Origin of the sequence: Pseudomonas sp. RA_15y_Pfl2_54, from assembly GCF_963971015.1 — a bacterium.
Taxonomy (GTDB): domain Bacteria; phylum Pseudomonadota; class Gammaproteobacteria; order Pseudomonadales; family Pseudomonadaceae; genus Aquipseudomonas; species Aquipseudomonas baetica_A.
Genome location: NZ_CAXAPN010000007.1, coordinates 1 through 57671 on the forward strand (window position 1 = coordinate 1; position 57671 = coordinate 57671).

49 protein-coding genes, 9 tRNA genes and 1 pseudogene (1 of these 59 running past the window's edge) are annotated in these 57671 nt (G+C 59.1%); 13 read left to right on the plus strand and 46 right to left on the minus strand.

Annotated elements, in window-relative coordinates; genetic code table 11:
- Together AACY50_RS06780 and AACY50_RS06785 are read right to left on the minus strand one after the other, a co-directional pair.
- Positions 1 to 362: helix-turn-helix domain-containing protein (locus AACY50_RS06780; RefSeq protein WP_339507415.1), on the minus strand; the 362-nt coding region annotated here is incomplete at its 3' end.
- A gap of 192 nt (positions 363 to 554) precedes the next feature.
- On the minus strand, positions 555 to 923 hold the full coding sequence (locus AACY50_RS06785) for an SPOR domain-containing protein (RefSeq protein WP_339433407.1): 369 nt from the start codon (positions 921 to 923) through the stop codon (positions 555 to 557).
- A gap of 250 nt (positions 924 to 1173) precedes the next feature.
- Here AACY50_RS06785 and csrA point away from each other — a divergent pair, with 250 nt between their 5' ends.
- Positions 1174 to 1368: a carbon storage regulator CsrA gene (gene csrA / locus AACY50_RS06790; protein ID WP_003179932.1), complete on the plus strand. Its 195-nt coding sequence runs from the start codon at positions 1174 to 1176 to the stop codon at positions 1366 to 1368.
- Positions 1369 to 1594: 226 nt separating this feature from the next.
- On the opposite strand, the gene AACY50_RS06795 is transcribed toward csrA, so the two are convergent.
- Both AACY50_RS06795 and AACY50_RS06800 read right to left on the minus strand, forming a co-directional pair.
- On the minus strand, positions 1595 to 2050 hold the full coding sequence (locus AACY50_RS06795) for a DUF2214 family protein (RefSeq protein WP_339538331.1): 456 nt from the start codon (positions 2048 to 2050) through the stop codon (positions 1595 to 1597).
- 546 nt (positions 2051 to 2596) lie between these two features.
- Positions 2597 to 2673: transfer RNA gene (locus AACY50_RS06800), tRNA-Val, on the minus strand.
- A 183-nt stretch (positions 2674 to 2856) separates the two neighbouring features.
- On the opposite strand from AACY50_RS06800, the gene AACY50_RS06805 reads away from it, so the two are divergent.
- Entirely contained in the window at positions 2857 to 4140 is a 1284-nt protein-coding gene (locus AACY50_RS06805) for an NAD(P)/FAD-dependent oxidoreductase (RefSeq protein ID WP_339433409.1), read from the plus strand.
- 46 nt (positions 4141 to 4186) lie between these two features.
- On the opposite strand, the gene AACY50_RS06810 is transcribed toward AACY50_RS06805, so the two are convergent.
- The 25 genes from AACY50_RS06810 to leuC form a co-directional block, all read right to left on the minus strand.
- Positions 4187 to 5158: an XdhC family protein gene (locus AACY50_RS06810; protein WP_339433410.1), complete on the minus strand. Its 972-nt coding sequence runs from the start codon at positions 5156 to 5158 to the stop codon at positions 4187 to 4189.
- Between the two features lies 1 nt (position 5159).
- Positions 5160 to 6395, minus strand: coding sequence for a c-type cytochrome (locus AACY50_RS06815; RefSeq protein WP_339465516.1), 1236 nt, complete (start codon positions 6393 to 6395; stop codon positions 5160 to 5162).
- Positions 6396 to 6397: 2 nt separating this feature from the next.
- The gene (locus AACY50_RS06820) at positions 6398 to 6937 is read right to left on the minus strand and encodes a (2Fe-2S)-binding protein (protein WP_339433412.1); all 540 of its coding nucleotides are present in this window, start codon (positions 6935 to 6937) and stop codon (positions 6398 to 6400) included.
- Positions 6930 to 9761 (minus strand): xanthine dehydrogenase family protein molybdopterin-binding subunit, encoded by a 2832-nt coding sequence (locus AACY50_RS06825; RefSeq protein ID WP_339538332.1) that lies wholly within the window; start codon positions 9759 to 9761, stop codon positions 6930 to 6932. Before AACY50_RS06825 ends, AACY50_RS06820 begins: the two co-directional genes overlap by 8 nt.
- A 334-nt stretch (positions 9762 to 10095) precedes the next feature.
- Positions 10096 to 11064 (minus strand): DMT family transporter, encoded by a 969-nt coding sequence (locus tag AACY50_RS06830; protein WP_339465519.1) that lies wholly within the window; start codon positions 11062 to 11064, stop codon positions 10096 to 10098.
- Positions 11061 to 11633, minus strand: a complete 573-nt coding sequence (locus tag AACY50_RS06835) for a TetR/AcrR family transcriptional regulator (RefSeq protein WP_339433415.1) — start codon at positions 11631 to 11633, stop codon at positions 11061 to 11063. The genes AACY50_RS06830 and AACY50_RS06835 overlap by 4 nt, the downstream gene beginning before the upstream one ends.
- A gap of 521 nt (positions 11634 to 12154) precedes the next feature.
- Positions 12155 to 12231 (minus strand) — tRNA-Asp (locus AACY50_RS06840).
- A 94-nt stretch (positions 12232 to 12325) separates the two neighbouring features.
- Positions 12326 to 12402: transfer RNA gene (locus tag AACY50_RS06845), tRNA-Asp, on the minus strand.
- Between the two features lie 56 nt (positions 12403 to 12458).
- A tRNA-Val gene (locus tag AACY50_RS06850) sits at positions 12459 to 12534 on the minus strand.
- 176 nt (positions 12535 to 12710) lie between these two features.
- Positions 12711 to 13487, minus strand: a complete 777-nt coding sequence (locus AACY50_RS06855) for an SDR family oxidoreductase (protein ID WP_339538333.1) — start codon at positions 13485 to 13487, stop codon at positions 12711 to 12713.
- A complete protein-coding gene (locus AACY50_RS06860) occupies positions 13484 to 14695 on the minus strand; it encodes an O-succinylhomoserine sulfhydrylase (RefSeq protein ID WP_339433417.1) in 1212 nt (403 codons plus the stop codon). The genes AACY50_RS06855 and AACY50_RS06860 overlap by 4 nt, the downstream gene beginning before the upstream one ends.
- Positions 14696 to 14775: 80 nt before the next feature.
- Positions 14776 to 16281, minus strand: coding sequence for an amidophosphoribosyltransferase (gene purF, locus AACY50_RS06865; protein ID WP_339433418.1), 1506 nt, complete (start codon positions 16279 to 16281; stop codon positions 14776 to 14778).
- Positions 16282 to 16322: 41 nt separating this feature from the next.
- A complete protein-coding gene (locus AACY50_RS06870; protein WP_039771589.1) occupies positions 16323 to 16883 on the minus strand; it encodes a CvpA family protein in 561 nt (186 codons plus the stop codon).
- Positions 16884 to 16981: 98 nt separating this feature from the next.
- Positions 16982 to 17629, minus strand: a complete 648-nt coding sequence (locus AACY50_RS06875; RefSeq protein WP_339465522.1) for an SPOR domain-containing protein — start codon at positions 17627 to 17629, stop codon at positions 16982 to 16984.
- Positions 17613 to 18920, minus strand: a complete 1308-nt coding sequence (folC, locus tag AACY50_RS06880; RefSeq protein WP_339538334.1) for a bifunctional tetrahydrofolate synthase/dihydrofolate synthase — start codon at positions 18918 to 18920, stop codon at positions 17613 to 17615. Before folC ends, AACY50_RS06875 begins: the two co-directional genes overlap by 17 nt.
- Complete coding sequence (gene accD, locus AACY50_RS06885; protein WP_339433421.1) at positions 18917 to 19837, minus strand: acetyl-CoA carboxylase, carboxyltransferase subunit beta; 921 nt, start codon at positions 19835 to 19837, stop codon at positions 18917 to 18919. The genes folC and accD overlap by 4 nt, the downstream gene beginning before the upstream one ends.
- A 200-nt stretch (positions 19838 to 20037) precedes the next feature.
- Positions 20038 to 20664 carry a phosphoribosylanthranilate isomerase gene (locus AACY50_RS06890; protein WP_339433422.1) on the minus strand — a complete coding sequence of 209 codons (627 nt, stop codon included), beginning with the start codon at positions 20662 to 20664 and terminating at the stop codon, positions 20038 to 20040.
- 64 nt (positions 20665 to 20728) lie between these two features.
- Positions 20729 to 21553, minus strand: a complete 825-nt coding sequence (gene truA, locus AACY50_RS06895) for a tRNA pseudouridine(38-40) synthase TruA (protein WP_339433468.1) — start codon at positions 21551 to 21553, stop codon at positions 20729 to 20731.
- A 272-nt stretch (positions 21554 to 21825) separates the two neighbouring features.
- Positions 21826 to 24465 (minus strand): FimV/HubP family polar landmark protein, encoded by a 2640-nt coding sequence (locus AACY50_RS06900; protein ID WP_339538335.1) that lies wholly within the window; start codon positions 24463 to 24465, stop codon positions 21826 to 21828.
- A gap of 208 nt (positions 24466 to 24673) precedes the next feature.
- Entirely contained in the window at positions 24674 to 25684 is a 1011-nt protein-coding gene (locus AACY50_RS06905) for an aspartate-semialdehyde dehydrogenase (RefSeq protein ID WP_339433424.1), read from the minus strand.
- Between the two features lie 238 nt (positions 25685 to 25922).
- The gene (gene asd, locus AACY50_RS06910; RefSeq protein WP_339433425.1) at positions 25923 to 27035 is read right to left on the minus strand and encodes an aspartate-semialdehyde dehydrogenase; all 1113 of its coding nucleotides are present in this window, start codon (positions 27033 to 27035) and stop codon (positions 25923 to 25925) included.
- Positions 27036 to 27101: 66 nt separating this feature from the next.
- Positions 27102 to 28184: a 3-isopropylmalate dehydrogenase gene (gene leuB, locus AACY50_RS06915; RefSeq protein WP_064588354.1), complete on the minus strand. Its 1083-nt coding sequence runs from the start codon at positions 28182 to 28184 to the stop codon at positions 27102 to 27104.
- A gap of 54 nt (positions 28185 to 28238) precedes the next feature.
- On the minus strand, positions 28239 to 29006 hold the full coding sequence (locus AACY50_RS06920) for a class I SAM-dependent methyltransferase (RefSeq protein ID WP_339538336.1): 768 nt from the start codon (positions 29004 to 29006) through the stop codon (positions 28239 to 28241).
- A 155-nt stretch (positions 29007 to 29161) separates the two neighbouring features.
- Positions 29162 to 29806, minus strand: a complete 645-nt coding sequence (gene leuD / locus AACY50_RS06925; RefSeq protein WP_339433427.1) for a 3-isopropylmalate dehydratase small subunit — start codon at positions 29804 to 29806, stop codon at positions 29162 to 29164.
- Positions 29807 to 29816: 10 nt separating this feature from the next.
- Positions 29817 to 31235 (minus strand): 3-isopropylmalate dehydratase large subunit, encoded by a 1419-nt coding sequence (leuC, locus tag AACY50_RS06930; RefSeq protein ID WP_339433428.1) that lies wholly within the window; start codon positions 31233 to 31235, stop codon positions 29817 to 29819.
- Positions 31236 to 31376: 141 nt separating this feature from the next.
- On the opposite strand from leuC, the gene AACY50_RS06935 reads away from it, so the two are divergent.
- The 3 genes and pseudogenes from AACY50_RS06935 to AACY50_RS06945 form a co-directional block, all read left to right on the plus strand.
- Positions 31377 to 32267 carry a LysR family transcriptional regulator gene (locus AACY50_RS06935; RefSeq protein WP_339538337.1) on the plus strand — a complete coding sequence of 297 codons (891 nt, stop codon included), beginning with the start codon at positions 31377 to 31379 and terminating at the stop codon, positions 32265 to 32267.
- Between the two features lie 68 nt (positions 32268 to 32335).
- Positions 32336 to 35614, plus strand: coding sequence for a PAS domain S-box protein (locus AACY50_RS06940; RefSeq protein WP_339494585.1), 3279 nt, complete (start codon positions 32336 to 32338; stop codon positions 35612 to 35614).
- A gap of 94 nt (positions 35615 to 35708) precedes the next feature.
- Positions 35709 to 36044, plus strand: a pseudogene (locus tag AACY50_RS06945) (Hsp70 family protein); the annotation flags it as partial.
- Between the two features lie 77 nt (positions 36045 to 36121).
- Here the strand turns inward: AACY50_RS06945 and AACY50_RS06950 are convergent.
- The 10 genes from AACY50_RS06950 to gltX form a co-directional block, all read right to left on the minus strand.
- Positions 36122 to 36568, minus strand: a complete 447-nt coding sequence (locus tag AACY50_RS06950; protein ID WP_339433431.1) for an Hsp20 family protein — start codon at positions 36566 to 36568, stop codon at positions 36122 to 36124.
- Between the two features lie 121 nt (positions 36569 to 36689).
- Positions 36690 to 37649: a tRNA dihydrouridine synthase gene (locus tag AACY50_RS06955; RefSeq protein WP_339538338.1), complete on the minus strand. Its 960-nt coding sequence runs from the start codon at positions 37647 to 37649 to the stop codon at positions 36690 to 36692.
- Between the two features lie 154 nt (positions 37650 to 37803).
- On the minus strand, positions 37804 to 38253 hold the full coding sequence (locus AACY50_RS06960; protein ID WP_339465537.1) for an acyl-CoA thioesterase: 450 nt from the start codon (positions 38251 to 38253) through the stop codon (positions 37804 to 37806).
- Positions 38254 to 38300: 47 nt separating this feature from the next.
- The gene (locus AACY50_RS06965; protein ID WP_339433434.1) at positions 38301 to 39134 is read right to left on the minus strand and encodes an alpha/beta fold hydrolase; all 834 of its coding nucleotides are present in this window, start codon (positions 39132 to 39134) and stop codon (positions 38301 to 38303) included.
- A gap of 30 nt (positions 39135 to 39164) precedes the next feature.
- Positions 39165 to 39704: a TetR/AcrR family transcriptional regulator gene (locus tag AACY50_RS06970; protein ID WP_339433435.1), complete on the minus strand. Its 540-nt coding sequence runs from the start codon at positions 39702 to 39704 to the stop codon at positions 39165 to 39167.
- A 181-nt stretch (positions 39705 to 39885) separates the two neighbouring features.
- Positions 39886 to 39961 (minus strand) — tRNA-Glu (locus tag AACY50_RS06975).
- Positions 39962 to 40041: 80 nt separating this feature from the next.
- Positions 40042 to 40117, minus strand: a tRNA-Ala gene (locus tag AACY50_RS06980).
- A gap of 53 nt (positions 40118 to 40170) precedes the next feature.
- Positions 40171 to 40246: transfer RNA gene (locus AACY50_RS06985), tRNA-Glu, on the minus strand.
- Between the two features lie 79 nt (positions 40247 to 40325).
- Positions 40326 to 40401: transfer RNA gene (locus tag AACY50_RS06990), tRNA-Ala, on the minus strand.
- A 201-nt stretch (positions 40402 to 40602) separates the two neighbouring features.
- Entirely contained in the window at positions 40603 to 42084 is a 1482-nt protein-coding gene (gene gltX / locus AACY50_RS06995; RefSeq protein ID WP_339538339.1) for a glutamate--tRNA ligase, read from the minus strand.
- Positions 42085 to 42314: 230 nt separating this feature from the next.
- Between gltX and AACY50_RS07000 the strand changes: the two genes are divergently transcribed.
- Together AACY50_RS07000 and AACY50_RS07005 are read left to right on the plus strand one after the other, a co-directional pair.
- Positions 42315 to 43364, plus strand: coding sequence for an HlyD family secretion protein (locus AACY50_RS07000; protein ID WP_339433437.1), 1050 nt, complete (start codon positions 42315 to 42317; stop codon positions 43362 to 43364).
- 49 nt (positions 43365 to 43413) lie between these two features.
- On the plus strand, positions 43414 to 44904 hold the full coding sequence (locus AACY50_RS07005) for an MDR family MFS transporter (protein ID WP_339538416.1): 1491 nt from the start codon (positions 43414 to 43416) through the stop codon (positions 44902 to 44904).
- Between the two features lie 118 nt (positions 44905 to 45022).
- On the opposite strand, the gene uvrB is transcribed toward AACY50_RS07005, so the two are convergent.
- Positions 45023 to 47038: an excinuclease ABC subunit UvrB gene (gene uvrB, locus AACY50_RS07010; RefSeq protein WP_339538340.1), complete on the minus strand. Its 2016-nt coding sequence runs from the start codon at positions 47036 to 47038 to the stop codon at positions 45023 to 45025.
- A gap of 337 nt (positions 47039 to 47375) precedes the next feature.
- Here uvrB and AACY50_RS07015 point away from each other — a divergent pair, with 337 nt between their 5' ends.
- The gene (locus AACY50_RS07015; RefSeq protein ID WP_339465544.1) at positions 47376 to 48572 is read left to right on the plus strand and encodes an amino acid aminotransferase; all 1197 of its coding nucleotides are present in this window, start codon (positions 47376 to 47378) and stop codon (positions 48570 to 48572) included.
- Between the two features lie 131 nt (positions 48573 to 48703).
- Complete coding sequence (locus AACY50_RS07020; protein WP_339433440.1) at positions 48704 to 48904, plus strand: hypothetical protein; 201 nt, start codon at positions 48704 to 48706, stop codon at positions 48902 to 48904.
- Here the strand turns inward: AACY50_RS07020 and AACY50_RS07025 are convergent.
- Positions 48901 to 49131 (minus strand): hypothetical protein, encoded by a 231-nt coding sequence (locus tag AACY50_RS07025; protein ID WP_339433441.1) that lies wholly within the window; start codon positions 49129 to 49131, stop codon positions 48901 to 48903. The genes AACY50_RS07020 and AACY50_RS07025 overlap by 4 nt on opposite strands.
- 228 nt (positions 49132 to 49359) lie before the next feature.
- Here AACY50_RS07025 and AACY50_RS07030 point away from each other — a divergent pair.
- Positions 49360 to 49435, plus strand: a tRNA-Asn gene (locus AACY50_RS07030).
- 124 nt (positions 49436 to 49559) lie between these two features.
- Here the strand turns inward: AACY50_RS07030 and AACY50_RS07035 are convergent.
- Positions 49560 to 51086, minus strand: coding sequence for a nucleobase:cation symporter-2 family protein (locus AACY50_RS07035; RefSeq protein ID WP_339538342.1), 1527 nt, complete (start codon positions 51084 to 51086; stop codon positions 49560 to 49562).
- 254 nt (positions 51087 to 51340) lie between these two features.
- On the opposite strand from AACY50_RS07035, the gene AACY50_RS07040 reads away from it, so the two are divergent.
- Both AACY50_RS07040 and AACY50_RS07045 read left to right on the plus strand, forming a co-directional pair.
- Entirely contained in the window at positions 51341 to 51625 is a 285-nt protein-coding gene (locus AACY50_RS07040; RefSeq protein ID WP_221732919.1) for a BrnT family toxin, read from the plus strand.
- 3 nt (positions 51626 to 51628) lie between these two features.
- The gene (locus AACY50_RS07045) at positions 51629 to 51961 is read left to right on the plus strand and encodes a BrnA antitoxin family protein (RefSeq protein WP_221732920.1); all 333 of its coding nucleotides are present in this window, start codon (positions 51629 to 51631) and stop codon (positions 51959 to 51961) included.
- Between the two features lie 3 nt (positions 51962 to 51964).
- Here AACY50_RS07045 and AACY50_RS07050 read toward each other — a convergent pair whose 3' ends face one another.
- The 3 genes from AACY50_RS07050 to AACY50_RS07060 form a co-directional block, all read right to left on the minus strand.
- Positions 51965 to 52792, minus strand: a complete 828-nt coding sequence (locus tag AACY50_RS07050; protein ID WP_339538343.1) for an arylamine N-acetyltransferase family protein — start codon at positions 52790 to 52792, stop codon at positions 51965 to 51967.
- Positions 52793 to 52916: 124 nt separating this feature from the next.
- Positions 52917 to 54359: a mechanosensitive ion channel family protein gene (locus AACY50_RS07055; protein ID WP_339433444.1), complete on the minus strand. Its 1443-nt coding sequence runs from the start codon at positions 54357 to 54359 to the stop codon at positions 52917 to 52919.
- Positions 54360 to 54514: 155 nt separating this feature from the next.
- Positions 54515 to 55381: a pirin family protein gene (locus tag AACY50_RS07060; RefSeq protein ID WP_339465546.1), complete on the minus strand. Its 867-nt coding sequence runs from the start codon at positions 55379 to 55381 to the stop codon at positions 54515 to 54517.
- A 250-nt stretch (positions 55382 to 55631) separates the two neighbouring features.
- Here AACY50_RS07060 and dkgB point away from each other — a divergent pair, with 250 nt between their 5' ends.
- The gene (gene dkgB, locus AACY50_RS07065) at positions 55632 to 56435 is read left to right on the plus strand and encodes a 2,5-didehydrogluconate reductase DkgB (protein ID WP_339433446.1); all 804 of its coding nucleotides are present in this window, start codon (positions 55632 to 55634) and stop codon (positions 56433 to 56435) included.
- 5 nt (positions 56436 to 56440) lie between these two features.
- On the opposite strand, the gene AACY50_RS07070 is transcribed toward dkgB, so the two are convergent.
- A protein-coding gene (locus tag AACY50_RS07070; protein ID WP_339538344.1) for a transporter substrate-binding domain-containing protein crosses the window boundary here: on the minus strand, positions 56441 to 57671 show its end. The gene runs 1988 nt beyond the window's last position; the window shows 1231 of its 3219 coding nt (coding positions 1989–3219); its start codon lies beyond the right edge, outside the window; it ends in the stop codon at positions 56441 to 56443.

The window sequence follows — 57671 nt, forward strand, 5'->3', positions numbered from 1 at the left end:
CGCTTTTTTACAATGGATACGCCGTAGTCGTTCTTCAGGACATCGACCACATCTTCGAAAAATTTGGCTTTCTGATTTGCCAGTGCCAGTTGCTCCTCAAGCTCTTTGATTCTCTGCTCGGGGGTCAAAGGCAAAGTTGGCTCGTCCATCGGTCGAGTCCTCTGGGTACGGATGGAGGCGCCTTGGCTCCAATCTTGTCGACCATGCTTGCGTAACCAAACCAACACCGTCGACCGGCCCTGGATCCCGTAGCGCCGTTGAGCCTCTTTATAACTCAACTCGCCTTTTTCTACTTGGTCGACAACTGACAATTTAAAAGTCAGCGTGTAATCGCGCTGACTACGTTTTGCGCCCGTATCCATTGCCCCCTCCTGATAAGAAGCCAGAAGGTGTAAACCTTATTCAGGACGAGACAATCACCACTGAAGAGCCCGAGGCAACTCAGCCGCAAAACCCGTCAGTGCAGGCACCGACGATTTCCCCAAGGTTGTCCTCTTACATGTCGACATCAGCCAGCTCGATCGCCCGCCAAGCAGCTCCGTCGAATGAATCGCTTAAGGCGTCAGAGGATGCTCAACCAACACTGACTCAACATTCTGCTTTTTGGCCTTCACCAAGGCAGCATCCACCAGCACCTTTCGCGCCTCTGCCTCGGCCTGGGAGTTGAAAGGGCCAATCAGAATTCGCGTTTTGCCGCTACCGTCCTTGATGACCGTCGGAACGAACGCGTGCTCGATCAACCAGCCGCTCAAATCGCTGACGGCCTGAGGCGTTTCACCGCGCACCTCAAGATCCCACTGCGGGGCAGAGGACACCGCAGGCGCTGTTGCGACTGCCACTTTGGGCTTCTGTGTGTCCACACTTTTGCCTTCACCACATCCAGCCAATGCCAGTGCCGCGACCATCCAGACCCATTTGCGCACAACGCTTTCCTCGAAAATCTCAAAGCGGTGATCTTAACATTCATAAATACTTCGCGAGCCCCGCAAAATGGGCACAAAACAACGAGATTGATGATTGCAGCCTCTGTATAGTTACGCCCTGGGAATTAATGCCACATCTGCGCGTCAGAAAGATGCACCCAAACCGTGAGACTTCGCACTAATCTATACGTACCACCGACCTCTGCACTGTCTGAATCAGGTGCCCTACAAAGCAATCAAGGAGAAGACCATGCTGATACTCACCCGCAAAGTCGGTGAAAGCATAAACATTGGTGATGACATTACGATCACCATCCTCGGCGTTAGCGGCCAACAGGTCCGCATCGGCATCAACGCCCCGAAAAACGTTGCGGTGCACCGTGAAGAAATTTACCAGCGCATCCAGGCTGGCCTGACCGCCCCGGACAAGCCACAAACGCCCTGAGCCGCTTTCGCAGTCAGTAGCCAGTTCGTTTGCCCCGTGTAATGACTGGCTAAAGATTCACGCGCCGTACTGCTATCCGCTCCCCACTCGCTGGGCACGGCGCCTGACACATAACTCCTCACTCCAGCTCCTTGCCGCCCCTATCCTCTGTTGCCGAGCGATACTACCTGCCATTCCCAAGGCTGGCTGTCGGACGTTTCCGATAGAGCGCAGAGAATTCGCCCGCCTAATCCAACGTCACGCCACGCGCCATACCTGCGGCCGCCACCACCATCAGCACCAACAACAACGCCTCGACATGACTGATTCGTGCGTACAGCTTTGCACGGCCAGTATCGAGCGCCGCACCTCGCACTAACGAGATCCGCCACTTGACCAACTTGATCATCGGCGAGAGCTCTATCAGCAAAATCAGCACAAACAGTGTCATTTTCAAATGGAAGAGCGGCTGATGCAGGTAGTAGTCAGTGCCCTTTTCATAGCCACCAAAGGCGCGCATCCCACCCGTCACCAGCAGAACCAAAGCAGAAATACCCCATAGATTGTCGGCGAGCAAAACGCGCCTGGCATCACCTGAGCCTGCAACCAAGCGGCTAAACGCCGCTCCACGAGTCAGAACCGCCCAAAAACCCAACGCAAAAGCCAGTAAGTGAACAGCCGCTAGAAACCATTGAACCAGCATCGCCAGACTCCTTCTGTAAAGAGATGGAAATCGCCAGTCAGTAGTAGTCGAAAAATAAAGGACATGCTCGCGCAACATCGCCGGTCATGTATCGAGCGATTGAAACAAGGAGAGAGAACCCGAAAAAGCCAAATTACAGGCAAAAAAAATCCCAAGCAGCTGATGGAAGCTCGGGATTTAAAAATGCATAAACCGTGGTGGTGAACGCGGGACAAATGTTACTGAAACTCCCACCCTGCTACAAGGTATTTCTCATAACCGGTTGGTTAAATAAAATCGTAAGCTATTAAATATCCACACATTTTAAAAGACTGCTGGCGACAAAAGGCGATCCACTCAGCCAATCTCAAACTCGACATCACAAAAATCAGCCTGACCGGACACCCCTTCAGCACACTCCCCATGTGCGCCCGAGAAGGATTAAAGCCCCCCCTCTGGATGCGCCGAATTGGCGACTCAAGGCTGGGCCTTGCAAACCCCAGACAACAAAAAAGGGCCCACCTTTCGGTGAGCCCTTCTAGACCGCCCAGCAGAGCGGATTTTGTTTGGTAGGCGCGATTGGACTCGAACCAACGACCCCCACCATGTCAAGGTGGTGCTCTAACCAACTGAGCTACGTGCCTGCTGTGAGGCGGCATTCTACGGAATTCCGAAGGGGTGTCAACACCTTTTTTTCACCTAACCCTATGAATATGCAAAATATTTAATTTGCGGCCAATGAAGAAGATTTTCCGGTGGCTGGCGGAGGTTTTTCAACTCCGGTAGGATCGACGCACTCGTAAAATATATTAAACAGAGGCGACAGAATGGCGAACACCCTTTACCCAGAGTCTTATTACGCTGCGTCGGCCAATGCCGTACCGCCACGTCCAGCCTTGCAGGATGATGTGGAGACGGATGTCTGTGTAATCGGTGCCGGGTATACCGGGCTGTCCTCGGCCCTGTTCCTTCTGGAGAACGGTTTTCGCGTGACAGTGCTGGAGGCCGCCAAAGTCGGCTTCGGCGCTTCAGGACGCAATGGCGGGCAAATCGTTAACAGCTATAGCCGCGACATTGATGTGATCGAGCGTACTGTTGGCCCGAAACAGGCGCAGTTGCTCGGCGAGATGGCCTTCGAAGGCGGCCGGATCATTCGCGAGCGCGTGGCCAGGTACAACATCCAGTGCGACCTGAAGGACGGCGGCGTATTCGCCGCCCTTACGGCCAAGCAGATGGGTCATCTTGAATCGCAGAAGCGTCTATGGGAGCGCTTCGGGCACTCACAACTCGAACTACTCGATCAACGCCGCATCCACGAAGTCGTCGCGTGTGATCAGTACATTGGCGGCATGCTCGACATGAGCGGCGGCCACATTCATCCGTTGAACCTTGCGCTGGGCGAAGCGGCTGCCGTGGAGTCCCTTGGCGGCGTCATCTATGAACAGTCGCCAGCCGTGCGCATCGAACGCGGCGCCAATCCGGTCGTGCACACGCCGCAAGGCAAGGTCAGGGCCAAATTCATCATCGTTGCCGGCAATGCCTACCTCGGCAATCTGGTGCCGGAACTGGCAGCCAAATCGATGCCGTGCGGCACGCAAGTGATCACCACAGAACCGCTGGGTGAAGAACTGGCGAAAGCGCTATTGCCGCAGGACTACTGCGTCGAAGACTGTAACTACCTGCTCGATTACTACCGCCTGACTGGCGACAAACGCCTGATTTTCGGCGGCGGCGTGGTGTACGGCGCGCGGGATCCGTCGAACATCGAAGCAATCATCCGCCCGAAAATGCTCAAGGCTTTCCCGCAGCTCAAGGACGTGAAGATCGACTACGCCTGGACCGGCAACTTTCTGCTGACGCTGTCGCGTTTGCCGCAAGTTGGACGTCTGGGCGACAACATCTATTACTCGCAAGGTTGCAGCGGCCATGGCGTGACCTACACACATCTGGCAGGCAAGGTATTGGCAGAGGCACTGCGTGGTCAGGCTGAGCGTTTTGATGCGTTTGCCGACTTGCCGCACTACCCGTTCCCGGGTGGGCAAATGCTGCGTACGCCGTTTGCTGCGCTGGGTGCCTGGTATTACGGCTTGCGTGACAAATTCGGAATGTAAAAAAAGGGCCGCTGAACAGCGGCCCTTTTTATTGAACGCAAGGCGTTTAGAGGTGATCCCGAGCAATCCCGCTACGGATCCGCAAGATATCCGCCAACACCGCCAAAGCGATTTCCGCAGGTGTCTTGCTGCCCAGGTTCAGGCCGATCGGCGCGTGAATCCGCGCCAACTCGCCCTCCCCCAATCCGCCAATCCTGCGAAGGCGCTCAAAGCGTTTCTGCGACGTCTGCTGTGAACCCATCACGCCAATGTAAAAGGCCTCGGTGCGCACCGCCTCCATCATTGCCAGATCATCGATACGCGGATCATGCGTCAGCGCCACCACCGCCGTGTCGCGATGGCAGCCACCGTCGGCAATGAACACCGACGGCAATTGCCGACGAATCTCTACGCCACTGAGTACCACGCCTTCGAGCACCTCATCACGCGGATCGCAGAGAATCACTTCGAAACCCAAGCCAACCGCAAACTCGGCACACGCCTGCGCCACGCTGGAATACCCGGCAAGCAAAAGACGCTGAGCCGCACCAACGCGGATTCGTACCCGATCGATCTCACGCTCGATCCGCGCACCCTGTTCGCGATCTGCAAAAAGGCTGCGCGCACCACTGGCCAGATCGACTTCACGAATCAGCCGACGCTGACCAAGCAGCGCCGATTCCAGTTCACGCAGATGCGCCTGCACGTCACAGCCAGCGTCAAATTTCTCTACCAGCACATCGAGAATACCGCCACAGGGCAGACTGACCCGCGAACGCGGATCGTCGCCTTCGCCGTAACGCACGACGTTGACCGCATCGAAAAACGCACCCTCGGCGAGGCGCTCGAGAAAATCCTCCTCGACACAGCCGCCGGACAGCGACCCGATCCACTGCCCGCCGTCATTCACTGCCAGCAGCGAACCCGGCGCACGCGGCGCCGAACCGTAGGTGGTCAACACGGTGCAGAGCCAGATGCACTGCCCCGCTACCGACCACTCCAATGCACGCCGCACCACTTGCAGATCGAGATGCTGCATGTCAGTGCGCCTTGTGCTCGATGGGCGGCGCGTCAGCTTGCAGCTTCTGAACTTCGCTTACCGCCAACTCTCCGGACTGGCCGCCCCACCCTTGACGCAGGTAGTTGAGCAGATCGGTCAGTTGCTCAGGACTGAGCTTGTCGGCAAAACCCGGCATCGGTTGCATGTGTTCGAACCCGGAGAATTTCTGCTCGCCGATACCGTCCTCGATGACCCGCAACAGATTGCGTGGATCTTCCAGACGCAGCGTGGTGTTGCCGCGCATGGCAACAGCGATGTGCGGCTTGCCTTCACCACCCGCCGCGTGACAACCGGCGCAGACATTCAAATATTCCTGACGGCCCCGTTGGGCACTCGCGCCGAGCTTGTCGACCGGCACGGCGACGAGCTCTTTGGCTGCCGGCGGTTGATCGCCGAGCAGGAAGGTCGCCATGGCAGCCAGATCGGTATCGTTCAAGCCCTGAGTGCTGTTGTGGAACACCGGGAACATCTCGTTGAACATCGTGCCCTGCGCGCTCATGCCATGCTTGAGGAATGTGCTCAGGTCCTGATGATTCCAGCCGCGAGCGGCCAGATCAGTGGCCAGCAGGCTCGGCGCCAGATAGCCATTGAGGATGCCACCAGTGAGACGCTTGTCCATTTGCATTGCGCCCGACAGCCCGCGTGGCGTATGGCACTCGCCGCAGTGGCCGAGGACGTCGACCATGTACTGGCCACGCTTCCAGGCGTCGCTTTTGCCGTCGGCAGATTCCAGCTTCACGTCTTTGCCGTACATCATGTTCCAGCCCATCAGGCCCAGACGCACATTGAACGGAAAGCTCAGGCTGGTGACCGGCGCTGCCCGCTCGATCGGCTCAACGGTTTTGAGGTACGCATGAATCGCATCCGAATCTTCGCGCGGCATCAGGTGATACGAGGTGTACGGCATCGCCGGATACAGGTTTGCGCCGTCACGACGCCTGCCCTCGGTCAACGCAGCGTAGAACTCGTCATCACTGTACAAACCGATGCCATGCTCTTTGCTCGGGGTGATGTTGGTGCCGTAGATCGTGCCGAACGGCGAGACGATTGGCAGCCCGCCGGCAAATGGCGCGCCACCCGGTGCAGTGTGGCAAGCCATGCAGTCGGCGGCGCGGGCGAGGTATTGGCCGCGCTTGACCTGATCATCGGCGTGGACAAACAACACTGGCGCAGCCAGCCCGACCGCCAGGGTCAGGCGGGTCAGTAATAGCTTCATGCTTAACCCTCCTTGACCAGGCCGAGATCGGTCAGCACGTTGCGGGTCGCGTTGTAATAACGCACGTACCCGGTGCAACGGCATATGTGATGACCGAGGCTGTCCTCGATGACTTGTTCGAGTTTGCTTTGGACGATTGGCTGGCGTTGCAGCTTTTCCACCAACACGGTCGCGGCGTTGACGAAGCCCGGCGCGCAGTAGCTGCACTGGAAGGCGAACTCATCAACAAAGCGCTGCTGGATCGGATTCAGCTCGGTGACCTGCCCGCTCTCGTCACGCTTGGCGTGCGATTCGATGGTGCGGACTTTCTTGCCTTCGAAGTAATGCGCGCCGGTAATGCAGGTGCGCACTTCTTCGCTGGTGCCGTCCGGGTTATCGACGATCACCACGCAAGCGTGGCAAATACCCTGGCCGCAGCCCAGACGCGAGCCAGTCAGGTTTTTGTATTCGTGCAGGTAGTCGATCATCGGCAGGTCATCAGGGATGTCCACCGGGCCGACGGATTGACCATTGAGGGTCAGTTGAAGCGGACGGTTAGCCATTGAGGGCCTCCTTGATGCGCGCAGCAGTGATAGGCAGATCGCGAACACGTTTACCGATGGCGTGCGCCACGGCATTACCAATGGCGCCGACCACCGGAATCATCACCACTTCAGCGATACCTTTGGACGGATCGCTGGGTGACAGCGGTGGCAGAATCTCTGCCGTCTGCTTCCACACCGCGACATGCCGGGCCATTGGCAGGCGATAACGGTTGAAGTTCCAGTCACCCTCCCCCGGCCCGCCCTCGTACAGCGGCATCTCTTCCATCAGCGCATGACCAATACCCATGGCGACCCCACCTTCGAGCTGCCCCTTGACCAGTTCTTCAACCAACACCCGACCGCATTCGACCCAAGAATGATGGTTGAGCACTTCGACTTGCGCCGAGCCTTTGTTGACCTTCAACTCGACCAGGGTGGCGACCGGGCTGTAGTAAGTCACCGCCGCGTTGTTCAACTGAACAACCGGGTAGTTGATGTTCTGGCGATCCAACAGGTGGAAACCCGCCGTGCTCATCAGCGCTTTCTTCGCCTTCGGCGCACCATCGCCGTACTTCACCGCCAGACCGTCAAGCGGCAAACGCTCGCGCACGCCGTCGATGCTGTATTCGGCCTCGGCCCAACTCCAGCGGTTGAACGCATGAACAGTGGCGCCGGTCACCAGACCGCGCTCATGAGCGTGCTTGGCCAACTCTTCGAAACTCAACGGCTGCATGCCGTTGGCCGTGAGTTTGCCGTCGACCCAATGCGCGTCTTCACGACGCACGACGTAAGGGTTGGCTTGACCGCCGTAAGGCCCCTGACGCCAGATTTCCATGGCCGCCGGCCACAAACCGTTGTTGAACAGCACGCGCGCTGCCTCACGGGTTGCGTGGCTGAAGTAGTAAGCCGAGTTGGTCGCCGAGGAAGCCGAAGCCAGCTTGCCGACCCAACGCGGGTTGCGCAGCAGATTGTCCTGCTCGGCCTGGCTCATGATGTAAGGGTTGCCGCTGGTAATCAGCTGCATTTCCTTCCATTCGGTTTCGCCGGTCTTCACTTCATGGGCAGGGCTACCGAGGAAATCAGCGACGACCAGGGCTTGCGAAGTCGACATGCCGGTGCCGATTTCAATGCCGATATGACGCAGGGTGATGCGCCCCTCGGCAGTGAATTCGATACTGGCCATCGGTGCTTCGGAGCCGGTGCCGAAGTCTTTCTGACAAATGGCGAAACCGACGCCGTACCAGTTGTCCGGATCGGCTGCTTCGCGCTGCTTCTTGATGGCGTCGCGGTTTTTCCAGACTTCGTGCACTGCGGCCTTGTCGAGAATCTCGTGCAGGCGCAGAGCACCGGCCGGGATCGCGCCCTGAGTGTTCTTCATACCCGAACGCAACGCGTTCTTGCGGCGCAAATCGATCGCATCGACGCCGAGCCGATTGGCAATTTCATCAACCATCATTTCGGTCGACGCCATGCTTTGCAGCGTGCCGTAACCGCGCATCGAGCCCGCCTCAACAGCGCGTGAGTGATAAGCGGTGACCTGCAGATCGTTCTGCGGCATGTAATAGATCGACTGCGCCGCCGTGGCGCCAACTGCCGCAACCGAGGGGCTGTAGTTGACCCGCCCGCCACCGTCGACACTCATTTCGGCGCGGAAAATCTTGAAGGTGTAATCGTTCTTGTCCACGGCCAATTGGTAGCGGATGTCGAACGGGTGGCGCTTGATGCCGCTCTGGAATTGCTCGTAGCGATCGTTGGCCAGGCGCACCGGCACACCGGCACCGTAAAGCGCAGCGAGTGCTGCGTAGTAAACGAAGATGTTGTGGTCTTTGGAACCGTAACCGACGGTGTAACCGGGGTGCATGTTCAGGTTCGCCAGACCGAAGCGCGAGGGCGCGATCATTTTCGCGGTCTCGGTCGCAGCTTCCAGTGGGCACTGGGTCGCCACCACGAAGTGCAGCGTCTTGGTGGCCGGGTCGTACCAACCGTTCCCGTTGTCCGGCTCCATGGCGGCAGGTTCGATCGATGGGGTCTTGTAACGCTCGTCGAACACCAGCCAGTTATCCGGCGGCGTATCGATCTCTTTCTTCATGCGGTCGGCGTAGAACAAACCGCGTTCGGTCAGGTTGCCGTGCAGGTTCGGCTGGGAATTCCACACCGGACGACGGTTTTTCAGCATCGGGAACAGGATCGAGTCCTTGAGGCTGGCGAATTCATCTTCGTCTGCCGACGTCGGGCCACCCACACGTACGTAGCGGAAACTGCCGTAGGGGTCGCCTTCGTAGTAAGGCACCTTGGCGCCGTAACGAATCGCTTTGTCATTGAATTTGAGCTTGTTCTTGGCCTGACGAAAACGCTCGAAGTCGTTCCAGATCAGGATAGCGACCGGGTGGCCGATGAACATCGGCACCTTGCCCTCAGCCAAAAGTGGATCTGGCGCGTGCTCTTCCGGGAAAACGATACCGTCCTTGTCCAGATCGGCAGCGGTGACGATGCGGTCAGGCTGCAAATCGGCGCCCAGCCACGACAGGTCGTAACCGTTATAGATATGGTCAGCCTTGATGGTTTTGAGCAGCATGGCGTGGCCTTGCTGCTCAGGCCAACCCGGCATGTCCCTGGAGCGGATGTCGCGAGCAAACACCTTGCTGCCGCAGACCTTGGACAGGGCGTCGTTACGCTGGCGCGCCTTGCCGTTGTTGCCGAGCCACTTTTCGGACGGCACGGTGACGCTGTTTTCCATCAAGGCAGCCAGCGCCTGACTGCTGAGCGGCGTGAGCGTAACGCTCACTCCCGCCACCAGCCCACCCTGAAGGAACGAGCGCCGGGATATTTCACGGTTGGACATGGATCATCCTCTGGGCGGTTATGAGTCCACCCTTCTGGTTATCTACTGGGAATCTCGAGTCTTGCAGAAGCCCTTTCTGGCGAGGCCAAGAGCCGTGTTGACAGTGCAAAGCTGACCGAAAGGTTAACTTTAAAGGTTTCTGCGGCTGCGGCAAACAAGCAGTTACAAAAATCTGACTAAAGAATCAGAATTACTGCAACCTTGCGCCGCAGCAAGTCACTGGACAAAACGCTGTCCAGCTTCTGCAGGAGTGAGCCTGCTGTCTGCGTCCGCCCAGTACAAATCAATCCAAAGCAGGTACCTGAAATGCCCCGTACCGACACATTCACATTAGTCAAAGGCCAGTTTTTAAACGATGCATCTCGCTATGTGCTCTTCTGCGATAAAAGGCGTGAATAGCCCACACCACCCCAACGAATAGCAACCCTGTCCCAAGCGCTTCCATAGGAGAGGGCCAGCGCTGGTTGATGAGCAAACCCATCGCAGTTGCATAAATAGTCCCGCTGGCGATCAATTGCCCGCTCAGCGCCAGAGGTAGGCGCCGGGTTGCGATTGACCATGCCCAGGCACCTGCAAGGGTGGCTCCCACGCCCTGAATTAATCCACAGACTATTAGCGCCTGAGTACCTGCCAACCCGCCCGAATGGCTAGCGAAGTGGGACAACTTCAAGTAAAGCCCAGCCGGGATGAAAGCCAGCATTTCGACGCTGCACATGAAGATCAGCATGGCGGACCACAACATGGGCGACATACTTGGGCGTCGAGCCAAAGCACTTTCATTTATCAGGCCAAAACCCGTCCAGAATCCGATTGCAAGCAACGATGCCAGGAGCCCAAACATTATCGAGGTTGTCGGTAGCACCACCGTGGCGCTACCAAAATCAAACACGCTCAAGTTGACCAGACTGATGCCTAAAGCCGCCACCAACAACGGCCCGGAAATGGCGCGCCAAGGCACGCTAGAGCTGCGCATGTTGCCGGCAATCGCAAGCACGATAGGCACTGACCCCATCATCACCGGAGGGATCACCGGCCCGGCTGCCAAGACCGCAGTGGTAATCAGAAAGAAGTAACCGATGTATCCCAGGAAGCCCAACAGTGCGGCGCAAGCCCAGTCGCCCAGCCTCAACTGCCGCACTTCGCCACGGTAAACAAACAGCACTAACAGACTACCCAAACCGGCAAAGGCATAGCTCACCACAGCCAGATCAAAAAGACTGTAATCGCCGACAAGCCCCGGAAAGATGTAAAGCAGCGACCAAGAAAAAGTGGCAGCAATGGCCGCTAACAAGCCAAGGGTCATACGCTTTGCTCCTGCCCAGCCTGCTTGCGGATCCAGCAATGAGCCATTTGCCGCGCAGTGTCGAATACCTGCGCGTCCTGGCCCATGGCGCCGGTGACAAAACTACCCTCCAGCAAGATAAACAACCCCTCAGCAACTACGTGAGGGTCGCTCAGACCGGCACTCACGGCCAATGCAGTAAGGTTTTCGCGCACCCCTTGCTTATGCCTGCTTACAGCCAAATGCACTGGGTGGCTAAATTGTGGGAATTCAGCCGCACTGTTGACGAACAGACATCCGCGCCCGCTATCTTTCAAAAGAAAGCGTTGATACAGATCGAAAAAAGCGAGCATTCCACTGACAGGGTCAGGTTGTCTTGCCAAAGTGCGCGCGACCTCTTCGCGCCAGCGCAGATCACGCTTCTCGAGGCAAGCCACGATCAGCGCATCCTTTGAGGGGAAATGGCTGTAGAGCGTCATCTTGGTAACACCCGCCATCGCGGCGATGGCCATCACACCAGTAATGTATATACCTTCCGACAGAAACAGCTTCAGCGCTGAGTCAATCAATCGCTCACGGGTATTGTCCAATTTCAGGCACTCCGGCATCGGGACGGAGTTGACTATACTGACCGGTAAGCTGGAGACACATCCAGATACGACCTTAATCATGGCCGTCACGACACAGACCGCAGCATGCCAACGCAGCAGTAAATCGCAAGATTTGGTCTGTCCTGAATTTCGCTACGCTGTATAAGCGCTCAAAGGCCTCGCGTGGTTATACGGACGCCCACTTTGCGGCAGCGACTCAGTGATTTCATTTGCACGCTGCGAATACTGGAGTTCGGAAGGTGAGCTGGCCGCGCGCTTACAGCCTGCTCACGATGGTGATGTGCATCTTCCAAAGATATTGGCTGCACTGGCGCTATCGCCAGCAGGCTCCCACAGGGATTTGTGCTCAATATCGGTCGACTGAAAGAAGCCAAACGGGAAAGGTCAAATTTCAGACACAAAAAACCCCGGTCTTTCGACCAGGGTTTTTGCTATCGCTTCCGAATCAGCCAACGGCTTTTTCGGTGCTTCAAGGCGTTCAGTGGTCCTTGAAACAGATATGGCGCAGCGGACGGGACTCGAACCCGCGACCCCCGGCGTGACAGGCCGGTATTCTAACCGACTGAACTACCGCTGCGTATCGCTTTGAGCTTGCGCTCAAGTAACTCGTTTTGACTGAAAGCTTCGGTGCTTTGCAATCGCGAACCAGACAATGCCTGACTCGTAAAATATGGCGCAGCGGACGGGACTCGAACCCGCGACCCCCGGCGTGACAGGCCGGTATTCTAACCGACTGAACTACCGCTGCGCGTCGGTGCAGGCACTTTCAGCCTACGCTCTTGCTTACGCAAGTCTCTCGGGGAGTGGTGGGTGATGACGGGATCGAACCGCCGACATTCTGCTTGTAAGGCAGACGCTCTCCCAGCTGAGCTAATCACCCGTTTGCATCTCCGAGGCCGCGAAATTTACGCAGGTAGTGAACCTAAGTCAATAGCAGGATTGAAGTTTTTTTCAAAAACAGCTTTCAGCGATAAGTGTCGAGCAACAAGCAAAAGCAAGAACACATACACCAGGCGCCTCACTGCCGTGCTTTGACTTACAGCTTGAAGCTGGCTTTCACTGCGCGTAAATCATCTTCTTGGTCATACCGCCATCGACCACGAACTCCTGCCCGGTGACAAATCCGGCATTGCGCGACAGCAGCCACGCCACCATCGCCGCCACATCCTCGACCGTCCCTACCCTGCCCGCCGGATGTTGGGCATGATCGGTATCGGCCAGCGGTTCGGCGCGACGCGCGCAAGGATCGCGCGCATCGATCCAGCCCGGACTGACTGCATTGACGCGAATCTCTGGCCCGAGGCTGATAGCCAGCGCATGCGTCAACGCCAACAGACCGCCCTTGCTCGCCGCATATGCCTCGGTATCCGGCTCGGACTGCCCGGCACGGGTCGACGCCAGATTGACGATCGAGCCGTTGTGCGCTCGCAGATAAGGAGCACAATGCTTGGCCAGCAACATCGGCCCACTGAGATTCACCGCCAGCACCCTATTCCAGTAAGCCAGATCCAGGCTTTCCAGGGTGATGTTGTGCGGATCAGCGACCGCCGCATTGCACACCAGCGCATCGAGACGCCCAAACTGCCCCAACACCTCAGCCACGCCCAGCGCGACCTGGCTTTCCTGCGCCACGTCCATGGCGATGAACCAGGCGTTCTCGCCCAGCACTTTCGCCACTTTCGACCCACGCGACCGATCAAGATCCGTCAGCACGACCTGCCAGCCTTCGCTGATCACCCAGGCAGCGATGCCCAGGCCGATTCCTCGCGCGGCACCCGTGACCAGCGCAACACGGCCATGGGTCCCCGCTTTCAGAGTGGACAACTCGATCACAACGCCGCCAGACCGCGCGCCAGGTCGGCTTGCAGGTCGACCACGTCTTCCAGCCCTACGGCGATGCGGATGAGACTGTCGCGAATGCCTGCTGCTTCACGCTCCTGCGGCGCGAGTCGGCCGTGAGAGGTGGTGCTCGGGTGCGTGATGGTGGTTTTGCTGTCGCCGAGGTTGGCGGTAATCGAGATCAACCGGGTTGCATCAATAAAACGCCAGGCGCCCTCTTTGCCACCCTTGACCTCGAAACTCACCACGGCACCGAACCCCTTCTGCTGGCGCTGGGCCAACTCGTGCTGCGGATGGCTCTTGAGACCGGCGTAATGGACTTTTTCGATGCCCTCCTGCTGCTCCAGCCATTCAGCCAGTTGTTGCGCGTTGGCACAGTGGGCCTTCATCCGCAGGTTCAGGGTTTCCAGACCTTTGAGGAAGATCCACGCGTTGAACGGGCTCAGGGTTGGCCCGGCGGTACGCAGGAAACCGACGACCTCTTTCATCTGCTCGCTACGACCAGCCACCACGCCGCCCATGCAACGGCCCTGGCCGTCGATGAATTTGGTCGCCGAGTGCACGACGATGTCCGCACCGAGCTTCAATGGCTGCTGCAACGCAGGCGTGCAGAAGCAGTTATCGACCACCAGCATAGCGCCCTTGGCGTGAGCGATTTGCGCCAGCGCGGTGATATCCACCAACTCAGCCAGCGGATTGGAGGGCGACTCGACGAACAGTAATTTGGTATTGGGCTTGATCGCCGCCTCCCAAGCCGAAAGTTCGGCCAAGGGTACGTAATCGACTTCAACGCCGAAACGCTTGAAGTACTTCTCGAACAGGCTGATGGTCGAACCGAACACACTGCGCGATACCAGAACATGATCGCCGGCACTGCACAGACTCATCACCACCGCCATGATCGCGGCCATACCCGTGGCGGTCGCAACAGCCTGCTCGGCGCTTTCCAGCGCCGCAATGCGCTCTTCAAACGCGCGCACCGTGGGGTTGGTGTAACGCGAGTAGACGTTGCCCGGCACTTCACCAGCAAACCGCGCAGCCGCGTCGGCAGCGGTGCGGAACACGTAGCTGGACGTAAAAAACATCGGATCACCGTGCTCACCTTCCGGCGTACGGTGCTGACCGGCACGTACGGCCAGGGTATCGAACGCTACGCCTTCGAGGTCGCTATCAAGCCGACCGGCATCCCATTCCTGACTCATGCTGTCACTCCTTGCCCTGCGCTGAATAAATGGAAGTCTTTTGCCAGATACAAAACCGGCCCCTCAGGGCCGGTAGAAACTCAGTTGTTGTACAGATCGATGATCGCACTGACCGCTTGGGTCTTGACCTTCGAGGCATCGTTGCGTGCCTGTTCGATCTTGTCCAGATAAGCCTCGTCGACGTCGCCAGTGACGTACTTGCCGTCGAACACCGCGCAATCGAAGTTTTCGATCTTGATCTTGCCGCCGCCGACCGCTTCGATCAAGTCAGGCAAGTCCTGATAGATCAGCCAGTCAGCACCGATCAGATCAGCCACATCCTGAGTCGAACGGTTGTGAGCGATCAATTCATGAGCACTTGGCATGTCGATGCCGTACACGTTCGGGAATCGCACTGCTGGAGCGGCCGAGCAGAAGTAGACGTTTTTCGCGCCGGCTTCGCGGGCCATCTGGATGATCTGCTTGCAAGTGGTGCCACGAACAATCGAGTCGTCGACCAGCATCACGTTCTTGCCGCGGAATTCCAGCTCAATGGCATTGAGCTTCTGGCGTACCGACTTCTTGCGGGCAGCCTGACCCGGCATGATGAAAGTACGACCGATGTAACGGTTCTTGACGAAACCTTCGCGGAACTTCACGCCCAGATGGTTAGCCAGCTCAAGCGCTGCAGTGCGACTGGTGTCGGGGATCGGGATAACCACATCGATGTCGTGCTCTGGACGCTCGCGCAGGATCTTCTCGGCGAGCTTCTCACCCATGCGCAGACGGGCCTTGTAAACCGACACACCATCAATGATCGAGTCCGGACGCGCCAGGTAGACGTGTTCGAAGATGCACGGAGTCAGGGACGGGTTGGTCGCGCACTGACGGGTGTGCAGCTTGCCGTCTTCAGTGATGTAGACCGCTTCGCCCGGTGCCAGGTCGCGAATCAGAGTGAATCCGAGCACGTCCAGGGAAACGCTTTCCGAGGCGATCATGTATTCGACGCCTTCGTCGGTGTGACGCTGGCCGAATACGATCGGGCGAATACCATGCGGGTCACGGAAACCGACAATGCCGTAACCGGTCACCATTGCCACGACGGCGTAACCGCCAACGCAACGGTTGTGCACGTCGGTGACAGCGGCAAACACGTCTTCTTCGGTCGGCTGAAGCTTGCCGCGCTGGGCCAGCTCGTGAGCGAAAACGTTCAACAGCACTTCCGAGTCGGAACTGGTGTTGACGTGACGCAGATCGGATTCGTAGATCTCTTTGGCCAACTGCTCAACGTTGGTCAGGTTGCCGTTATGCGCCAAGGTGATGCCGTAAGGCGAGTTGACGTAAAACGGCTGAGCTTCGGCCGAAGTCGAGCTGCCCGCAGTCGGGTAGCGAACATGACCGATACCCATATGGCCGACCAGGCGCTGCATGTGACGCTGATGAAACACGTCACGCACCAGACCATTATCCTTGCGCAAGAACAACCGGCCATCATGGCTGGTCACGATACCGGCAGCGTCCTGGCCGCGGTGCTGGAGCACGGTTAGCGCGTCATACAGCGCCTGATTGACGTTCGACTTACCGACGATACCGACGATGCCACACATGCGACGCAACCCCTACTTTATGGATCTGAACTGAACAACACTCACTGCGGCGTTTTGGCCGACGGCAAGAGCTGCTCCTTGAACGGAATATCAGCGGGTACGCTGATTCCGCTGGCAAGCCACTGACTGCTCCACCCGAGAATCAGGTTTTTGGACCAGTCGGCGACCAATAGAAACTTTGGCACGAGCTGTGATTCTTTCCACCACCCGTCCTGCTGTACCGGCCCCAGGCTCAACAGCCCGACCGCCACGACCACCAGCAACACGCCACGCGCAGCGCCGAAGGCCATGCCGAGGAATCGATCGGTCCCGGATAACCCGGTGACGCGAACCAACTCGCCGATAAGATAATTGATCATTGCGCCCACGATGAGTGTGGCGACAAACATGATGGCACAGCCCGCGATCACGCGGGCCGATGGGGTTTCGATGTATCCGGCGAGGTACTCGGACAGTGAGCCACCGAACATCCAGGCGACAGCTCCTGCGATGATCCAGGTCACCAGCGATAATGCTTCCTTGACGAAGCCGCGGCTCAAACTGATCAAAGCGGAGATGGCGATGATTGCAACGATCGCCCAGTCAACCCAGGTAAATGGCACAGTGCAGCCTACAGACGGATAAGGCGGCGCATTTTAGCAGAGCGCATGGCTGTCGGTAAGCTGCGATTGTCAGTGCTTTTCAATCAGCGTGATAGTTTTTAACCGCGCTCAGGCTGGAAGCGCACGACAAAACCCTTGAGGTTCTGCTGGCGACTCAACAAATCACGCAGACGATCGGCCTCAGCGCGCTCGATCAGAGGCCCGACGAACACCCGATTCTTGCCATCGGCAGAACGGATGTAGGCGTTGTACCCTTGGCTGCGCAGGGTTTTCTGCAGGCTTTCGGCATTGGCACGGCTCGACAGGCTAGCCAGTTGCACCGACCAGCTCACCGACAGACCATTGGCATCGACACGACTCTGCGTGGTGTCAGGCTTGGTCGGCGCTGCAGCAATAGGCTGAGAAGGCGCAGGAATCGGCTTGGCCACGGGTGCCGGAGTCGGCTTGGTGACTGGCGCCGAAGCCACAGGTGCCGGTGAAATCGGCGCAGAAGGCGCCGATTGCTCGGCGACCTCTTCATCACTTGGCACAGGCTCTTGCGGCAAGTCTTGCGGCTCAGGCACGGCAACCGGCTCCAACTGCACTGGCGTCACGGCAGGCGCTTGCGGAGCAGCCGGCGCATCAACCGTGACCTGGCGCTGCTCATCCTGCCGGGAAAACAGCATCGGCAGGAAAATCACCGCCAGCGCCACCAACACCAGAGCGCCGACCATGCGCTGTTTGTACGCTTTATCCAGCAAAGCCATTTGCCGCTTCCTCCGTGGAGCGCCGGACCAGCCATTCAAGGGCCTCGGCGACACAATAAAATGATCCGAACAACAGAATCTCGTCGTCGCTTGTGGCCACAGCGCACTGCCCTTCCAGAGCGGCGGCGACACTATCGTATGACGTGACGGATGCGCCAAGGTTCTGCAATGCCGCATGTAATTCATTCACCGGGCGAGCACGTGGCGAATCGAGCGGCGCCACAGCCCAGTGCTCGACACTAGCATTCAATTCGCCGACAACACCCTCCAGATCCTTGTCCGCCAGCAAGCCGAATACCGCCAGACGTTTGCCAACCGGAGGCCGCGAAGCCAGGCGACGAGCCAGATACTCGGCCGCATGCGGATTGTGACCGACATCCAGCAACAGGTTCAGGCGCTTGCCGTTCCACTCGAACGGACGGCGATCCAGACGCCCAACCACACGCGTCGCCTGCAAGGCCGCCGCGATCTGCGGCGCATTCCACGGCAAACCGAGCAATAAATAAGCCTGCAACGCCAGCGCGGCGTTTTCCATCGGCAGATCGAGCAGTGGCAGATCGTGCAACTCGACAACACAGCCCTGCGCGTCAGTCCCGCGCCACTGCCAGTACCGATCAGTGATGCCCAGGTCGAAGTCACGCCCACGCAGGAAGAACGGGCACGCCAGTTCGCGAGCCTTGTCGAGTAGCGGTTGCGGAGGATTGAGGTCGCCACACAAGGCCGGCTTGCCCTGGCGGAAGATACCGGCCTTCTCGAAGGCCACAGACTCGCGTGTATCACCCAGATAGTCGGCGTGATCAACACCAATGCTGGTCACCAGTGCGATATCGGCGTCCACCACATTGACCGTATCCAGACGCCCGCCCAGACCGACTTCAAGCACCACAGCGTCAAGCCCGGCCTGCTGAAACAGCCAGAACGCCGCGAGGGTGCCCATTTCGAAGTAAGTCAGGGAAGTGTCGCCGCGCCCAGCCTCTACGGCAGCAAAAGCCTGGCACAACTGCGACTCAGTGGCTTCGACGCCATTGAGTTGCACCCGCTCGTTATAACGCAGCAGGTGCGGAGAATTGTAGACACCAACGCTCAGGCCCTGCGCCCGCAGCAAAGAAGCCACAAAAGCGCAGGTTGAACCCTTGCCGTTAGTGCCGGTAACCGTAATCACCCTGGGCGCCGGCTGGCCCAGCCCCATGCGGGACGCTACCTGTTGCGAACGCTCCAGCCCCATGTCGATGGCCGAGGGATGCAACTGCTCAAGGTAGGCGAGCCACTCGCCAAGGGTGCGCTCGGTCATAGGTTGGCAGGCACCGGCGGAACCACGATTGGCTCGATTGGCGCTGCGACGAACACCGGCGTCGGCTTGCCGGTCATTTGTGCCAGCAGGTTACCCAGACGTGGGCGCAGTTCCTGACGGTGGATGATCATGTCGATTGCACCGTGTTCCAGCAAGAACTCGCTACGCTGGAAGCCTTCCGGCAGTTTTTCGCGCACGGTCTGCTCGATAACGCGCGGGCCGGCGAAACCGATCAGGGCCTTCGGTTCGCCAACGATCACGTCGCCTAGCATGGCCAGACTGGCTGAAACGCCGCCGTAGACCGGATCGGTCAGCACGGAGATGAACGGGATGCCCTCTTCACGCAGACGCGCCAGCACAGCGGAAGTCTTGGCCATCTGCATCAGCGAGATCAGCGCTTCCTGCATACGCGCACCACCGGAGGCGGCGAAGCAGATCATCGGGCAACGATTTTCCAGCGCGTAGTTGGCAGCACGCACGAAACGCTCACCGACGATGGCGCCCATGGAACCGCCCATGAAGCTGAATTCAAACGCCGAAACCACCACCGGCATACCCAGCAGGGTGCCGCTTACGGAAATCAGTGCGTCTTTTTCACCGGTCTGCTTTTGAGCAGCGGTCAGGCGATCCTTGTACTTCTTGCCGTCGCGGAATTTAAGACGGTCAACCGGCTCCAGATCGGCGCCCAGTTCATTGCGACCTTCGGCATCGAGGAAGATGTCGATGCGCGCCCGTGCGCCGATGCGCATGTGGTGGTTGCACTTGGGGCAAACGTCCAGGGTCTTTTCCAGCTCCGGACGGTACAGCACAGCCTCGCAGGACGGGCATTTGTGCCACAGACCTTCAGGCACCGAGCTCTTCTTGACCTCCGAGCGCATGATCGAAGGGATCAGTTTGTCTACTAACCAGTTGCTCATGCTTTCTTTCTCCAGTACCGGCGGCCCGAACGCTCTGGTTCGCAGCCCCGCGTATGCCCTTCAGCTAAATTCATGTGTGTGGCGATGATTGGTGGGGCGCCGGGCCAGCAAAACTGACCTTCGTACAACCCAAAAACCCTCAGCCTCGCCTGCTTTGTGCAAGTGCATTGATGGACGGCGGCAGACTGCCAGCCGTCACATCAATATGGCGCTTTGCGTACAGCGTTGATGAACGCCCGAATCTTTGCATGATCCTTGATGCCTTTGCTCGCTTCTACCCCACCGCTGACGTCCACCGCGTAAGGCCGAACCCGCGCCACGGCGTCTGCAATGTTCTCGGGGGTCAGCCCGCCCGCCAGAATCAGCGGCTTGCTCAACCCCCGAGGAATCAATGACCAGTCGAACGCCTCGCCGGTTCCGCCGGGCACCCCCTCGACATAGGTGTCGAGCAGCACGCCGCTGGCGGTCGGATAGGCGTTGCAGGCGCCAGCAATGTCGTCACCGGCCTTGACCCGCAATGCCTTGATGTAAGGACGATGCCAGCTTTCGCACTCATGCGCCGGTTCATCACCATGGAACTGCAACAGATCCAGCGGCACGGCATCGAGGATTTCCCCCAGCTCGCAGCGACTGGCGTTGACGAACAGGCCCACCGTGGTCACAAATGGCGGCAATGACTTGATGATCGCCCGCGCCTGCTGCACGGTCACCGCGCGCGGGCTCTTGGCGTAGAACACGAATCCGATCGCATCCGCCCCGGCCTCAACAGCAGCCAACGCGTCTTCCATGCGGGTAATCCCGCAAATCTTGCTGCGAACGGCTGACATGTCGATAAAAACTCCGAGGCAAATCCGGGAAAGTCCCGGATGGTAACAAAAGCGTTCGAGGGCGTCAGCCGTCAAGTTCCGAGAAACCCGTCAGGAAGTGTGGCCCGATAAAACGCTCGGGCAACGGGAACTCATCGTGGTACTCGACCTGCACCAGATACAGACCATACGGATGCGCCGTCACACCACCGGAACGACGTTCGCGGCTTTCCAGCACTTCCTTCATCCATTCAACCGGGCGCTCGCCCGCGCCGATGGTCATCAGCACGCCAGCGATGTTGCGCACCATGTGGTGCAGGAAAGCATTGGCGCGGATATCGAGCACGATCATCTTGCCGTGACGGGTCACGCGCAGGTGATGCATCTTCTTGATTGGCGACTTGGCCTGGCACTGACCGGCACGAAACGCGCTGAAATCATGGGTGCCGATCAGGTATTGCGCGGCCTCGGCCATGCGTTCGACATCCAGCGGACGGTGATTCCAGGTGATTTCTTCGTTGAGATGCGCCGGACGGATCTGATCGTTGTAGATCACATAGCGATAACGCCGGGCGATGGCTTTGAACCGCGCATGAAAGTGCGCCGGCATCACCTTGGCCCAACTGACACTGATGTCGTGGGGCAGGTTAATGTTGGCGCCCATCACCCAGGCTTTGAGCGAGCGATCGACTTGAGTGTCGAAATGCACCACCTGTCCACAGGCATGTACGCCCGCGTCGGTACGCCCGGCGCACTGTAGCGAAACCGGCGAGTTGGCGACTTTCGACAAAGCTTTTTCGAGGGCTTCCTGCACTGTAGCCACACCGGTGGACTGACGCTGCCAGCCACTGTAGCGCGAGCCTTTGTATTCAACGCCCAGCGCGATGCGGTAAAAGCCGTCGGGCGCCATTTCGGCGACCGGGTTATCTATGTTTGCCAAGGTGGGACAGCCTGCTGTTTTTGCAAAGGCGGGCATTATAAGGCTGTGAACCGGGGATGCCAGTGAGTTCTCTGCCGACCGGCCCAGCCTCTTCGCAAGCAAGCCCGCACACCATTGAAATGCATTCCAACGCTGGGAGCAGGCTCGCTCGCGAAGACGGCCAATCAAGCACCGCCGAATCCAACCCAAACAAAAACGGCAGCCTCAATGGGCTGCCGCTTTGTTTACCGCTAATGGCTGAATCAAACCAGGTTCGACAGCATTTCCCTGGCTTCGCCGCGCTGCTTCTCGTCACCCTCGGTCAACACCTCGTTGAGAATGTCACGGGCGCCGTCGCTGTCGCCCATATCGATGTAGGCCTGGGCCAGATCAAGCTTGGTCGCCGCCTCGTCGGTGCCGGCGAGGAAATCGAAATCGTCTTCGCCCAGATCCCCACCCAGCGCCGCATCAGCTTCGGTGAACGTTGGCTCGGCAATGCTCTGCGACAGACGATCCAGCTCGGCATTGACGTCATCGAGTTCGGCAGCGAACGCATCCGGTTCAGCGGCTGGATTGCTATCCATCTCGTCAGACAGCGACAGATCGAAATCGGCTGGCAGCTCCAGATCATCCTGCGGCACGTCAGCAACGACCGGCGGCTCGACCGGCGGCAGGTCCTTCACTCCTTCATCAAGATCCAGCAGGAAGTCGTCATCGGCCAATGCGGCCGTGGACGGGGCTGGCTCGGCACCAAGATCCAGATCCAGATCGAAATCCGACAGGTCATCCAGGTTCTCTTTGATGTCGGTCTGCTGTTGCAGCACCGATTCAAAACTCAGGTCGTCGTCTGACGGGAATTCGTCGAGTTCAACGGGCGCTTGCGGCTCAACGACGGGTGCAGGCTCCACCGGGGTAATGTTGTCGAGGTCATCCAGACTCAGGTCAAACGTGCTGTCCAGATCATCTTCCACAGATGCCGGTGCGGGCTCTTGCGGCTCATCCAGCAGCAAGTCCTTGACGTATTGTGCATCCAGTTCGGCGGCGACAGCGGCAGCCGCCAGACCAGCCGTAACCGCTACCGCCATGGCCGGGAAGCGACTTTTCAGTTCTTCGACCTTGGCGAAGTTGTCGCCATTGGCCACCAATTGACGCTCCTGCCCCACGAACGCATCGCGGTCGCCCTGCTGACCGTAGACTTCCATCAACTTCAGACGCAGGTCACTGCGCTGCGGCTCGAGGCTGACGCCCTCTTCCAGCAACGCAGCAGCCTGGTTCAGGCGACCGGCACTGATGTGCGACTGCGCCTTGTCCAACACATCGTCAGAACGCTCGGCTGCCGGCGCAACCAGTGGCGCGGCAATAGGTTCGGCCATCACGATAGGCGCCACTACTGGCGCTGGAGTTGGCGCTGGAGCCGGCGTATTGAGTTTGACGCTCGCAGCAGGCACTTCCAGACCTTCGAAGCTGCTTTCCGGCAGATCCTGCTCGGCGGAGAAGTCTTGTTCATCGGCCAGAGCGCGGGCCATGCGCACATGCTTATCGGCTTCTTGCTGGGCTTTGCGGCGACGGGCCAACAACAGCAGCAAGAGCAGCAGAACGACGGCACCACCACCGACCAGGCCCAGCAGGACCGGATTGGTCAGCAGTTCGTTGAATGTCTTCTCGTCATCGACAGCCGGTTTCGGCTCGACAATTGGAGTCTCAGCCGGCGTATCAACCGGCGGCGCAATAGCCGATTCCGGGGTCGGAGAGGCCGATGCAGCTTCTGCAGGCGTAGCAGCCAACTCGGCGGTGATGGCCGGCACCGGTGCAACAGCAGGATTCACGGCTGGCGCAGCGCCAGGCCCTTCGGCCTGCATTTTCGCCAGTTGATTGTTCTTCAGCTCGATCAGGCGTTGCAGCTTGTCCAGTTGGCTTTGCAGATCGGCCATGCGGCTTTTCAGTTCCTCATTGTCACGACGAGTCGTGTCGAGGCTTTCCTGAGTGACCGCAAGCTTATCGCTCAAGGCCTTGGCATCGCCTGCCGGGCCTTTACCGCGCGCCTTCGCGCTTTCGGCCGAAACCAGGCTCAGCTTGTCTTCGGCATTCGGCGCAATACCGGTATTGGCGCGACCACGCTTGGTCGCATCAAGCTGTTGCTGGCCGGTGCCAGGCTTGGCCACATAGCGACGCCCCTGACGCCAGGCTTCGTTCTGCGCTGCAACTTCAGCGATGGCCCTGGACTGCGGCAGCGCAGTGCTTTGCACCGAGTCCGGCAAGCGCAGCACCTGACCGGTTTTCAGCAGGTTGATGTTGCCGCCAATGAACGCGTCCGGGTTAAGCGCCTGAATCGCCAGCATGGTCTGCTGCACCGAACCACCGTTGCGCGCCTTTGCCGCGATTTCCCACAAGGTATCGCGTGGCGTCGTGGTGTACTGGGCAGGATGCGTTGCGCCAGTGGTCGGCGCGGTGATGGTTTGCGACGGCGCCGGTTGCGTGGCGGCGTCAGCGGTCTGCGGCGAGAACTTCGACGGATCGAGCAACACGCTGTAATCGCGCAGCAGACGGCCATTGGGCCACATCACCTGCACGAGGAATTTGACCATCGGCTCCGACAACGGCTTGCTCGACGTCACGCGCAGTACGCTTTTGCCGCTGGCGTTGAGCACCGGGGTGAAGGTCAGATCGTTTAGAAAGGCCTGACGATCGACGCCGGCCTTGGCGAAATCTTCAGGGGAAGCCAGGCTCGGCACCACTTCGGCCGCGGTGAGATCCTTGACGTCGAGCAACTCGATCTCGGCCATCAGCGGCTGGTTCAGGGTCGACTTCAGGGTCAGCTCCCCGAGCCCGAGGGCATGCGCCATACCGGAGGACAGCGCCGAGGCGGCCGCTATTGCTAACACCAGTTTGCGAACTTGAACCATAGCCTCATCCTTTGTTTGAACGTTCCTCGGCCAGCGAGAAGATGTTGATTGCCGCTGCCGTAAGGCATTGCGCGCGACGACGACAGATGCCGCACGCGATCATTTCATTGATGCCCCGGAAGGTCCCGGAGGGTGACACGTCGTCAAGCGCTTCGGGCAAGCATAGCGCTCACCTAGAATCGGTCGACAAATTGTTGCCAAGTATCTTTTACAGCAGGTCTTTTATCAACAATTCAGCCACCTGCACAGCGTTAAGGGCTGCACCTTTGCGTACGTTATCTGACGTCAGCCACAGATTAAGTTCCGCCGGGTCGTCGACACCACTGCGCACGCGACCGACATAGACAACGTCCTGCCCTACCGCATCACCGACTGCTGTCGGGTAATCACCGGCTTCAACCAGCTCGATTCCCGGCGCATCTTCGAGTGCAGCGTTGATTTTTTCCAGGTCGACAGCCTTTGCTGACTGCAAGGTCACGCTAAGGCTATCGCCAAAAAACACCGGGGCTTGAACGCAAGTTGCGGAAATCTTTAATAAAGGCTGGGCCAGCACCTGACGCAACTCGCGCACCAGACGTTTTTCCAGCAGCGTATGGCCCGCTGCGTCAGGCGTGCCGACCTGAGCCAGCAGATTGAACGCCATCTGCCGGTCAAAGAACGTGGGCTCCAGCGGACGCATGTTCAGCAGTTCGGCAGTCTGTCGCGCCAACTCGCTGACCGCTTCGCGCCCCTGGGCGGAAACGGCCAGATTGGCGGTGACATTCACGTATTGCAGGTCGATCAGATCACGCAGCGGCGCCAGCACCACGGCGAGCGTGGTAGCCGACGGACTCGGGCTGCTGACCTGAAACGGCGCTTTCAAACCGGCAAGCACATCGGCGTTGGCTTCCGGCACCACTTGCGGCGCTTGCTCGGCCGACAAGGCGCCGGACAGGTCGATCAGCGAGCAACCGGCGGCATGGGCGCGAGCGGCGTAGCTCAGGGTGATGGCCGGGCCGGCGGCGAAGAACACCAGTTTGACCTTGCTGAAATCGAACTCATCGACTTCGCGCACGCGCACATTCTTGTTACGGAACAGCACAGAGCTGCCGGCAGACTCGCTGCTGGCCAGCAGGTGCAGGTTGCCGACCGGGAAGTCGCGCTCTTCGAGAATCTGTACGAGGGTTTCGCCGACAGTACCGGTGGCGCCGATCACGGCAATATCTAGGGTCTGGGTCATGGTGCGGCCTCTGGCGAAACGGGGGGAGCGGCACTTTACCGGGTGACCGCCATGCAGGCAATTTCTGCGGGATTTGTGGTGGCCGTTCGGACGCCTTCGCGAGCAAGCCCCCACACACTTGAAATGCATTCCCATGCGGGCTTGCTCGCGAAAAGGCCGGCACAGTCACCCGAAAAAATTCAGGCATAAAAAACCCGCACCTCTCACAAGGGGCGGGCTCTTTCATGGCTTCAAGCGATCAACGCTCCAGCAGGATCCGCAGCATGCGACGCAGCGGCTCAGCCGCGCCCCACAGCAGTTGGTCGCCGACGGTGAAGGCGCCGAGGAACTGCGAACCCATGTTCAATTTGCGCAGACGACCGACCGGAACATTCAGGGTGCCAGTGACCTTGGTCGGGCTCAGCTCCTGCATGCTGATCTCGCGCTGGTTTGGTACCAGTTTGACCCAAGGGTTGTGCTGACTGATCAACCCTTCGATGTCGGCGATCGGCACATCTTTGTTCAGCTTGATGGTCAGTGCCTGGCTGTGGCAACGCATGGCGCCGATGCGCACGCAGATGCCATCGACCGGAATCGGGCTCTTGAAGCGACCCAGAATCTTGTTGGTCTCGGCCTGGGCCTTCCATTCTTCACGGCTCTGGCCGTTCGGCAGTTCCTTGTCGATCCACGGGATCAGGCTGCCGGCCAGCGGTACGCCGAAGTTCTCGGTCGGGTACGCGTCGCTGCGCATGGCTTCGGCCACACGACGGTCGATGTCGAGAATCGCGCTCGCCGGGTCGGCCAGTTGATCGGCGACAGCGGCGTGGGTCGCGCCCATCTGCTTGATCAGCTCACGCATGTTCTGCGCACCGGCACCAGAAGCGGCCTGATAGGTCATGGCGCTCATCCACTCGACCAGACCCGCCTCAAACAGACCGCCCAGCCCCATGAGCATCAGGCTGACGGTGCAGTTGCCGCCGACGTAGTTCTTGGTGCCTGCATCCAGTTGCTGGTCGATGACCTTGCGGTTGACCGGATCGAGAATGATGACCGCGTCATCGTTCATGCGCAGGCTGGAAGCCGCGTCGATCCAGTAGCCCTGCCAGCCGGCTTCGCGCAGCTTCGGGAACACTTCGCTGGTGTAGTCGCCGCCCTGGCAGGTCAGAATCACGTCGAGGGTCTTCAGCTCATCAATGCTGTAAGCATCCTTGAGCGGAGCAATGTCCTTGCCCACAGACGGGCCTTGGCCACCGACATTGGACGTGGTGAAAAACACCGGCTCGATTAGATCGAAATCCTGCTCTTCCAGCATCCGCTGCATGAGCACGGAACCGACCATCCCGCGCCAACCGATCAGACCTACACGTTTCATCGCAACTACACCTTTTTGAAAAGTGGGCCGCTGCTTTGTATTGAATTTCGCAGCGGGCCCGAGAGATTACAGATTCCGCAGCGCGGCGACTACTGCGTCACCCATTTCCTGCGTACCGACTTTGGTGCAACCGGCCGAATAGATGTCACCGGTGCGAAGACCTTGATCCAGCACCACGCTGACGGCTTTTTCGATGGCATCGGCCGCGTCGTGCAGATTGAAGCTGTAACGCAGCATCATCGATACCGACAGAATGGTCGCCAAGGGGTTGGCGATGCCTTTGCCTGCGATGTCCGGCGCCGAGCCGTGGCAAGGCTCGTACATGCCCTTGTTGTTGGAGTCCAGCGAAGCGGACGGCAACATGCCGATGGAGCCGGTGAGCATCGACGCTTCGTCGGACAGAATGTCGCCAAACAGGTTGTCGGTCACGATCACGTCGAACTGCTTCGGTGCGCGCACCAGTTGCATGGCGGCGTTGTCGACGTACATGTGGCTCAGCTCGACCTCTGGGTAATCCTTGGCCACCTGCTCGACCACTTCACGCCACAGTTGGCTGGACGCCAGCACGTTGGCCTTGTCCACCGAGCACAGCTTCTTGCCGCGCACCATGGCCATGTCGAAACCGACACGGGCGATGCGGCGGATTTCGCTTTCGCTGTACGGCAGGGTGTCGTAGGCCTGACGCTCGCCGTTTTCAAGCGTGCGGGTGCCACGAGGCGCGCCGAAGTAGATGCCGCCGGTCAGCTCACGGACGATCAGGATGTCCAGACCGGCAACGATTTCCGGCTTCAGGCTCGACGCGTCGGCCAACTGCGGGTAGAGAATCGCCGGACGCAGGTTGCCGAACAGGCCCAGTTGCGCACGGATTTTCAGCAGGCCGCGCTCAGGGCGGATGTCGCGCTCGATGGTGTCCCATTTCGGGCCGCCCACGGCGCCCAGCAGCACGGCGTCGGCAGCACGGGCACGGTCGAGGGTTTCGTCGGCCAGCGGCACGCCGTGTTTGTCGATGGCGGCGCCACCGATCACGTCATGGCTCAGCTCGAAACCCAGGCTGTACTTGTCGTTGGCAAGCGTAAGAACCTTGACCGCTTCGGCCATGATTTCCGGACCAATACCATCACCTGGGAGAATCAGAATCTGCTTGCTCATGCTTTCCTCGTGTCTTCAATCGGTGCGCCATTACCGGCACGCCCGGATAAATTCTTATCGCTCGGCCATCAGCACGATGACATCTGTACTGAACGAACCATCGGCCGCAATCTCGAAATATTCGCGCACTTCGTTACCCATCGACTGCTGCAACTGACGGATCGCCGCGCGCATCACTTCGGGTGTACGCATGCGCTCCACCCAACTGCTGTACTCCAGCCGCAAACGCTGCCGCGTGGTGCTGCGGGTATGCAGCCCGGCTTCGCTGACATGCCGCAACCACTCGCCGGCGCAATAATCGCGCACATGACTGGTGTCACGCAGCACTTCGACGCTTTGCAGGTAAGTGTCGAACAACGGGCTACCCGGCGACAACACATCAACGAACGCCGCCACACCGCCGGGCTTGAGCACCCGACGCACTTCGCGCAGAGCCACACCCAGATCGCTCCAGTGATGCGCCGAATAACGGCTGAACACAAAGTCGAACTCGCCATCGGCAAACGGCAATCGCTCGGCGGCGCCGTTGACGGTGGCAATGTTACTCAGGCCGCGATCAACGGCAGCGGCTGCGACCACGTCGAGCATTTGCTGCGACAGATCGTAAGCGACCACGTCCTTGACCCGCGGTGCGACGTGAAAACTCACATGACCGGCGCCACACCCCAAGTCCAGTACTCGGGCTTCGCCCTGCCCGACCAGTTCAGCCTGTAGCAGCGCAAATTCGGTGCCTTGCGCGTGAACGGCGCTGCTCAGGTAGGCGGCGGCCTGCTCACCGAATTGCTTTTGTACGACCTGAGTGTGCTGGGCAGTGCTGGTCATGGGGACTTCCTTTTGGTTTTAGCCTTGTATTGCCTGGACTGCCGCCTTCGGGAGCAAGCCCCCTCCCACCCTGGATTTGTGGCCTATACAACAACCCTGTGGGAGGGGGCTTGCTCCCGAAGAGGCTGGCCCTGACTGCATCAATCTCGAATCAATCACGCGTCGCGAAACAACCACGGCTGGCTGACCCGATGCTTGGCCTCAAACGTCGCAATCGCATCGCCGTCCTGCAAGGTCAGACCGATATCGTCCAGACCGTTCAACAGGCAGTGCTTGCGGAACGCATCGATTTCAAAGTTGTAAACCTTTCCATCCGGACGGGTCACGGTTTGCGCGTGCAGATCGACCTGCAATTGATAACCCGGCTCGGCCTCGACCTGTTTGAACAGTTCGTCGACTTCAGCGTCACTCAAGATGATCGGCAGCAAACCGTTCTTGAAGCTGTTGTTGAAGAAGATGTCGGCGTAACTCGGCGCGATGATGCTGCGAAAACCGTATTCTTCCAGCGCCCACGGCGCGTGCTCACGGCTGGAGCCGCAACCGAAGTTCTCGCGGGCCAGCAACACGCTGGCGCCTTGATAACGCTCGGCGTTGAGGACGAATTCCTTGTTCAGAGGGCGCTTGGAGTTGTCCTGATACGGTTGACCCACATCCAGGTAACGCCACTCGTCGAACAGGTTAGGGCCGAAACCGGTGCGTTTGATCGATTTCAAGAACTGCTTCGGAATGATCTGGTCGGTGTCGACGTTGGCACGATCCAAAGGCGCGACAAGACCAGTGTGCTGGGTGAAAGCTTTCATGCTGCGCTCCTTAAATCAATTCACGAACGTCGATGAAACGACCGTTCACCGCTGCCGCAGCAGCCATGGCCGGGCTGACGAGGTGGGTACGGCCACCGGCGCCTTGACGGCCCTCGAAGTTACGGTTGGACGTCGAGGCGCAATGTTCGCCGGACTCCAAACGATCCGGGTTCATTGCCAGGCACATCGAGCAACCCGGCTCACGCCATTCAAAACCGGCGTCGAGGAAAATCTTGTCCAGACCTTCGGATTCAGCTTGCGCCTTCACCAGACCCGAACCCGGCACCACAATCGCTTGCTTGATGGTCGAAGCGACTTTACGGCCCTTGGCGATGACTGCCGCAGCGCGCAAATCCTCGATCCGCGAGTTGGTGCAGGAACCAATGAACACGCGATCCAGTTGAATGTCGGTGATCGCCTGATTGGCGGTCAAGCCCATGTATTTCAAGGCGCGGACGATCGAGTCGCGCTTGACCAGATCCATCTCTTTGGCCGGATCAGGGACGTTCTGATCAACGGCCAGGACCATTTCCGGCGAAGTGCCCCAACTGACTTGCGGCTTGATCTGCGCAGCGTCGAGTTCAACCACAGTGTCAAACCTGGCATCGACGTCGGAAACCAGATCCTTCCAGGCCTCGACCGCCATGTCCCACTGCGCGCCTTTCGGTGCGAATGGACGACCTTTCACGTAATCGACCGTTTTTTGATCCGCGGCCACCAGACCCACGCGGGCGCCGGCTTCGATGGACATGTTGCAGATGGTCATGCGGCCTTCGACGGACAAGTCGCGGATCGCGCTGCCGGCAAATTCGATGGCATGGCCGTTACCGCCGGCGGTGCCGATCTTGCCGATCACGGCAAGGACGATGTCCTTGGCGGTCACGCCGAACGGCAATTGGCCTTCAACGCGCACCAGCATGTTCTTCATTTTCTTGGCGACCAGGCACTGGGTGGCGAGCACATGCTCGACCTCGGAAGTGCCGATGCCGTGAGCCAATGCGCCAAATGCGCCATGGGTCGAGGTGTGCGAGTCACCGCACACAACCGTCATGCCCGGCAAGGTCGCGCCCTGCTCCGGGCTGATCACATGGACGATGCCCTGGCGGACGTCATTCATCTTGAACTCGACGATGCCGTACTCATCACAGTTGTCATCGAGGGTCTGAACCTGCAAACGCGAGACCTGGTCGGCGATGGCTTCGATGCCGCCCTTGCGCTCCGGAGTCGTCGGTACGTTGTGGTCCGGGGTGGCGATATTGGCATCGATACGCCATGGCTTGCGCCCGGCCAGACGCAGGCCTTCAAAGGCTTGCGGCGAGGTCACTTCGTGAATGATGTGACGATCGATGTAAATCAGCGCCGAGCCATCGTCGCGCTGCTTGACCAAATGCGAATCCCAGAGCTTGTCGTAGAGCGTTTTGCCGGCCATCAGACGGTTCCTCATCAGCTTGTTTCTATGCCTTGGGCTTATCAATAACCCTTTGGCTTGTGAGGCCGATCCTATGGGGTTACATTAAATAACTCAAATTCATATTTTTTATGCTTTGGATAACCAACTGGAATACAACCAATGGATCTGGCCAACCTCAACGCTTTTATCGCGATTGCCGAGACTGGCAGCTTCTCCGGCGCCGGTGAACGCCTGCACCTGACACAACCGGCCATCAGCAAGCGCATTGCCGGGCTGGAACAGCAATTGAAGGTGCGCCTGTTCGATCGACTGGGCCGTGAAGTCGGCCTGACCGAGGCCGGTCGCGCCCTGCTGCCACGGGCTTATCAGATCCTCAACGTGCTGGACGACACCCGCCGCGCCCTGACCAACCTGACCGGCGAAGTCAGCGGCCGCCTGACCCTGGCCACCAGTCACCACATCGGCCTGCACCGCCTGCCCCCCTTATTAAGAGAGTTCACCCGCCGCTACCCACAGGTCGCGCTGGATATTCAGTTCCTCGATTCGGAAGTGGCCTACGAGGAAATTCTCCATGGGCGTGCAGAACTGGCGGTCATCACCCTGGCGCCGGAGCCTCATTCGTTGGTCAAAGCCACACCTGTCTGGGACGATCCGCTGGATTTTGTCGTCGCTCCGGAACACTCGCTGATCAGTAATGGCCCCGTCACTCTTGAGGACATCGCCCGTCATCCGGCCGTATTCCCCGGCGGAAATACCTTCACACACCATATTGTGCAGCGCTTATTCGAGGCCCAAGGGCTGGCGCCGAACATCGCCATGAGCACCAACTATCTGGAAACCATCAAGATGATGGTTTCCATCGGCCTTGCCTGGAGCGTTTTGCCGCGCACCATGCTCGATGAGCAGGTGGCAAGCATCGCATTGCCGGGCATACAACTCAGCCGCCAGCTAGGCTATATCGTGCACACCGAACGGACGCTATCGAATGCGGCAAGAGCATTTATGGCCTTATTGGACGCACAAATCGATCTGCCAGGGACTCTGGGCTAACTTGTGCTACTCCTATAGAGCCGCTGTCCCTGTGCCTAACGCCACCATCCGCTCAAGGCCTGTTAACGATGCCGAAGTCTGTTGACCGAATTCCGCCGATGCCGCGCATTCAAGCCATTGACCCGCGTTACTCCGAGCAGAGCTGGGAGAGCGCGCCGCAATTACTGGCCGCGCTCAATGGCGCAAGGCTCGGCGCCTGGTACTGGGACATCGAACGAGGGCAGATCAGCTGGTCGCGGGGGACTCAGGCGTTGTTCGGTTTCGATCCGCGCAAGCCACTGCCCGAAGACCTCGAATACCTTGACCTGTTGCCACCGGAAGACCGGGCAAAAACCGTTCGCGCCTTCCACGCAGTGATCGCCGGAGCGCCGCTGGAACAGGCGATGCATCACCGCATCCGCTGGCCCGATGGCAGCCTGCATTGGCTGGAGGTCAGCGGAAGTCTGCTCCCGGACAAAAACGGCCGCCCCCGAATGATCGGGGTGATTCGCGAAATCACCCACCAACGGCAACGCGAACAGGCCCTGAGCAGCTCGGAAAAACGTTTCGCCACGCTGTTTCACCTGTGTCCGAACATGGTTTTACTGACCCGCCAGGAAGACGGCCTGATCAGCGAAGCCAACCAGTATTTCGAAAGCCTGTTCGGCTGGCCGGTGCAGAGCGCGATTGGCCGCACCACGCTGGAACTGGGCCTGTGGGTGCATCCGGAGGAACGGGCCGAACTGGTGAAGAAAACCAAGGCCAAGGGCGAACTGATCAGCATGGAAGTGCAGTTTCGCGCCAGCAATGGTCAGGTTCATGACGGCATTCTCAGCGCGCAGAAAGTCGAACTCGAAGGCCAGCCGTATCTGCTGAGCACCTTCCTGGACACCACCGAACGCAAAGCCGCCGAACACGCGCTGAAGGACAGCCAGGAACGCCTCGACCTGGCGCTGGACTCGGCACAACTCGGCACCTGGGACTGGCACATCCCCAGCGGCATGCTCTACGGCTCGGCACGAGCCGCGCAATTGCACGGCCTGGAGCCGAAACCGTTTCATGAATCGTTCGACGAGTTTTTCGAAGGCGTGCCCGGCGAAGAACGCGACAGCATGCGCGATGCCTACCGCAGCCTGCGCGAAGGCCCGGCGGGCAATTATCAGCTGACTTATCGCGTACAGCTCCCGGACGGGAGTTCACGCTACCTGGAAAGCCGCGCCCGCCTCTATCGCGACGAAAACGGCGCCCCGCTGCGCATGGCCGGCACGTTGCTGGACATCACCGACCAGGTCGAGCGCGAGCAACGACTGGTCGCGTCGGAAGAGAAATTCGCCACGCTGTTTCAGGTCAGCCCCGATCCGATCTGCGTTACGCGCCAGGACAGCGGCGAGTTCATCGAGATCAATTCAAGCTTCAGCCAAACATTCGGCTGGAGCGCCGTTGATATCATTGGCCACTCCGCCGAAGAGATCGGCCTGTGGGATGCCTCGGCGAAAAGCCTGCAACGTATCGAACGGGTGATCCGCGAACAAGGCCTGAGCAATGTGGCGATCATCGTCCAGCACAAGGATGGCCAATCGCTGACCTGCGTGATTTCCAGTCGCCAGATCAGCGTTGGCAATCAACCGTGCATCGTCACCACGCTGCGCGACATCACCCAGCAGCAACGTTCGGAAGCGGCGCTCAAAGCCAGCGAAGAGAAATTTGCCAAGGCATTTCACTCCAGCCCCGACGCGATCACCATTACCGAGCGCGATACCGGGCGCTATCTGGAGGTCAACGACGGTTTCTGTCGCCTCACCGGTTATCGCGCCGATGAAGTCGTGGGCAAAACCGCCTATCAGGTGGGCATCTGGGCCGAAGAAAAACAGCGCTCGGCGTTGCTTGCCGAATTACAGATAAAGGGCCGCGTGCATCACCAGGAAATGCTCGGGCGCAACAAGCGCGGGGAATTGCTGACGGTAGAAGTCTCGGTCGAACCGATCACCCTGAATGAAACAGCGTGCCTGCTGCTCACCGCTCGGGACGTCAGCCTGCTGAAAAACGCTGAAGCACAAATCCGCCACCTGGCTTACCACGATCCGCTGACCAACCTGCCCAATCGTGCCCTGCTGATGGATCGCCTGAGCCAGCAGATCGCCCTGCTCAAACGCCATAATTTGCGTGGCGCATTGCTGTTTCTCGATCTGGATCACTTCAAGCACATCAACGATTCGCTCGGCCACCCGGTCGGCGACACGGTACTGAAAATCATCACCGCCCGCCTTGAAGCGAGCGTACGCATGGAAGACACGGTCGCCCGTCTGGGCGGCGATGAGTTCGTGGTATTGCTCAGCGGTTTGGAAGGCTCGCGCAATGAAGTCAGCACGCAAGTGCGCGAACTGGCCGACACGCTCCGTGAACTGCTATCGGAGCCCATGTTTCTCGACGGTCAGCGCTTGCAGGTCACGCCAAGCATTGGCGTGGCGCTGATTCCGGACCACGGCTCGACCCCGACCGACCTGCTCAAGCGCGCCGACATTGCCCTGTACCGGGCCAAGGATTCCGGGCGCAACACCACGCAGATGTATCACCACACCATGCAGAAAGCCGCCAGCGAACGACTGCGCATGGAGACCGACTTGCGCCTGGCCTTGTCTCGCGGCGAATTCAACGTGCATTTTCAGCCGCAGATCGACGCTCGGGACAACCGCATCATCGGCGCCGAAGCACTGGTACGCTGGAATCACCCGGCTCTCGGCGCACAGTCGCCCGCCGAGTTCATCAAAGTGCTGGAGGATAGCGGCCTGATTCTGGAAGTCGGGACGTGGATCCTCGACGAAGCCTGCGAGGCATTCAAAACGTTGATCGCCCTGAAACTGGTTGATCCGCTTAACTTCAGTCTGTGCGTCAACATCAGCCCCCGGCAGTTCCGGCAGAACGACTTCGTCGAGCGCATTGAACACAGCATGACCAGCCACAGCCTGCCCTGCTCGCTGCTGAAACTGGAAATCACCGAAGGCATCGTCATCCAGAACCTGGAAGACACCATCAACAAAATGCGCCGCTTGAAAAAACTCGGCGTGAGCTTCGCCATGGACGATTTCGGCACCGGTTACTCGTCGCTGACTTACCTCAAGCGTTTACCGGTGGATACGCTGAAAATTGACCAGTCGTTCATCCGCGATGCGACCACCGACCCAAACGACGCCGAGATCATCCGCGCCATCGTCGCCATGGCCCGCAGCCTGCAATTGGAAGTGATTGCCGAAGGCGTGGAAACCCCGGAACAATTGGCCTTTCTGCAAGGCCTGGGCTGTCACTTGTATCAGGGTTATTTACACAGTCGACCATTGCCGCTGGAAGAACTGAAAAAGCTGCTGTCCTGATGTTCGCAGACGCGCAGCTTGCAACAGAACGGCAATTGCCAGTGCTGACAGCAACCTGTAGGGTCGCGGTTTTTGCGCCGTTTCGAGATCTGTCATGCAGGATGCAACCCTCCCCCGCCCGGCCCTGCTGGGCATCGACCTTGGCACCACCAACAGCTTGATCGCCGTCTGGCAGGACGGTCAGGCCCGGTTGATTCCCAACGCTTTGGGTGATGTGCTGACGCCCTCGGTGGTCAGCCTCGATGAAGACGACACGATTCTGGTGGGCAAAGCCGCCCGCGCGCGCCTGACCACGCACCCTGATCGCACCGCCGCAGCATTCAAACGTTTCATGGGCAGCGATAAACAAGTCCAGCTCGGTGCTCGTCAGTTCAGCCCGGAAGAGTTGTCGGCGCTGGTACTCGGCTCACTCAAGCAGGACGCCGAAGCACAAAAAAGGCCCCGACGTATCGGGGCCTTCGTTCAACGGCTCAGCGCCTGTTCAGACAATGTGTGTGCGCAAGTGAATCAGTGCTGCAGAGCCGGCTTTTGCGTCCCGTTGATCGGGATGCGCTTGGCCTTCGCCTCTTCCGGAATCACCCGCAGCAGGTCGATGCTCAGCAGACCGTTACTCAGATCGGCAGCCTTGATCTCGATGTGATCGGCCAGGCGGAAGGACAGTTTGAAAGCACGCTGGGCAATGCCCTGATGCAGAAAGGTCACGCCTTCGTTGGCGTCACGTTTGCCGCCGCTGACGGTCAGCACACCCTTCTCGACTTGCAGTTCCAGGTCTTCTTCCTGGAAACCGGCTGCCGCTACGACGATGCGGTATTGGTCATCACCGTGTTTTTCCACGTTGTAAGGTGGATAGGTGCTGCCTGGCTCGTTGCGCAGGGCGGTTTCGAACAGGTCGTTGAAACGGTCGAAGCCTACCGAGGAACGGAACAGCGGTGCGAGGGAAAATGCAGTGCTCATGGTTCAAATCTCCTGAAAACAATCAGCAAGGTTTTATGTCTGCGCGACCCGAATTCGGCATCGCGTACCCCTTAGATAGGGACCACTGATTTGATTTCAAGAGATTATTTTCAGTTTTTTTTCAGGCCACTTCAGCGACCGGCAGACCCAGCAAGCGCGAGACATGATCCGGTTCCGTCTCACGGCGCAGGACGGTGAACAGCTCAGTGGCTTCGGGATAATTGCGTGTCAGCATGGCCAGCCATTGCTTCAGACGGCCCGGGGATTGGCGCGCAGTCATCTGCGCTTTGGCTTGCAGCCAGAAATCCTGAATCAATGGCATCAGCTCGGCCCAGGTCATCTCGACCACTTCCTCACCAGCACGTGCAGCGGCGATCTGCCTGGCCAGATCCGGGCGCGAAACCAGGCCGCGACCGAGCATGATGTCTTCCACGCCGCTGATTTCACGGCAACGGCGCCAGTCTTCGACGCTCCAGATATCGCCGTTGGCGAATACCGGCACCTTGACCACGTCCTGCACGCGAGGAATCCACTCCCAATGCGCCGGCGGTTTGTAGCCATCCATTTTGGTTCGGGCGTGAACCACGATGTGTTCGGCGCCGCCTTCAGCCAACGCCGTGGCGCAGACCAGCGAGCCGTCCGGGCTGTCGAAGCCCAGACGCATTTTTGCGGTGACAGGGATGTACGCAGGCACGGCGCGACGCACGTGCTCGACGATCTGGTTGAGCAGCTCAGGCTCCTTGAGCAGCACCGCCCCACCACGGGATTTGTTGACAGTCTTGGCCGGACAACCGAAGTTGAGGTCGATCACTTCGGAGCCGAGTTCGCAGGCCAGTGCAGCGTTCTCCGCCAGGCACACCGGGTCGGAACCCAACAACTGGACGCGCAAAGGCACTCCGGACGCCGTGCGCGCACCGTTGAGCAGCTCCGGGCCGAACTTGTGGAAATAGGCCGGGGTGAGCAACTGATCGTTGACCCGAATGAATTCGGTCACGCACCAGTCGATACCGCCAACGCGGGTCAGCACGTCACGAAGGATGTCGTCGACCAACCCCTCCATGGGCGCCAGAGCAATTTGCATGGAAAAAACACTACTCAGAGGAAAAACGTGCGGCAGTTTACTGGATTACGAGAAAAACCGCAGATCCCTTGTGGGAGCGGGCTTGCTCGCGAAGGCAGTGTGTCAGTCGATAAACGTGCTGGCTGACACGACGCCTTCGCGAGCAAGCCCACATTTAGATTTTCGCTAACTCTGACGACTGGATCGCCGGGCCATACCCCTCGATGAACTCCGCCGGCATGCGCTTGGGTTTGCCGGTGGACAGTTCGATGCAGACGAACGTGGTTTGGGCGCGCAACAGAGTGGCGTTGTCGCTCGGGCGGATCAGCTGGAAATGCCGGGTCATTTTCAGGCGCTGATCCCAATCGACAATCCAGGTCGCCAATTGCAGTTCGTCGCCCTCATAGGCGGCTGCCAGATAATCGATCTCGTGACGCACCACCGCCATCGCCCGGTCGAGCCGCCGATACTCGACCAGATCCAGCCCCAGACGCTGCGAGTGGCGCCAGGCGCAGCGTTCGAGCCAGGTCACGTAGACCGCGTTGTTTGCGTGGCCCAGCCCGTCGATGTCCTCGGCGCCTACTTGCAGATCAATGGTAAACGGCGTTGCTCGATCCCAGCCCATGCCCCACTCCCGGTCAGATGATTCAACCGGGGCAGTGTAACGGATGCTCAGGCCGATTGCCGTGCCTGAAGGCTGCGGCCGGCCAACAGTGATAACACGCCATCAATCACCCGAGGGTCGGCCAGCACGCGCTGATGACCACCGCTTTCGAGGCGCAGAAGACGACTGTCAAACCAGGCTTCGTGGATCCATTGAGACTCTTTGACCGAGACAAAATTGTCATCTTCGGCATGCACGATCAGACCGGGCATATCCAACTGATAATGGGCGACATCCAGCGTGGCGGCGCGCATACCGACATCCTGCTCGACCTGGCGGATAAATGCCGAACGCGCTCTGGGCGGCATACCGACATAACGGGCGAACCCGCGCAGCACACCCAGGATTCGGGCGGGAGCAGCGATGCTGACAAGGGTTTCGGTGCGCAAGCCCAGTTGCACGGCAAGCATCGCGCTGGCGCCACCCATGGAGTGGCCAATAACGGCTTGCAGTGGCGGCAGTTCGGCAGCCGCTTCGAGCATGGCGCGAGCGAACAGCACGACATTGGCTTCACGCCCTGGCGATCTGCCGTGAGCCGGGCCATCGAGTGCGACGACCGTGTAACCGGCTTCGACCAGCGCGGTGATCAGCGCGGCGAATTGGGTTGGCCGCCCTTCCCAGCCATGCATCAGCAAAACGGTCGGGCCTTGGCCCCAGCGCAGGGCTGACAGACCGAAGCGCAACGTGATGCGTTCGGAATTGGCCAGCAGCGGCAACTCCCAATCCCGCAGGGGCAGCGACCGCGGCGTCATGAACGCCAGGCGCATTTTGCTCGCCACGCGTTTCGGTGCAATCCAGCCCAAGGTGCCATTAACGCCACGAACCCACTTCAACGTGTTCATCGCTCTCTCCTCAGGCGTGTTGCCTTCAGGTCAACGCACCGCCGACTTGGCGGCGCGCAGCAATCGATCGGATAAATCTCCCGGGCCGAGCGCTCTTGCGAGTGCCAGCCCACCCACCATCAAGGCCACGTCGGCCAGGGCTTTGTCAGTGTCCTCAGGGCTGGACGCCAACTGCGCAATCATCAATTCCAGGTGTTCGTTGAGCGCGATGCGGAACGACTCCGGCAAACGCCCCAGCTCACCGATCGAGGCCGGGATCGGACAGGCTGCATCGCTGGAGTCGCGGTGCTTGCGCGACAGGTAAAACGTAGCGACCAGTGCGCGACGTTCTTCACCGGTCAGCTCGGTGTCCATGTCGGCAATCAAGTCGCGGCGGCGACCGAGCAATTGCTTGAACGCCTCCAGCATCATCGCGTCCTTGCTTTCGAAGTGCGCATAGAAGCCGCCGACGGTCAGCCCGGCTGCGCCCATCACTTCGCCTACGCTTGGGTCCGCCGGGCCGCGCTGGATCAGCGCGGCACTGGCAGCCTTGAGGATGCGTTCGCGGGTCTGAGCTTTTTTATCGTTCATCGTTGCCTCCGAATATTACGACCAGAATATTATTCTCATAATAATATTCTGCAAGTCGAGGATATGACCGCTGGTCTGAAGCACAGTGTAAGGAAAAAGGAGAATTGGCCAAACGCCAGACAAACAAAAGGGCCATTCAATAATTGAATGACCCTTATAAATCCCGCAGAGCGGGTAATCGTGGCGTCCCCTAGGGGACTCGAACCCCTGTTACCGCCGTGAAAGGGCGGTGTCCTAGGCCACTAGACGAAGGGGACACAAACCCTTCTATACAACTGATCAGTGCTGAGAGCTGATCGACTCAAGGTCGGTGTGGCCAGACCATGAGCTGTAAAATTGGTGGAGCTAAGCGGGATCGAACCGCTGACCTCCTGCATGCCATGCAGGCGCTCTCCCAGCTGAGCTATAGCCCCGGATTTTTCGCCTCGCGGCGGAGCGATCTTTTGCAACATCGCTTCTGTAAAACTGGCGTCCCCTAGGGGACTCGAACCCCTGTTACCGCCGTGAAAGGGCGGTGTCCTAGGCCACTAGACGAAGGGGACGCAAACCCTTCTATACAACTGATCAACGCTGAGTGTTGATCGCTTCGGAGCCGGTGTGGCCAGGCTTCGAAGTGTAAATTGGTGGAGCTAGACGGGATCGAACCGTCGACCTCTTGCATGCCATGCAAGCGCTCTCCCAGCTGAGCTATAGCCCCTCATCGTTGATGTCATCGCTGAGGACGGGGCGAATCTTAATGGCGCATCGGAGGGCTGTCAAACTTATTTTTAAAATATTTCAAAGTTTTTTGCCGACATAACAACCACTTACCGCCCTCACCCCGTATATCTGGGGAAAACGCCGAAGGCCGGCATCAAACGATCCCGGCCTTCGGCGACTCCAGCAGCGTCAAACGCAATCAGGCGATAGCACCCAACAGCTTTTCCCACTCTTTGTTTTCTTTCTTAGACACGCCGCCCAGCAGGTCAATCGCCTGACGCAGACGGAAACGGGTCAGGTCCGGCCCGAGGATTTCCATCGCGTCGAGCACCGACACCGAACTCGCTTGCCCGGTGATGGCCGCGAACATCAGCGGCATCGCGTCACGCAGTTTCAGCTCAAGGGATTCGACCACCGCCTGAATCGTCGCGGTGATGTTGTCCTTCTCCCACTGTCGCAGGCTTTCGAGCTTCCACAGGATCAACTGCATCAATTGGCGAACCTGATCGCCCGAGAGCTTTTTCGATTCGAACAGCTTGGCATCCGGATTGACGCCGCCGGCGAAGAAGAACCCGCCCAGCGGTGCAACCTGACTGAAGGTTTCAACACGGCCCTGGACGTGCGGCGCGATCTTCATCATGTATTCGGCGTTGAACGCCCACTTCTGCACGCGCGCGGCGAACTCTTCCACCGGCAGGTCACGCAACCACTGGCCGTTGAGCCACGACAGTTTCTCGATGTCGAAGATCGGTCCGCCGAGGGACACGCGCTTGAGGTCGAAGTTGTCGACCATTTCCTGCAGCGAGAACTTCTCGCGCTCGTCCGGCATCGACCAGCCCATGCGGCCCAGGTAGTTGAGCATCGATTCCGGCATGAAGCCCATGCGCTCGTAGAACGTCACCGAGGTCGGATTCTTGCGCTTGGACAGCTTGCTCTTGTCCGGGTTACGCAGCAGCGGCATGTAGCACAACTCCGGTTGCTCCCAGCCGAAGTACTCGTACAGCAGAATCAGTTTCGGCGCCGATGGCAGCCACTCTTCGCCGCGCAATACGTGAGTGATGCCCATCAGGTGATCGTCGACTACGTTGGCAAGGAAGTACGTCGGCAGGCCGTCGGTCTTCATCAGCACTTGCATGTCCATGCGATCCCACGGGATCTCGACGTCGCCACGCAGCATGTCCGGCACCACGCAAACACCTTCGCTCGGCACTTTCATGCGGATGACGTGGGGTTCGCCAGCGGCCAGGCGGGCCGCGACTTCTTCCTTGGACAGCAGCAGTGCGCGGCCGTCGTAGCGTGGGGTTTCGCCGCGAGCCATTTGCTCGGCGCGCATCTGATCCAGCTCTTCAGCGGTACAGAAGCACGGGAACGCATGCCCCATGTCGACCAGTTGCTGGCAGTATTTTTGGTAGATGTCGCCGCGTTCGCTCTGGCGATACGGACCGTGCGGACCGCCGACGTCCGGGCCTTCGCTCCAGTCGATACCCAGCCAGCGCAGGGCGTCGAAGATCTGCTGTTCGGACTCGCGGGTCGAACGGAACTGGTCGGTGTCTTCGATGCGCAGGATGAACTCACCGCCATGCTGCTTGGCAAAGCAGTAGTTGAACAATGCGATGTAAGCGGTACCTACGTGGGGGTCCCCGGTAGGCGATGGCGCGATGCGAGTGCGGACGGTGGTCATGGCATGTCTCGAAAAGAATGAAAAGCAAAGAACAATCAAGCCGCGAATGGTAACAGGCGACACCCGCCCCGCTCCAGCGGGCAGGGCATTTAAGCCAAGTTTGCGTCTGGAATGCTCGTAAGCCGCGGTGAATGGCCGAATATCAGCCGATGGCATTTACCGTTTATCGGCTTCGTGCCAGATTCGCCTCCTGATAACTTTCCTTACAATTCCTCGACTACAGTTTGCCCATGCCTGCCCAACTCAAGCGTCGCCTGCTGATTTTACTGCTGTTGGTCCTATTGATCGCCGGGGGCTTCTTCGCCCACTGGTTTTTCAAGGGGCGCTTTTATGAAAGCACCGATAACGCCTATGTCCAGGGCGAGATAACCCGCGTGTCGAGTCAGTTGAGCGCGCGCATCGATCAAGTGCTGGTGCAGGACAACCAGCATGTGGAAAAAGGCCAATTGCTGGTGCGCCTCGAAAGAGAAGACTTCCGCCTGGCCGTGGATCGGGCCAACGCCGCCCTCGCCACCCGCGAAGCCGAGCGACTGCAAGCCCAGAGCAAGCTGACTCAGCAGGCCAGCCTGATCGCCTCGAGCGATGCACAGGTGGCAGCCTCCCAGGCAACCCTGGGCCGCTCGCAGATCGACCTGTCCCGGGCGCAAACCCTGCGCAAACCCGGCTATGTCTCCGAAGAGCGTGTGACCACCCTTTCCGCCGACACCCACATCGCCCGCTCGCAAGTGGCCAAGGCACAGGCCGATGCACAAAGCCAGCGCCAGCAAGTCAACGCACTGACCGCCGAAATCAAACGCCTCGACGCTCAGATCGCCAACGCCCGCGCCGATCTCGCTCAGGCCGAACTCAATCTGACCCGCAGCGACATTCATGCCCCGATCAGTGGCCTGGTCGGCCAGCGCGCGGCGCGTAACGGCCAGATTGTGCAGGCCGGCGCTTATCTGCTGTCGATCGTCCCGGACGAAGACATCTGGGTGCAGGCCAACTTCAAGGAGACTCAGATCGGCCACATGCAGCCCGGACAAAAAGCCGAGCTGACCTTCGACGCCTACAGCGACACGCCGATCGAGGCGCGGGTCGACAGCCTGTTCGCCGCTTCCGGTGCGCAGTTCAGCCTGCTGCCGCCGGACAATGCCACCGGCAACTTCACCAAAGTCGTGCAACGGATCCCGGTGAAACTGACCTTCAAGGCCGATAATCCGCTGCACGGCAAGATCCGTCCGGGCATGTCCGTCACCGCTACCGTGAACATCAAAGACGCCCCGGACAATGGCCGGTGATTCACTGATCCGTCCGGTCGGCGAACCGACCCGGCGGGACTGGATCGCGGTGATGAGCGTGATGCTCGGCGCCTTTATGGCGGTGCTCGACATCCAGATCACCAACTCCTCGCTCAAGGATATTCAGGGCGCACTGTCGGCGACACTGGAGGAAGGTTCGTGGATTTCCACCTCGTATCTGGTCGCGGAAATCATCATGATCCCGCTGACCGCATGGCTGGTGCAGTTGCTCTCGGCGCGGCGCCTGGCGGTGTGGGTGTCGCTGGGTTTTCTGGCGTCTTCGTTGTTGTGCTCGATGGCCTGGAGCCTGGAGAGCATGATCGTTTTTCGCGCCATGCAAGGCTTCACCGGTGGCGCGCTGATCCCGCTGGCCTTCACCCTGACGCTGACAAAGCTTCCCGAACACCATCGCGCCAAAGGCATGGCCATGTTCGCCATGACCGCCACTTTTGCACCGTCCATAGGCCCCACGCTCGGCGGCTGGCTCACGGAAAATTGGGGTTGGGAATACATCTTCTACATCAACATTCCGCCGGGGCTGATCATGATCGCCGGGCTGATGCACGGGCTGGAGAAGAAAGAAGCGCACTGGGAACTGCTGAAAAGCACCGACTACACCGGCATTCTCACCCTGGGCGTCGGCCTCGGTTGCTTGCAGGTATTTCTTGAAGAAGGCCATCGCAAGGACTGGCTCGAATCAAACCTGATCGTGACCCTGGGCAGCATCGCGCTGCTGAGTCTGATCACCTTCGTCATCGTGCAGATTTCCAAACCCAATCCGCTGATCAACCTGGGCATCCTGCGCAACCGCAACTTTGGCCTGTCGAGCATTTCCAGCCTTGGCATGGGTGTCGGACTGTATGGCTCGATCTATCTGCTGCCCTTGTATCTGGCGCAGATCCAGAATTACAACGCCCTGCAGATCGGCGAAGTGATCATGTGGATGGGCGTGCCACAGTTGTTTCTGATTCCGCTGGTGCCGAAGCTGATGAAGTTTGTCTCGCCGAAGTGGCTGTGCACGTTGGGGTTCGGACTGTTCGGCCTAGCGAGTTTTTCTTCGGGAGTGCTCAACCCGGACTTTGCCGGGCCGCAGTTCAATCAAATCCAGATCATTCGGGCGCTGGGCCAGCCGCTGATCATGGTGACCATTTCGCTGATCGCCACGGCTTATATCCTGCCGCAGGATGCCGGTTCTGCGTCGAGCCTGTTCAACATTCTGCGCAACCTGGGTGGCGCCATTGGCATTGCCCTGCTCGCGACGCTATTGGATGCGCGAACCAAGACCTACTTCGATTACTTGCGCGAAGCGGTGGTGCCGACCAATCCACAGGTAGCGCAGCGGCTGGCATCGATGGCGGATCGGTTTGGCAGTGATACAGCGGCGCTGGGCAAGTTGAGTGAGATTGTCCATCAACAGGCAGCGATCATGGCCTATAACGATGCGTTTCATTTTGTCGGGATTGCGCTGGGGATCAGTATGCTGGCGATTTTACTGACCAAAAAATTGCCGCAAGGCCTGAAGGCTGGGGAGGCTCACTGATTGTCAGGGTGTCTGAAGCGCCCCCCCCCCTTCGCGAGCAAGCCCACAGGACTTATGTGAACAACACAGATCCAGTGTGGGAGCGGGCTTGCTCGCGAAGGGGCCCTAAAACCACCCATCAAACAGCCAAAAGCCGCTCGCGCAGTTTGGCAATCTCATCACGCATCTGCGCCGCCGCTTCAAACTCCAGATCCCGCGCCAACTGATACATCTTCTCTTCCAGCGCACGAATACGTTTGGTGATCTCGCTTGGTGAACGCAATTGGGCTTCGTACTTGGCGTTCTCCTCGGCGGCCTTGGCCATGCCCTTGCGCTTCTTGCTGCGTGAGCCCGGCACGGTGGCGCCTTCCATGATGTCAGCAACATCCTTGAACACACCTTTCGGGGTGATACCGTTTTCCAGGTTGAACGCGATTTGCTTGTCGCGACGTCGCTCGGTTTCGCCAATCGCCCGCTCCATCGAACCGGTCATGCGATCGGCATAGAGAATCGCCCGGCCATTGAGGTTACGCGCGGCGCGGCCGATGGTCTGGATCAGCGAGCGCTCGGAACGCAGGAAGCCTTCCTTGTCGGCATCAAGAATCGCCACCAGCGACACTTCCGGCATGTCCAGGCCTTCACGCAGCAGGTTGATCCCGACCAGCACATCAAAAGTGCCGAGACGCAGATCGCGGATGATCTCGACCCGTTCGACCGTGTCGATATCCGAGTGCAGATAGCGCACGCGCACGCCGTGGTCGGCGAGGTAATCAGTAAGGTCTTCGGCCATGCGCTTGGTCAGCGTGGTCACCAGCACCCGCTCCTCGACCGCCACGCGCTTGGTGATTTCCGAGAGTAAATCATCGACCTGAGTAAGTGCCGGGCGCACCTCCACTTGCGGGTCGACCAACCCGGTCGGACGCACCACTTGCTCCACTACCCGCCCCGCATGTTCGGCTTCGTAGTTACCCGGCGTGGCCGAGACGAAAATCGTCTGCGGACTGACCCCTTCCCACTCGTCGAAACGCATTGGTCGGTTGTCCAGCGCTGATGGCAAACGGAAACCGTATTCCACCAGGGTCTCTTTACGCGAACGGTCGCCCTTAAACATCGCGCCGACCTGCGGCACGCTGACGTGTGATTCATCGATCACCAGCAAGGCATCGGCCGGCAAGTAATCGTAGAGGGTCGGCGGCGCCGCACCCGCCGGACGCCCGGACAAATAGCGCGAATAGTTTTCGATGCCATTGCAGTAGCCCAACTCGAGGATCATCTCCAAATCGAAACGGGTACGTTGCTCCAGACGCTGAGCCTCCACCAGTTTGTTGTTGCTGCGCAGGTATTCCAGACGCTCCTGCAACTCAACTTTGATGTGCTCGATGGCGTCGAGCAGAGTCTCGCGCGGCGTTACATAGTGGCTCTTCGGGTAGAAGGTGAAGCGCGGCATCTTGCGGATGACTTCGCCGGTCAGCGGGTCGAACGCGCAAATGCTCTCGACCTCGTCGTCGAACAGTTCGATGCGGATCGCTTCCAGATCCGATTCCGCCGGGTAGATGTCGATCACGTCGCCGCGCACGCGGAAGGTCGCGCGGGCAAAATCCATGTCATTGCGAGTGTATTGCAGGTCAGCCAGACGCCGTAGCAGCGCGCGCTGATCGAGTTTGTCGCCGCGATCGACGTGCAGCACCATCTTCAAATAAGTTTCCGGGCTGCCCAGACCGTAGATGCACGACACCGTGGTGACGATGATCGCGTCCTTGCGCTCCAGCAGCGCTTTGGTCGCGGACAGCCGCATCTGCTCGATGTGGTCGTTGATCGACGCATCCTTCTCGATGAAGGTATCGGACGACGGCACATAGGCTTCGGGCTGGTAGTAGTCGTAGTACGAAACGAAGTATTCGACGGCGTTGTTCGGGAAGAACGCCTTGAACTCACCGTACAACTGCGCTGCGAGGGTTTTGTTCGGCGCCAGCACCAGCGTCGGGCGCTGTATCTGCGAGATGACATTGGCGATGCTGAAGGTCTTGCCCGAGCCGGTCACACCGAGCAGCGTCTGGTGCGCCAGCCCGGCTTCGATGCCCTCCACCAATTGGCGGATGGCTTCTGGCTGATCGCCGGCGGGCTCGAAGCGGGTGACTAGCTGGAATTCGGACATAAACACCTCTGGGATCGCGGCATTCCGAACAAAGCGGAGCACCACGGGGACGAGCGCAAACGACCGATGTCGCGCAAGAAAAAACCTGGATTTTGCTCAATGTGGTGGCGATTGCCTCACCTTTCAAGGCAAACGTCCTACATCGGGTAGAGACTCTGACACGACCATTAGACTAACGGTCGAGAAATAATCGGAAAAACTTACCTCAAAAGCCAATTCGCCTGTCGCCATTGCTCGGTGATGGCCTCTATACTAGCTCCCCGTTTGTGCACCGCTCTAGTGCATTCGGCTGGAGCGCGACACGTCCCTCCACTCTCCATTCAGAGCCGCCGTAATAATGAGCCTGTTCTCTGCTGTCGAAATGGCACCCCGCGATCCAATCCTGGGCCTCAACGAAGCATTCAACGCCGATACCCGAACCACCAAGGTCAACCTGGGCGTTGGTGTTTACTGCAACGAAGAGGGGCGAATTCCACTTCTGCGCGCCGTGATCGAAGCTGAAACCGTTCGCGCAGCTCAACACGCTTCGCGCGGTTACCTGCCGATCGATGGCATCGCTGCCTACGACCAGGCCGTGCAAAAGCTGCTGTTTGGCAACGACTCGCCGCTGATCGGCGCCGGTCGCGTCATCACCACTCAAGCCGTCGGCGGGACTGGCGCACTGAAAATCGGTGCTGACTTCCTCAAGCAACTGCTGCCGAACGCAGTCGTGGCGATCAGTGACCCAAGCTGGGAAAACCACCGCGCGCTGTTCGAAACCGCCGGTTTTGCGGTGCAAAACTACCGTTACTACGACGCTGCCACCCACGATGTGAACCGTGCCGGCATGCTCGAAGACCTCAACGCCCTGCCGAACGGCTCTATCGTTGTGCTGCACGCTTGCTGCCACAACCCGACCGGTGTCGACCTGACTCCGGCGGACTGGAACAACGTGCTGGACGTGGTCAAAGCCAAAGGTCACGTGCCGTTCCTCGACATGGCTTACCAGGGTTTCGGTGACGGTATCGACGAAGACGCCGCTGCCGTGCGTCTGTTCGCTGAATCCGGTCTGACGTTCTTTGTGTCGAGCTCGTTCTCCAAGTCGTTCTCCCTGTACGGCGAGCGCGTTGGCGCCCTGTCGATCATCAGCGAGTCGAAAGAAGAAAGCGCGCGCGTGCTGTCGCAGGTCAAGCGCGTCATCCGCACCAACTACTCCAACCCGCCAACTCACGGTGCAAGCATCGTGGCTGCCGTGCTGAACAGCCCGCAGCTGCGCGCTCAGTGGGAAGCCGAACTGGCTGAAATGCGTCTGCGCATTCGCGGCATGCGTGAGCAAATGGTCGACCTGCTGGCGCAAAAAGCGCCACAGCGTGACTTCAGCTTCGTCGGTCGCCAACGCGGCATGTTCTCCTACTCCGGCCTGACCACCGAACAGGTTCACCGCCTGCGCAACGAGTTTGGCATCTACGCCCTGGACACTGGCCGCATCTGCGTGGCGGCATTGAACCAGAGCAACATCAAGGCTGTAACGGATGCGATTGTTCAGGTCATCTGATTTCGCAGCGTGATGAAAAACGGGAAGCCTTAGGGCTTCCCGTTTTTTATTGCCCCGGAATAATCCCGATACCCTCTAGACTGCACACAATTAAGTTTTGTGTATATCCGAGTTTTCTGAAGAGAACCCACATGAAAAACGACAACCTGCGCGCTGACCGTGACGATCTGGATGACTTCATTCCACGCCAGCCGGCCAAACGCGGCAATAACCTGGTACTGCAAGTCGCAGCCGGCGTATTCCTCGGTGGCCTGGCGCTATGGCTGGTGCAACTGGCGGCCACTGCGGCTTACACCACACTGATGCTCGGTACCCTGACTTTCGGCAGTTAAGCCAGTTCAGTCGCTCGCTGACTGGCAGCATCGTCATAGGCGACATACAGCGATTCGGCGATTTGACTTTTGATCGCCTTGGTGCTTTCCAGGCCAAGAACAAAACCTTCAGCCTTACCGCCTGCACGGTTCAACGCTTCAGCGTTGCTGGCTTGAGTGATCGCGTCGAAGAGTTTTTCGGCGTGTGGACCGACGCCTTTGGGCAGGCTGATTTGCGCAATGCTCATGCGTACACCTCACTTGTGCGGAATTTGAAACTCGAGTGATTCATGGCGCGTACCTTTTCGGCGAATGGCCGGCAGCGCGTGATATCACTTCCGGGCGGCCATGGTAGACCTCCGGCGCTGTTCTGGTAACCGCCAATCGCGGATAAACCACCGTCCGTCCCGGTGAATCACTTATTTTGCTAATCGATGCTTGACTTCTCTTTTTGAATCAGTAACATACGCACCAATTCCGCAATAGCTCAGTTGGTAGAGCAAATGACTGTTAATCATTGGGTCCCTGGTTCGAGTCCAGGTTGTGGAGCCAAATAGCAAAGCCCCTGAATCGAAAGATTCAGGGGCTTTTTTTGTGGCCGCTCGAATATATCTTATTCCCTTGAAACGAAAAGGCCGATCGGTCTCCAGATCGGCCTTATGCATTCAGTCAGCGGTCAGACATGCTCACTGCTTTTCGCCTGTACCTTCGGCGCACCTTGGCCATGGTCATGCTCCGCATCAGGCTCGATCACTGGCACTTCCTTGCCATCGCAGTCATGCAGTTTGCCGTCGCTGAAGTAATCGCCCTCACGCAGCGCCGCCAGATCACGATAGCGCAGGGTGCGCTCTTCCGCCGCTGCAAACACCGATTGCTGGTCCGAGTTGCCGGTGGTGAAGTGGTTGAACGCCAGGTTGAGCGCGATCGCCATGATCGCCGACGAGCTGATGCCCGAGTGGAAAATGGTCGCGAACCAGCTCGGGAAGTGATCGTAGAAGTTCGGCGCGGCAATCGGAATCATGCCGAAACCGATTGAGGTGGCCACAATGATCAGATTGACGTTGTTGCGGTAATCCACCTTCGACAGGGTGCGAATACCGCTCGCCGCGACGGTGCCGAACAGCACGATACCTGCGCCGCCGAGCACCGATGTCGGTACTGCCGCAATCACCCGCCCCATGAACGGCAACAGGCCTAGGATCACCAGGAAGACACCGCCGGTGGCCACCACATAACGGCTTTTGATGCCTGTCACCGCCACCAGCCCGACGTTCTGGGCGAAGGCGCTTTGCGTGAAGGAGCCGAAGATCGGCGCAAACATGCTCGACAACATGTCCGCACGCAGACCATTGCCCAGACGCTTGGAGTCGACCTTGGTGCCGATGATCTCACCGACCGCGAGGATGTCTGCCGACGTCTCTACCAGCGTCACCATGACCACGATGCACATCGACAGGATCGCGGCGAAGTGGAACGTCGGCATGCCGAAGTGGAATGGCGTCGGGAAGCCGAACATCGGGCCTTGAGTGACGCTGGAGAAGTCCGCCATGCCAAGCAATACCGCCAGTACCGTGCCAATCACCATGGCCAACAGGATCGACAGACGCGAGATCGTGGAGCTGCCCACCTTGCTCAACAGCAACACCAGCACCAGCGTAACCGCCGCCAGCCCGATGTTTTGCATGCTGCCGAAGTCCGGCGCGTGGCTGTTGCCGCCCATGGCCCAGCGTGCGGCCACCGGCATCAGCGTCAGGCCGATAGTGGTGATCACGATGCCGGTCACCAAGGGAGGAAAGAACTTGGTAATTCGCGAGAACACCGGAGTGATCAGCAGGCCGATCAAGGATGCGGCAATCACAGCGCCAAGTACCGACTGGAAGCCACCCTCCCCGCCACTGCTGACGATCGCGACCATGGTCGCAACGCCGGAGAACGACACACCTTGTACCAGCGGCAACTGACAGCCAAAGAACGGCAGACCCAGGGTTTGCAGCAGTGTTGCCAGCCCCCCCGCAAACAACGAAGCAGCGATCAGCAAACCAATGTCTGCCGGCGAAAGCCCGGCTGCCTGACCGATGATCAGTGGCACCGCAACGATACCGCCGTACATGGTCAGAACATGTTGCAGGCCGTAAGCCATATTCGCGCCGACCCCGAGATTTTCATCCTCGGGCCGTTGGTGTGAAACATGGGGCGTTTTCATGGTGGGGGGTCCCTGGTTTTTGTTATGCGCACACTGTATTCAATAGTCGTTACAAATGTCCATAGAGTTGTATACAACTTACCAGTCACATAATGGATAGGTAGCCACCCAACCTTCTATCCCGCTGCTCGCATCCCCCCACAAATCCGGCAACACATCCCCGTCTGACCTTGCGTCATCACCCACTAGGCTGAAGTGCTCATGGCGACCGACGGTGTGGTCGCGCCCTTTTTTATACATATAAAGTATGCATAATAAAGTCATTCGACATTCAGTACGACAAAAGCAAGAACGCGGCCAACAAACTCAAGCACAAAGGTGTCAGCCTCGCCGAGACCGAACCGGTCTTTCACGACGAATGCGCGCTGACGATTGAGGACAACGACCATGCAGAGCCACGCTGGATCACCCTGGGCCTCGACGGTAAGGGACGGTTGCTGGTCGTTGCGTACAGTTACCGCGAAGCCAATGTCATTCGAATTATTTCTGCGCGTGTCGCCACCCCAAGCGAGCGTCGCCAATATTCTTTAGAGGCTTGATCGATGAAAGACGAATTTGACTTCTCTCAAGGCAAACGCGGCGCCGTGGCGTCCACCAAGGGTAAAACCCGCATCACCATCATGCTCGACGACGCGGTCATCGAGGCCGCTCGCACCGTGGCGGAAAACGAGGGGTTTGGGTATCAGACGGTGATCAATAACACCCTGCGCCACGCCTTGCTCAATGGCACAGAGAGTCAGGGCCCGGCCGAGTCAGGCCACTGCGGGCAGTTCAAGAAAGGTATTACTGCCGCCGACCTCAAGAGTCTTGAGAAAAAGCTGTCGGCGGCCGTCGGGGAGATACGCCGGGTACTGGAGCCAGAGGCGAAGCCCTAGGCTTCAGGCGGGGACAATCATCCGCCCCAGCGCGTGGCTCAGGCGCGGTTGTTGAGGCAGGCGAAGATCGAATTCCTGCTGCAACAACTCGATCAACTCATCAACATCCGTCACCTCCCGCCGTTCACTGGCGGAGCCCATGCGATGGATCGCGAAACTACCGTTGTTCAGCGTCTTGCGCCAGCCGTTACCCGTGTGCGCGACCATAAGGCGTTGGCAGAACGGCGATTCCGGGTGGGTCGAGACGTACCAGTTGCCTATGGTGTAATCGATGTCTTCCTGGCGTTGCAGGTCAAACAGGTACATGGGGCGCCATTCACCTGCAACGTTGGCGCGCAGCATGTAGCCATCGGCACGGTTTTCGATGCGATACGGTTCGTGTGGCGTGGTTTGTTCGGCCTCTGTGTCGAGCATCAACGGTGCAGTTGGCACCATGCCACCGAAGCCGACATCGGTGATGTAGCGCACGCCATCCAACGTCACCAGACTCAGACGGTGCGTACGTGCGGTCCAAGTACCTTCAGGCTGATTCATCACCACTCGCCCACTGATGGCCCGGGCATCGAAGCCCAATTCAAGCAACAGGGCAAAAAACAGGTGATTGAGTTCGTAGCAGTAACCGCCACGGCCATCGTGCAGGACTTTCTGCTCTACAGAGGCAAGGTCGATCAACACCGGTTCACCGCCGATCGTCGACAGGTTCTCGAAGACAAACGCGCCCGTGTGGAGCAACTGCAATTGACGCAGGGTCTCAAGCGTCGGTGCGGGTGGAGCATCGAAGCCGAGACGTCTCAGGTAACCTTTCAGATTTGTCAGGCGTGGTTCGCTCATTGCCCAGTCCTTTTGCATATGGCTGCGGATCGCTCCGCCGATGGCTGACTAAAATAACCCAAAAGATGCCGAGGCGATCCTTGAGACACAAATACCGCAGGCAATCGCACCAGTGCCAAGCCACTCAGGCGCGATGACGCAACCATTGCAAAAAGCCTTTTTTCGGCACGATGACCGGCGCGTCCTCGGTCAGGGATTGCGCTTTGTACAGACGGTAATCGAGCAAGGTTTGCATCGCGTCGCTGATGTCGTGGCGGGCATCCAGGCACGGTTTCAGGTAAGTCTTCTCGATGCGGTACAACGCGCAAAAGGTCTTGGCGGTAAACGTGGCGGGCACCGACGAATCGGAAAGAATGCCGGCCTCGCCGATCACTTCGCCCGGCCCCATGCGTGCGGACTCGAACGGTGCGCCATGGCGGGTCAGCGCCACAGTGACCACGCCGGATTCAATGATGTACAGGTGATCGCTGACCTCCCCGGCGCCCAGAATCTGCTCGCCGGCGCGGAAGGATTGCAGGGTCATGTTCTGGCTGAAGGTGTCTTTCTCTTCCTGACGCAACGTCGAGAAAATCGGTGAGCTGTCGAGCAACGCCCGCGGCCGCGAGAGATTGCCCGGCACGACAGGCTCGGCCCTCGACAGCAGATTGACCCCGGATGCCTGCAAGTGCCGATACGCCAGGTCGAACAGTTGATTGCGCACCACACGTTTCTCGCCCATCGACGCGACGAAACCATTGATTTCGTACTCTGCCCCATCGCTGCCAGCGTTTTTGAGCGCCACACTCGGCGCTGGGGTGTCCAGAAGCTGACGACAGCCCTGCATCGCGCGCTCCAGCGCATCGATCACCGTGCTCGGTCGCGCATGCGGGCTGACTTGCACACTGACGGCCACGCCGAACATGTTGCTCGGCCGGCTGAAGTTGATGATCTTGGCCTTGGCCGCCAGCGAGTTGGGAATCACCGCCATGTTGCCCTGGCTGGTTTGCAGGCGGGTGGCACGCCAGTCGATGTCGGTGACCCGACCTTCGGTGCCGTCGATGGAGATCCAGTCATCGAGTTGATACGGCTTGGTGGTGTTGAGGACGATCCCGGAAAACACATCGCTCAACGTGCTCTGCAAGGCCAGACCGACGATGATTGCCAAAGCGCCAGACGTCGCCAGCACACCTTTGACCGGCAGATCCAGCACGTAGGCCAACGCCGCAATGATCGCGATCAGAAAGATCACGGCACCCAACAAGTCCTGTAGCAAACGCCCAGTGTGCCCGACCCTCTGCATCATCACCGCGCCGATCAACACCGTCAGGGTGCGTGCGCCGAACAGCCACCAGGCAATCTGCAACCCGGTCGCCGACAAGTGCAGCGGCACATTGTCCGCCCAGGGTGCAGGCTCCAGCGGGTTGAGACCTTCGTTGAAGAGCAGCGCACTGAACACACTGAAAATCAGCACCCGCACCAGCAATTTCCACTCACTGCCACGGGCGCTGATCAGACGCCACAGCCCGAGGTCGAGCAGGATCAGGATCAACGCGCAAAACAAAGGGTGTTCGGTCAGCAGAGACAGCATCAAACAACTCCGACGGGGGGCCAATCGCGAGAAGATCGCACAGATTGGGGACAGTGTAGGAGTCATTGACTTCAGAAAATGAGCACGACTTCACTGACAACAAGAAAACCTGTGGGAACAAGCTTGCTCCCACAATGTTTTGGGTGATGACGGCGTCAAGCGTGCATTCGACCAAACCGTCCGGACTGGAAATCGGCAAAGGCCTGATGAATTTCCTGCTCGGTGTTCATCACGAACGGGCCATGGCCGACGATCGGTTCGTCGATCGGCTCGCCGCTGAGCAGCAACACCACCGCGCCCTGGCTGGCTTCGAGGGTCAGTTGATGGCCGTGGCGCTCGAACAGCACCAACTGCCCTTCGCACGCAGTTTGCAGACCGTTGACCTGCACCGAACCTTTCAACACCACCAATGCGGTGTTACGGCCCTCGTGCAGATCGAGCGTCAGCAACTTGCCGGCGTTCAGACGCAAGTCCCACACATCGATTGGCGTGAAGGTGCTCGACGGGCCTTGATGGCCTTCGAACTCACCGGCGATCAGGCGCAGGCTGCCGGCGTTGTCCTTGAGCGCGATGTTCGGGATCTCGCTATCGAGAATCGTCTGGTAACCCGGCGCGGCCATTTTGTCTTTGGCCGGCAGGTTGACCCACAACTGGACCATCTCCAGATTGCCGCCGGTTTTGGCGAAATTCTCGGAGTGGAATTCCTCATGCAAAATCCCGGAAGCAGCCGTCATCCATTGCACATCGCCGGGGCCGATGGTGCCGCCGCTGCCGGTTGAGTCGCGGTGCTGCACTTCGCCGTCGTAAACAATGGTCACGGTTTCAAAACCGCGATGAGGATGCTGGCCGACGCCGCGTCGCTCGGTGGTCGGGGTGAATTCGGCGGGACCGGCATGATCGAGCAGCAGGAACGGGCTGATGTGTTTGCCCATGCTGTCGTAGGAAAACAATGTGCGAACCGGAAAACCATCGCCGACCCAATGGCCCCGAGGGCTGGTGTAGATACCGATGATGTTTTTCATGGAGGGCTCCAATAGGGTGAGTGAGGCGATGGATTAAGCTTAAATCCATGACTATTAATGCACTAGACGGCAAAAATCGGCCTCTGCGTTCTATCTCCTGAACGATGCGCTGGCGAAAGGCCCAGACAACACAAACATCCGAAAAGATTCATGCCCTGAGGTCAAAGGTGCTTTGTCCCATCCACGGTTTTTCCTGTGGATGCAGGCGCGGATACTCCTGTCCATTCCCACTGCAACCCTGGAGTCCTTCATGTCTGTTCCCGCTTTCGGTCTTGGTACGTTTCGCCTGCAAGGCCAGGTGGTCATTGATTCGGTGAGTACCGCCCTTGAACTCGGCTACCGGGTGATCGACACCGCGCAGATCTACGAAAACGAAGCCGACGTCGGCCAAGCCATCGCTGCCAGCGGCATCGCCCGCGAAGACCTGTTCATCACCAGCAAGATCTGGGTCGCCAACTTTGCCAAGGATCGCTTGATCGACAGCCTCAAGGAAAGCCTGCAAAAACTGCAGACCGATTACCTCGACCTGACGCTGATCCACTGGCCTTCGCCGGACGATCAAGTACCGGTCGAGGTGTTCATGGGCGAACTGCTTGAAGCCAAGCGTTTGGGCCTGACCCGGCAGATCGGCATTTCCAACTTCACCATCGACCTGATGAAACAAGCGATTGCTACCGTCGGCGCCGAGAACATCGCAACCAACCAGATCGAGCTGCATCCCTACCTGCAAAACCGCAAAGTGGCCGCGTTCGCCAACAGCCAGGGCATTCACATCACGTCGTACATGACCCTCGCTTACGGCGAAGTGCTCAAGGATCCCGTGATTCAACAGATTGCCGAACGCCTGCACGCCACCCCGGCGCAAGTCACGCTAGCCTGGGCCATGCAATCGGGGTATGCGGTGATCCCGTCATCGACCAAACGCGCCAACCTGCAAAGCAACCTCGGCGCAGCCACACTGACCTTGAGCGACGCCGACATGGCGCAAATCGCCACGCTGGATCGCGGCCATCGCCTGACCAGCCCCAAAGGCCTTGCGCCCGACTGGGATTAATCGGCTCAGGCCTGAAGACGTTGCGCGAGGCCGTGCATGGCCGCGCGCAACGCATTGATCGCCACGATAATGACGACGGCTTCGGCCTCTCGACAAGCCTGCTCAAGATCAGCGCACGCCGACACTACCCGCTCCGCGCCCACCATCTGTGCTCCGCCCTTGATGTGATGGGCCAGTTCGCGCAGCCCAGCGTGGTCGTCCCTGGCGTTCAAATCGTCCAGTCGTTGCAGGTCGTGATGCAGACTGTTCAACACTTCGTCACGCAGGCGCGCGATCAACGCGAGATCATCGCCGGCCATTTGCTCCAGTGTGCTCAAGTCGATTTCTGTCAGGGCAATATGCTCGGTCGAATCGACATCGCTCGCGCATTGGCTCGCGCCATTCAGGGCCTGCTGCAGATCGTGCAAACGGATCGGTTTGAACAGACATTCGTCCATGCCGGCTTCAAGACAGCGAACCTTCTCCTCGACCTGCGCGTTGGCGGTGAAACCCAGAATCAGGCAAGGGGCACGGCCGCTCGCGGCTTCTTCGTCACGGATTGATCGTGCCAGTTCATAGCCGTTGCGCCGGGGCATGTTGCAGTCGGTGATCACCACATCGAACGGCTGTGCCCGCCAACACTCCAGCGCTTGATGGCCGTCCTTGGTGTCGACCGTGACATGCCCCAGCTCACTCAACTGCCAGCCGAGTAACAATCGGTTCACCGGATGATCGTCCACCACTAGAACGCTCAGGGCGTGTACCGGCGCGCCCAGGATTTGAGCGGTCGCCGGGTTCTGCGCGAGCGCGACCAGCAGCGGCAACTCAAGGCTGACTTCAACTTGCGTTCCGTGGCCGGGTTCGCTGTCCAGCCGTAACGCGCCGCCCATCATTTCGCAGAGGCTGCGACTGATCACCAGGCCCAGCCCGGAACCGCTGCGCACCGATTGCGCGTTATTGCTGGCCTGAACGAACGGACTGAACAGCCGTTGCCGATCCTGTGCGCGGATACCGATTCCGCTGTCTTCGATGACCACTCTCACCGCCAGTCGCTCAGCCGATGTTGCGGTCACCGCAAGCCACAGTCGCACCTCGCCCTCCTCGGTGAACTTGATCGCGTTGCTCAGCAGATTCGACAGCACTTGCTTGAAGCGTGTCGGGTCAATCAACACATCGACGTCACTGCCGGCATCTAGCTCGATCTGCCACAGCAAGCGCTTCTGGCGCGCCAGCCCTTCGAAAACCCGGCATACCGAC

Excerpts from the sequence above, each read along its gene's own strand:
- leuB (WP_064588354.1), bottom strand. The coding sequence starts at position 28,184 with ATGAGCAAGCAGATTCTGATTCTCCCAGGTGATGGTATTGGTCCGGAA.
- asd (WP_339433425.1), bottom strand. The coding sequence starts at position 27,035 with ATGAAACGTGTAGGTCTGATCGGTTGGCGCGGGATGGTCGGTTCCGTG.
- AACY50_RS07055 (WP_339433444.1), bottom strand. The coding sequence starts at position 54,359 with ATGCTGTCTCTGCTGACCGAACACCCTTTGTTTTGCGCGTTGATCCTG.
- AACY50_RS06805 (WP_339433409.1), top strand. The coding sequence starts at position 2,857 with ATGGCGAACACCCTTTACCCAGAGTCTTATTACGCTGCGTCGGCCAAT.
- truA (WP_339433468.1), bottom strand. The coding sequence starts at position 21,553 with ATGGCGCCCGACGGCTTTTACCGCATCGCGCTGGGCGTTGAATACAAA.
- AACY50_RS07045 (WP_221732920.1), top strand. The coding sequence starts at position 51,629 with ATGAAAGACGAATTTGACTTCTCTCAAGGCAAACGCGGCGCCGTGGCG.
- AACY50_RS07015 (WP_339465544.1), top strand. The coding sequence starts at position 47,376 with ATGAGCCTGTTCTCTGCTGTCGAAATGGCACCCCGCGATCCAATCCTG.
- folC (WP_339538334.1), bottom strand. The coding sequence starts at position 18,920 with ATGACCGAGCGCACCCTTGGCGAGTGGCTCGCCTACCTTGAGCAGTTG.
- AACY50_RS06900 (WP_339538335.1), bottom strand. The coding sequence starts at position 24,465 with ATGGTTCAAGTTCGCAAACTGGTGTTAGCAATAGCGGCCGCCTCGGCG.
- AACY50_RS06940 (WP_339494585.1), top strand. The coding sequence starts at position 32,336 with ATGCCGAAGTCTGTTGACCGAATTCCGCCGATGCCGCGCATTCAAGCC.
- AACY50_RS06970 (WP_339433435.1), bottom strand. The coding sequence starts at position 39,704 with ATGAACGATAAAAAAGCTCAGACCCGCGAACGCATCCTCAAGGCTGCC.
- AACY50_RS06875 (WP_339465522.1), bottom strand. The coding sequence starts at position 17,629 with ATGGCTTTGCTGGATAAAGCGTACAAACAGCGCATGGTCGGCGCTCTG.
- AACY50_RS06890 (WP_339433422.1), bottom strand. The coding sequence starts at position 20,664 with ATGTCAGCCGTTCGCAGCAAGATTTGCGGGATTACCCGCATGGAAGAC.
- AACY50_RS07025 (WP_339433441.1), bottom strand. The coding sequence starts at position 49,131 with ATGAGCATTGCGCAAATCAGCCTGCCCAAAGGCGTCGGTCCACACGCC.
- leuD (WP_339433427.1), bottom strand. The coding sequence starts at position 29,806 with ATGAAAGCTTTCACCCAGCACACTGGTCTTGTCGCGCCTTTGGATCGT.
- AACY50_RS06810 (WP_339433410.1), bottom strand. The coding sequence starts at position 5,158 with ATGCAGCATCTCGATCTGCAAGTGGTGCGGCGTGCATTGGAGTGGTCG.
- AACY50_RS06860 (WP_339433417.1), bottom strand. The coding sequence starts at position 14,695 with ATGAGTCAGGAATGGGATGCCGGTCGGCTTGATAGCGACCTCGAAGGC.
- AACY50_RS06920 (WP_339538336.1), bottom strand. The coding sequence starts at position 29,006 with ATGACCAGCACTGCCCAGCACACTCAGGTCGTACAAAAGCAATTCGGT.
- AACY50_RS06955 (WP_339538338.1), bottom strand. The coding sequence starts at position 37,649 with ATGCAAATTGCTCTGGCGCCCATGGAGGGGTTGGTCGACGACATCCTT.
- AACY50_RS06815 (WP_339465516.1), bottom strand. The coding sequence starts at position 6,395 with ATGAAGCTATTACTGACCCGCCTGACCCTGGCGGTCGGGCTGGCTGCG.
- gltX (WP_339538339.1), bottom strand. The coding sequence starts at position 42,084 with ATGACCACCGTCCGCACTCGCATCGCGCCATCGCCTACCGGGGACCCC.
- AACY50_RS06935 (WP_339538337.1), top strand. The coding sequence starts at position 31,377 with ATGGATCTGGCCAACCTCAACGCTTTTATCGCGATTGCCGAGACTGGC.
- AACY50_RS06825 (WP_339538332.1), bottom strand. The coding sequence starts at position 9,761 with ATGTCCAACCGTGAAATATCCCGGCGCTCGTTCCTTCAGGGTGGGCTG.
- purF (WP_339433418.1), bottom strand. The coding sequence starts at position 16,281 with ATGTGTGGCATCGTCGGTATCGTCGGTAAGTCGAACGTCAATCAGGCG.
- AACY50_RS07035 (WP_339538342.1), bottom strand. The coding sequence starts at position 51,086 with ATGAAAACGCCCCATGTTTCACACCAACGGCCCGAGGATGAAAATCTC.
- AACY50_RS07020 (WP_339433440.1), top strand. The coding sequence starts at position 48,704 with ATGAAAAACGACAACCTGCGCGCTGACCGTGACGATCTGGATGACTTC.
- AACY50_RS06830 (WP_339465519.1), bottom strand. The coding sequence starts at position 11,064 with ATGACCCTTGGCTTGTTAGCGGCCATTGCTGCCACTTTTTCTTGGTCG.
- csrA (WP_003179932.1), top strand. The coding sequence starts at position 1,174 with ATGCTGATACTCACCCGCAAAGTCGGTGAAAGCATAAACATTGGTGAT.
- AACY50_RS06960 (WP_339465537.1), bottom strand. The coding sequence starts at position 38,253 with ATGGGCTGGGATCGAGCAACGCCGTTTACCATTGATCTGCAAGTAGGC.
- AACY50_RS07000 (WP_339433437.1), top strand. The coding sequence starts at position 42,315 with ATGCCTGCCCAACTCAAGCGTCGCCTGCTGATTTTACTGCTGTTGGTC.
- AACY50_RS07060 (WP_339465546.1), bottom strand. The coding sequence starts at position 55,381 with ATGAAAAACATCATCGGTATCTACACCAGCCCTCGGGGCCATTGGGTC.
- AACY50_RS06795 (WP_339538331.1), bottom strand. The coding sequence starts at position 2,050 with ATGCTGGTTCAATGGTTTCTAGCGGCTGTTCACTTACTGGCTTTTGCG.
- uvrB (WP_339538340.1), bottom strand. The coding sequence starts at position 47,038 with ATGTCCGAATTCCAGCTAGTCACCCGCTTCGAGCCCGCCGGCGATCAG.
- AACY50_RS06820 (WP_339433412.1), bottom strand. The coding sequence starts at position 6,937 with ATGGCTAACCGTCCGCTTCAACTGACCCTCAATGGTCAATCCGTCGGC.
- leuC (WP_339433428.1), bottom strand. The coding sequence starts at position 31,235 with ATGGCCGGCAAAACGCTCTACGACAAGCTCTGGGATTCGCATTTGGTC.
- AACY50_RS06905 (WP_339433424.1), bottom strand. The coding sequence starts at position 25,684 with ATGACCCAGACCCTAGATATTGCCGTGATCGGCGCCACCGGTACTGTC.
- AACY50_RS07050 (WP_339538343.1), bottom strand. The coding sequence starts at position 52,792 with ATGAGCGAACCACGCCTGACAAATCTGAAAGGTTACCTGAGACGTCTC.
- accD (WP_339433421.1), bottom strand. The coding sequence starts at position 19,837 with ATGAGCAACTGGTTAGTAGACAAACTGATCCCTTCGATCATGCGCTCG.
- AACY50_RS06965 (WP_339433434.1), bottom strand. The coding sequence starts at position 39,134 with ATGAACACGTTGAAGTGGGTTCGTGGCGTTAATGGCACCTTGGGCTGG.
- dkgB (WP_339433446.1), top strand. The coding sequence starts at position 55,632 with ATGTCTGTTCCCGCTTTCGGTCTTGGTACGTTTCGCCTGCAAGGCCAG.
- AACY50_RS06950 (WP_339433431.1), bottom strand. The coding sequence starts at position 36,568 with ATGAGCACTGCATTTTCCCTCGCACCGCTGTTCCGTTCCTCGGTAGGC.